We start from the raw sequence: 51,197 nt of genomic DNA on the forward strand, positions 1-51,197 counted from the left end.
TCGGTAACGTCGATCGTCACTTCTTCCTCCGTTTCCGACGCATGCAGCCGTATATGAACGGGGCGCAAAACGGCGGATGCTCCATGCACGATGCTGTTCTCGATAAGAGGCTGCAAGAGAAAACGCGGACAGGCCAGCCGCCCGGCGTCAAGATCAACTTTAATCTCGTAGGTCAGCCGGCTTTGAAGTCTCATCTTGTGGATGCTCATGTAAAAATCGACCATCTCGATTTCCTTCGCCAGAACCGTTTCTTGCTGCGCGGATGTCAAGCTGTACCTCATCAGTTTCCCGAACCAGAACGAAATATCGGCAACTTCCTTATCGTTGTTGGCTTCGGCAACCATTCGGATCGTTTCGAGCGTATTGTAGAGAAAATGGGGCTTAATCTGTGCTTGCAGCACCTGGTAAGCCGCTTCCTTGTTTCGCAGCTCGGCGCGGTGGACATTGTTAATGAGTTCGTCCATTCGCCTCACCATGGAATTATAGGCCCCGATCAAGAAACCGATTTCATCCTTTTCGAACTTGCCGCTTTGAATCGTCAGCACCCTCAAGTTATCGTCGTTCAGCGTGCGCATATGCCGGGCCAGCCTGAGTATTCGCTTCGTAATCGTAGAAGCCAGCAAGTAATAGGCGATGGACAAGGTTAATAATAGCAGCACGATGATCGTCACTAGGACCAGTTCCTTCTGCTTCACGGAACGGAATACCTCTCCAACCTGAGCCGTAATGATAACGCGAACGTCCAGAGGCTCAAGCTTCAGTTGATTGACGATCGTTGTTCGGTCAATGAAGAAGTCCCGCCCCTCCTCATGCAGAAGACTAAGCGTCTTATGATCCAATCCAGCCGCTTCGTTCGTCAGCAAGTTGCCTTGCCCGGACATCAGGGCGGCTTTCCAATTCCCCTCCACCCCAGCGGCGGCATAGAAGTTGCGGATTAAGCTGTTGCTAACCCGAATTTCGAGGAGGCCAATCCGTTCCGTAATTTGCGTATTGTAGATGTACTGGTAATAAATCAGATCGGGTTCCGACACATTCGGATCGGCTCGCAGCCATATTCCCTGCCCCGCTTTCAGCGACGAGACGGCAGCTTCTGTCTGCGGATCCAGCATGGACCTGTCCCGAAACAAATTGGTTATGGGCAGCACTCGATCCTTCATTTTATAGATCACGATAGATTCGATCTCCGGATTGGCGAACATCGATTGGCTGTACAGAGGGAGAATATATCGGGTCAGCGCGTACACGCTGTCCGCGTCGGAATCGTATACGCCGTCCAGATAATCGGTGAGGTAAGGATTGTATTGCAGTACCCGGTGTACCGATTGAATTCTAGCGAAGTCCGTTTTCATATTAGCGTAAGCCTGCTCCAGGATCTTCTGCCTGCTCTCTACGAATTGCTGGGTCAAGTTTCCATAGATTTGCGTGTAATAATGATAACCGAAAGCAATAACTGGGATAAAGATCATAATGACGTATCCAAGCACGATCTTGCGCATGATGCTCACGGCAGCATTTCCCTCCAAATAAGGAATCCATATATCGTAAACGTATCACGTACAAAAAAATTCCGCTAGAGTCGCATTGCCCCCGAAACGATCAATCGCAAATCAGCATGCAAAGTCCGGCGGTAACGCACCCGCGCTACTACCGGACTTTGTGTTATTTATTAAACAGGTCCTTTTTCTTCTGATAGGTTTGGTTTGCCCAATCCACCAAGCGGTCCAGACCGATCTTCTCCGCGTTTTTCACCATGGTCTCGTAGTTTGCCACGGCTTCTTCTTCCGATTTCGCCAAATAAATTTTGACCTTCTCGTTTTTAATCATTTCATCGATCTTCGTTTTAATCGTCTTCTCTTCCGAATCCGGCTGCAATTGAATCAAGCCAAGCTCCGGTTTGTATACCGTAAACTCTTTTTTCTCCATCAGGGCTTTCGTCTTCTGGGCCCCCGGCACATAGCTCAGCATTCCTTCCGTTACGCCATCGTTGTACAAGTACCACCATTTGATACCGTTGCTGTTCACGAAATCGGCATCGGACGGATCATATTTCAAATTCGGATAGCCCTCGTCGTTCCAAGTCCAATGCTCGCCTTCAACGCCAAACATCGTTAATTTCTTTCCTTCGTCGCTCGCGAGGTATTGAAGGAATTTGATCGAAGCCTCGGGATCCTTGTTTTTCTTCGTAATAAACGTGCCTGCGAAGCCTAGTCCCGAGCTGACGGCCTTCGCATTTTTCGAAATGGCGCTAGGCAGCATTTGGAACGTATAGGATCCGCCCGCGTTTTTGACCTTGATATTATCCATGTCGGCTATGCTGACCGTATGGCTATGCGCAAATGCCTTTCCGCTGGTTGCATACTGATCGTCGATCTGATCGTTCGTATAAGCGAAGTTCTCCGCCAGAATATCCCCTTCGCGGTAAAGACGGTTCATGAATTTGAAAAATTCCAGCATTTCCGGCTGCCTTATCGCATAATCTACTTTTCCATCCCGCTCGTACCAGCCGTCCAGAAGACCCTCGACTCCGAACTGCTGCAGGAAATATTGCTCAATCCAATCCTTATCCATGATCAGGGGAACCATGTCCGGATATTTTTGTTTAACCATGCCGAGAACCTTTACAAAGTTATCGATGGTGTCAATCGGCGGATTTCCCAGCTCCTTCAGAATATCTTCGCGCACCGCGATACCCGGGTTTCCGTCACTTCCCAGCGAATATTTGTTCTGAGCCATTTCCTCCTGGGTTGCGAAGGAATTGCGCACGGTGTAGAAATTGCCGTCATCCATCGTGTGGATCGCGATTCTTGTCGGATCGATCTTAAAATCCGGCGCATATTTCTCGATTAGTTCATTCCATGGATAGGAAAGCTTCGAATCGGACATCCGGTCGATGTTGGCATACGTAAAGACCAGATCCGGAAGATCGCCGGATGCGATCATCAGCGGAAGCTGCTTGTCATCCGTAGCGACCGTTACTTTTAGCTTGATTCCCGTCTTTTCGGTAATTTTCTCGGCAACGGATCCCTTCCATTCTTTTACCGGATACCACGAGGCATCGATAAACAAGGACAGCTCCTTCACTTCGTTGTTTTTTGCGGGCGGTTCCGAGGATGTTTCAGACGGATTTGCGGCACCCGCGTTTTCCTTCTGGCCGTCATTGTTGTTATTGCCGCCGCATGCGGACATCAGCGCTATCGTCATCATAAGGATGAGCGATAGGAGCAGAGCCTTCTTCCCTTTGTTTCTGTTCAAAGTAACCCCTCCAACAAGTGATGTTTATATTAAAGCAAACGCTTTAATATCATGCCAATTAAAAATCAACCCTTCACGGAACCCAGCATAATTCCTTGAATGAAAAATCTTTGAAGAAACGGATAGACGCATACGATAGGCGCGATTGAGATAACCATGGCCGCTACCTGAAGCGAATAGCTGGTGACGCCCGCCGAGGCACTGTTTGCTACCGCTATAGCATCCATCGGAGCATTGCTCTTATTAATAACCTCCATCATCCGGAAGGCTAGCGTCCGCAGACCTTCAGACTGCACGAAATACGCGGAATCGAGCCAGGAGTTCCATTGACCAACTCCCAGGAATAGCGACATGGTTGCGATCAGCGGCATCGAGACGGGCAGCATGATTCGGTAGAAAATAACAAGCTCACCGGCTCCGTCCATATGAGCCGATTCTTTTAATTCGCTCGGAATTTCCCGAAAGAACGAGATGGCTATGAGCAAGAAAAACGTGCTCAGCATGGAAGGAATGACATAGACGCCAAACGTGTTCAGTAGTCCCACGGAGCGCAGAACGACGTAATACGGAATCAAACCGCCGGAAAAGTACATCGCGAAAATAATGATCGTGAAGTAACTTTTGCGGAAAAGCAAATCCCGATGCGAAAGCCCATACGCGACCAAGCAGGTAAAAAGGACGCCTAGGGCGGTTCCTGCAAGCGTTCTCATAATCGTGACCAAAAATGCGCGGTACCAGTGGGGATCATCCAAAAACCTCGCGTAATTTTCAAAGGTGAAGGTTCTCGGCCATAGATAAACACCACCAAGAAGCGAATCGGTTCCTTTATTGAAGGATAGAATCAGAACGTAATAAAACGGATAAAGCATGGATAACGTCAGAATGGCTAGTAGCGCATAAACCAAGACATCCATGAAACGGTCTTTTTGTTTCTGGCTGAGCTGCATGCCGGCTCCCCTTTCCTAGAATAGACTTGAACCCGAAGTGCGCTTGGCAATGTAGTTGCTGGAGAAAATCAGAATGACGGAAATGACGGATTGAATCAAATCGATCGCTGCCGCATAAGAGAATCTCCCGTCTCTTAATCCGACCTTAAACGCGTAGGTTTGCACGATCTCCGAGGTTGGATTGTTGATGCTGTTGCCGAACAGGAAAGCCTGCTCGAAGTTGGAGCCAACCAACCCTCCGCCCAGAATGCTTCCGATTGTCAGAATAAGCACGACCACGATCGTTCCTTTCATTCCGGGGAACGTTATATGTCGAATTCGAGCCAAGCGGCCCGCTCCGTCGATCTGCGCGGCTTCGTACAGCGACGGGTTGATGCCCGCTATAGCGGCCAGGAAGATAATCGTCCACCAGCCCATTTCCTTCCAGACGGCGCTTCCCGTCGCGAAGCCCCAGAAGTAATTGGGATTGGTCAGTACGTCGAGCGGTTTGTCGATCAAGCCAAGTCCTAAAAGTGCCTTATTGACCATCCCGACATCCGTAGACAGGAATGCGAAAGCGATCCCCGCGACGACAACCCACGAAATGAAATGGGGCAAATAGCTGACCGTTTGAACAAAACGCTTAAATTGTGCATTTTTCACTTCGCTCAATAGAATGGCAAGCAATATGGGAGCCGGAAAAGCGAAAAAGACTTTCAAAAGACTCAAGACCAACGTATTTCGAACGATCATCCCGAACTGGTAGTCGTTAAAGAATTCCTTGAAATGCTTCAACCCCACCCATTCGCTCGTAAAAATGCCCTTAATTCCGGTTGAGATGGAATACTGCTTAAATGCCATTAGAATGCCGAACATCGGCGTATAGGCAAAGACGAGCAAAAAAATCATGCCTAGCCCAACGAACAGGTGCAGCGTTTTTTGTTTTTTAAACCGCTTCCATAACTGTGCTCGTGCTTCTGTTTTTCCCGTAGTTCCCGTTACCCGAGTACCCAACTCCATAACTGCGCCTCCTTTGTTTCAGTGTACTCGCCGGGACCAAGCCGTCGAAAGCCAACATTCTTAAGAAAGCGTTGTCATTTCTTAAGATCGCTTTTCTCCTCTTTGCCGAATGAAAACTAGCAGAATCTTAGAACTAACAAAAAAAGACAATCCACCCTATAAAGTGGATTGTCTTAATAACGTCCAGCCATTGTCACCAGCCGCGGTCGGCCGCGTCACTCTATCGCTTCGGTTTATCTGTAAAATAGAAGCCGGTTGGCATAGGCATTGCGATAGTCCGTTGGGGTTAATCCCGTCATCCTCTTGAAGCTATGCATGAACTGATGACTATCCGGGTAACCAAGCTGCTGCGATATCTCTTTAATACTCTGATTGGTATCGGCCAAAAGCGATTTGGCTGCATCCATCTTCTCCTGAAGCATAAATTGCTTCAGTGGAACTCCTGCAATCTCAGAAAAAAGAGAGGACAAATACTTGGCATTATAACCAAAATGCTCAGCCAATTGGCTGACCTTCAAACTCTCCTGCCGATTCCACTTGATATAATCGACAAGGTCGTTATAAAGCTGCTGCTGCTTTAACTTTTTGCCCGATTGGTTCTGAATGAAATAAAGCTGATTATACAACTCGCATAAGATCCCGGTAGTCAAATAATTGTTGAGTGTCTGCTCCCGGTAGCTGCGGACGGAATCCTGCAGCTGCTTGAGCAATACGATCAATTTATCCTGACTTCTGAGCGTCCCTTTCTCCGGAATCCATACCTTCCCCGGCTCATAGCTCGGATCATTAACTTCGAGTTGATAACCGTCCTGAACCGCAAAATGAAGCCAATAAAAGCTGCAGTCAGACTCCCTGTAACCGGCTTGCTCCGCTCCCGGCGGCATGAGCAGAAAGTCTCCCTCGTTCAGAATATGGCGCTCGTTGTCCCTGGCTATATATAAAGTGCCTCTGGTTTGAATAAACAGCTCGAATTCGTGCAGCATGCGGTGCATGTGCCTCCACTCCGGAGTTGGTGCCACAAATTTCCCGGTCATTACGAGGGTTACCGGCCGATCTACACGGAAGCTGAAGCTGGTCATGAAACACCACCCTTTCTGCCCTTTTTACACCTCATTGTAGAATAAATCAAACAAATCGGATAGATCCCTGCGAATTAACTTCCTTTTTGACACATAATCAAACCTTACGCCATTTACCGGGACCGCCTGCTAGTAATAAGCTTTTATCATATTCGCGAGAGGATGATGTTCATGAAGGCATTAACAGGCAGTACGGCTTTGAACCATTTTGAGCTGAACCGGGTGAAGTTGTACAGTGAATACCAAACGAACGCCTTTCAGAAAGAATTGGATTATTTGCGCAGCTATGACGTGGACCGGCTGATTGCCGGATTCAGGGAGACTAGCGGCCTGCAGCCAAAAGCAAACAAGTATCCCGGCTGGGAGAATACCGAAATCCGCGGGCATACGTTAGGTCATTACTTAACGGCCGTATCCCAAGCCTATGCTCAAACGCAGGATTCCGAGCTGCTGGATAAACTGAAATACCTGGTTGCGGAGCTGGCTGAAGCTCAGCAGGAGAGCGGTTATTTATCCGCTTTTCCCGAGACGTTGTTTGACAATGTGGAGAACCGAAAGCCGGCGTGGGTACCTTGGTATACCATGCACAAAATCATTGCCGGGCTAGTTGCCATCTATCAAGCGACCAAGCTGCAGCAGGCTTATGAGGTCGTGAGCCGCTTAGGCGATTGGGTCGCGGACCGTGCCTGTTCCTGGTCGGAGGAGCTTCAGGCTACCGTTCTGGCGGTCGAATACGGCGGCATGAACGACTGCATGTATGATCTGTACAAGCTCACCGGCAACAGCCTTCATCTGGAGGCCGCTCACAAGTTTGACGAGATCAGCTTGTTTGAAGCGCTTCGGGAAGGAAAGGATGTACTCAAAGGCAAGCATGCCAATACCATGATTCCGAAGTTTATCGGTGCCTTGAACCGTTATTTAACGCTTGGCGAAAGCGAACGCAGCTACCTGGAAGCGGCGGTTAACTTCTGGGATACGGTCGTCTATCATCACAGCTATATCACTGGCGGCAACAGCGAATGCGAGCATTTCGGAGAACCGGATATTCTGGACAGCAAGCGCTCGGACGTAACCTGCGAAACCTGTAACAGCTATAATATGCTGAAGCTGACGAAAGAGCTGTTCAAGCTCACGCAAAACAGCAAATACGCCGATTTTTACGAAAAAACGTATATAAATGCCATCCTTTCTTCGCAAAATCCGGAGACCGGCATGACGATGTATTTCCAGCCGATGGCCACCGGTTACTTCAAAGTTTACAGCTCGCCCTTTGAGCACTTTTGGTGTTGTACGGGTACGGGAATGGAGAGCTTTACCAAGCTGAATGACAGTATCTACTTCCATTTGGACCATAATCTTTATGTCAATCAATTCTACAGCAGCAGACTGGATTGGACGGAGCAGCAAACTGTTGTCACGCAGACGACTTCGCTGCCGCATAGTGACCTTGTCCATTTGACGGTAAGCACAGGCACTCCGAAACGGCTTGCTATTCATATTCGTATCCCTCATTGGGCTGCTGGAGAAGTCGAGCTCGTGCTTAATGGAGAAGCCGTTATTGCTTCTGTTCAGCAGCAGTATGTCGTTCTTGACCGGATCTGGAAGGATGGGGATACAATAGAAGCTCGTATCCCCATGAAGGTTACTTTCTCGTCTCTGCCGGATGCTCCTCATGTCATTGGCCTGCAATACGGTCCTGTCGTTCTAAGCGCAGCGCTTGGCAAGGAAGATATGGTGGAATCAAGAACCGGGGTTATCGTTAACATCGCGACAAGAAGGATCGCTGTGAAGGATTATCTCGTACCCCAAGGAATGAACGTGAAGGAATGGCTCGGCCGCTTCGACAAGCATGTCGTCCGTCTCGGGAATGATCTGGCCTTCTCGCTGAGAAACACCGATATGGATGAGCGGTTGATCTTTACTCCCCACTATCTGCAGCACCAGGAAAGATACGGCATTTATTGGAGCCTCCTGGATCATGAATCCGAGGAATTGCGGCAGCATACGGAGGCCGTGGACCGGGAACGCAGGTTAAGAGAGGCAACAATTGATTCCGTGCAGGTTGGTAATGATCAATATGAATTGGAGCATCAGGTTGAGGGCGAGCGCACGCATGGCGGTACGTGGGAAGGATTAAACGGAAGGATGGCGGAGGCCGGAGGATGGTTCAGCTACCGGATGAAGATCGAGCCGGACGCAGCGTTAGCGATTACCTTTAACCGAATGCATACGAACAGAAGCTTTGATATCTACATCGACGATGAGCTGCTGGCAACCGAGAGCTTCCCTGACGTATGGAAGAGAAGCTTCTATGAAAGGCTGTTTGAGCTTCCCGATGCTTTAACAGCCGGCAAAACATCCGTAACCGTTAAGTTTGTGCCGAACGAGAAAATAAACGGCATTTATGGCGTCCTAAGGACAATCAAACATTCGGCTGATTAAAAATAATGACAAAGCAGCGTGAAGGGCTATCTCCCGATCCGATTGGATTCGAGAGATAGCCCTTTCGACTACCTACCCGTTATAAGGATTGCATCCCGAAGTAAATAGTCTGCCGCTTCTTCAGCGATATGCTTCCCGCGCTGCGCTTTCACTTCGTTGATAAACGCCTCAAGCTGGCCAGCCTCCAGCTTTTTCAGCAAGCTGTTGGAAATACCGTGCGAATCGATCGACCCGTTGTCCGCAAAAACTCTCACTAGCTCCTTAAGGGTTTCCTGATCGACATCAATCGTGAAAGTGATCGTTTGCGTGGCGGTATTCCCCGCCAAATCGGTTGAAGTTACGGCAAGCGCGTGTGAACCCGGAGCCAGCGTATACAGCGGCACTGGCGAACCCGGCACATAAGGATTCGCATCCAGCGTGACCGTCGTCTTGCTGTCGTCAACTCCTGACAGATTGTCGGTTAAGGCAACCTGTACCGAGAACTCGCCGGCATTGCCGAGCGTACTTCCGTCTGTAAGTCCGATTACGGTGATCGTCGGCGCGGCGGAATCAATCATCACCACGCTAGAGCCGCTCACCCCGGACCCGTCGATTGCGGTGGCCGTTACCCGGACTTTACCATCAGCGACTGCCGAAAGCAGGCCGGTACCGTCGATCGTCGCAGCGCCGGTCGCAGTGCCGTCAAGTCCGGAGACCGTCCATGTGACGCTTCGATCGGTTGCGTTGTCCGGTTTCACGGCTGCGGTCATCCGCAGCGTGCCGCCGATCTGATTGATGACGGACGTGCCGTTCTCCCCGCTGACGGTAATTTCCGTTACGGGAACGGCCAGTTGAAGCGCTTTGAATGCGTTACGCAGCGCGTAATAGGAATTGTCAGCTGCCTCCTGCCCGATTCCGCTATTCGCAACGGCAGCCTGAGCTTCGCTTAAAGCGCTTGCAAAAGCGTTCCATGAATCGATGGTATAAAGCGTATCATCCAGGTTGTTGACAGTCCCTATGAAGGAGGTCAGCAGCGTTTTGTCGACCGCCACAGGGGTAATAGGGTTCGCGGAACCGCCGCGGCCGGCTTTGACCTCGTTAAAGTAAGCTTCTACTTTCGAAATTTCTTCAGCCGTCAGCACCCTGTCGTAGATCAGAATCTGTGCGACTCTGCCCATGAAGCGGAAAGGAGTTGCGGCCGCCATCGAGTAGCCTACGCCTAGATCCGATTTGTTCCCTTTAAGCGCCTTCGCATTGGTTCCAGGGGTACCGATGACGTTGTTATTCACGTAAACGGCTCTATTCGTTCCGTCTAACTGAGCGCGAACGCTGACCAGGCCGTCCGTGGCAGTTGTCGCTATTTGCTGCCCGCCGCCCGATACGCTTCCATCCGCGTTACCAAAGCGGATGTTCACTCTGTTTGTTCCCACGCCGAGATTAATGCCGCTCCAGCCGTCGTTGGCAGCCCATGTTTGGTAAGCTTCATTCAATCCGAAATAAACAAGGCCGTTTTGGTCGCTGGAGTTGTTGGCTGTGGTTGTTGGTCTAACAAGCGTGTAGATCGTCATCTGCGTGCTGCCGTTATAATCTTTAAAGCCCGCAGCCTTCAGCGGCCTCGAGTTCGCGGCAAAATCTACATAATCGTATACATCGTTCTTTAATGTAGGGTTACCGGTTGGTGTTCCAAGATTATCTCCGCCGCTGCCGGGAACGTTCGCCGGGACAAGCTTCGCCGGGACGCTTCCCATATTTGTCCAACCGGTTACGTTGCCGCTGCTGTCTTTTTCTACGCCTTCATCGGCTTTTAGCCATAAGTCAAGACCGTTTCTAGGAATATCGGCAGGCGTCTTATCGCTCACCACGACGCGAGCGTGCGACTGACTCAGTACTTCGCCGTCTGCCGCCAGTACGTATATAATGTACGGACCAGGCAGCATTGGCGCGGTCATCGCGAGCATATCGCCCGAAGCTACGGTTTCATCGTCGCCTCCATCGAAATGTCCGCCGCTCGACGAGGAAATCCATATCTTTTTAGTCGAGTCGTCCAAATCGATAGCAAATCTCACTTGCCCGCCGGGTGCTACCGACACATCCGCCGGGAGCAGCCTGTTGGCCACCGATACGGACGTGGTAAAGTTGATGGTCATGGAATTCGGTTCGGTCGGCGTGCTGGCGACCAAGGTCCAGCTTCCTTCGGTGGCGATTTTGTACCCGCTCGCCACGGGATTGCCGTTAAGCGTATAGGTGTAGTCTTTGCTCAAAGTCAGTTCAAGAGGCCTTACCGCTGAAACTTCGTAATTTTCCCCATCCGTCACATTGATCGCTGACGCGTTCTGGTCGACGTAAACCGTATACTTGGAAGCGGCCGTATCTCTACCGTCTGCGTATTGGATATAGAGCTTGTATTCACCCGCGGTAGAAGGAGCTTTGATTGACTTTTCGTTGCCCGCAGCTTTCGTCATCGTATTGCCTGCGTTGAAGACTGTTGTGTTCGCAGGCGCGAGCCAGACCGTATCTTGAGCACTTAGCAGGCCTCTGCGGTTCAGCTTCTCGCCTTTACCCATGATGACATTGGAAGCGAGCTCAAACTCGGTATCCGCAATGAGGCTTCTTGGGATCATATGGGTATATTCGTTGGTAAGACCCGAATTCAGAACAATTTCGTTGCCTTTAACCGGCCAAATCCGGGCTTCGCTTTTGTAATTGTCGTAAGTAATCCTAGGAGCGCCATTCTGATTGTTAGTTCCGTCCACGTAACCTCCGACCGCAATCATATCGCTTTTGCGCTTCCAGTTGTTAAATTCGAAGAGACGGCTTTGCCCCGGTGCATGGGAGAGCTTTGACTGTACAACGTTGCCGATCATCTTAATGAATGTGCTGCCTTCGTCGGGATGGAATCCGTTTGTCCAGTTGTTGGAGGTTGTAGGCTTGTCGGTTGGATTCGGATTAAGGAAGTTGTAGTTCATCTCGGTGAAATTCGTCCAGTTGTCGGGATTCCAGTTGCTGTTCTTATCGGTGACGGGGTCGTTGGTCAAATTGTTGACGGTGTCCCATGTCCCTCCGCCCGGCAAATTACCCGGATCGCCTTGGCGTCCCAGTGAGTAAATGGCACCGGAGTCGTTAACGACCGTGCAAATTTCCTCTATCCGGTTATAGTTTATTTTGTTGTTTCTTGAGGTTGTGGAAATGATCGGAGATCTTGCGACGCTTGTTTCATGCGTACCGTGGTAAGGGCCGCCTGTCTTGTTCGTGCCTTGGGCGGTAAAGCCGAACCCGTCGTACTCGTCCCAGCCCCAGCCGATGCTCATCGCGCCGTAAGTGGTGTCGTAAATGTAGTTGTGCAGGACCTGCATATTCGTGGTGTAGAAAGAGGCTAGCGCGTTGGCGCCCGGAAATCCGTAGCAGGTTCTGTACAAGAAGTTATTGGTAATATAAATATTTTCCGGCACGGCTTCCGTACCCGCCGCAAACTTTTCCTTATCAACGCCAGCCCAGTTCCTGATTGGCGTGCCGGAGACGGAAACGCTGGATTCCTGCTTTATCGGCTCATCGTTTTCGTAAATATGCTGCGGATGTCCCACCACAACGCCGGAAGCGAGCGTATCCACGATATAGTTGCCCGTGACCTCGATGTTCCTGGCATCGTTTTCGATATGAATGCCATTAAATCCGGCAAGTCCGATCTCGCCGTTAAGTACCTTAATGTTCCTCGCCGCGTTGATCATGACGACGGCAGGCGGGATGTCATACCCCCGGTAGAACGTCTCATGCCAGTTGATGCTGCTTGGGAAATAAACCTTGTTCACGATTGAGCCTTGAACGGAAGCGTAGCCGCGGGAGCTCGTCGTTACCGGACCGGATCCGTCGCTAAGCGTGTAGGTGCCAGTCAGTTCAAACAGTTTGTAGTCGGTATGGGCAAATGTCAGCCCGTTGAAGGTGATGTTTTTGACGCGTCCGTCATCCGAGCCCTCAATCGGATTCAACCGATCCCCTACCGGGATTCCCCTAATGTCGAGGACCGTCTCAAGCTTTGGAACGACGACGTCGGCGGTATTAATATCTTCGCCGGCCAGCGGGATGTAATAGAGCGTGCTTTCCGCCTGGTCGAAATAGAAATCTCCGCGTTTGTTGAGGAACTCGAAGGCATTGCGGATAACTTGATTGTTGCCCGGATTGTACTGCGTGTTATTGCCTAAGGACTGTGAAATCGCCCCATACGGCATTTGGAACCGGAGCATGACGCCGCCGGGTTTGTTGCTGGCTGCCGGCGCCTGTTCGATCGACGCGAAAGTAACGAAAGGTCTCGCCCATCTGGCGGTGGAGCCGCCCATGCTTTCGGCCTCGATGTTTTGAGGGTTTTTCGTTTGCGTCGTCAGACCTACGCTGGCATCAAATACGATGCCGGCCCGAATATTGCTGCCGTTCTGCCACGCCCAAGGGTTATCGGCTGAGGTAAAGCTGACTGTGGGGGTGCCCGTTACCGTTCTGTTGGCGGAAACGATTTGCGGGCTTGTCGTCATGTTGGCGCGCTTATCGTTTACATAGATCGCGCGCAGCTTATCGCTCCGGTTAAGGGTCGTTTTATACGCCTTCAAACCGCCTGTCTGGGTAAGGCCAAGGGCTTCCGTCCATACGCCCTTCTCCAGCATTTCGCCGCCGCTGATTACCGGCTTCGCACCCGGTGCCGCTTCATAGCGTACCGTGCTGCTTGCGCTGCCGGAATCCTCCTTGGAGAAAACCAGGGTTTCATTTAGCGGATAGTATCCATCCGCGATTTGAACGACGATATCGCCGCCGGTCTTAGGCAGCGTCCTTACGACTTCTTTTGCCTTGGCAATCGTTTTATACGGCTTATCTTTGGTTCCGTCACCTGTGCTGTCATTGCCGTTCGTTGCAACATAGATGGTAGTACCAACCGCACCGTCGGCCGAGACTACCGACCGTGATAAGGGCAGCATGGAAAATACCATTACGAAAGTCATGACCCAAATGAATGCTCTTTTTCTCACTTCCATAAAACCTCCTTGGATGTAAGTAAAATGTGATGCACATGGCCGCCTGAGCGTATGAGCGAGGCTATTTCAGAATAGCCCCGGCGGTCAAAGCATTTTCGATCTTCTCGTTGCCTACCAAATAAACGATAATCATAGGCAAGCTGGATAGCAGCATACTCGCACCGATCAACCCCCAATCCGTAACCCCCACATTGACAAAGAAACCAAGCAATCCCACGGTTAGCGGACGAAATTGATCCTTGGAGGCAATAATAAAAGCTAGCGGGAATTCGTTCCAGATCCGAATGAATATAAGGACGCATTGCGTAACCAATGCCGGCATCACGATTGGAAATATGATTCTTATATATGTCTGATAGACATTCGCTCCGTCTATGCATGCCGCTTCCTCCAGCTCCTTGGGCAACGATCGGAGAAAGGCATAAAGCATAAGTACGCAGGAAGCGATAGCGAAGCCGGAATATGGCAGGATAAGGCCTAAATAGCTGTTTTTGATATGCAGCGCTTTAACCAGCTGGAATAAAGGAATAACAACGACCTCGATCGGGACAATCAATCCCATGGATACATAAAACAACACCGCCGAATTGAACTTCCATTGCATGCGGCTGAGGCAATAGGCCAGCATGCTTCCCGTCGCCAGCGTTATGACAATCGTCCCTGCCGTGTAAATCAGGCTGTTCTCGAAATACGTATAAAAATGATATTTGGACAACGCTTCGCTGAAGTTAAGCCAATCCAAGGAAGACGGTACGCCAAAAGGATTGTCGTACGCTTCGCTTTTGGACTTCAACGACATCGTTACCATCCAGTACAAGGGAAACAGAAACGTGCATCCGACGGCTATCCAAAACACTCGACTTAATACTTTCAGAAAACTCCCCCCTAGCTTAAAACTCTAGTTTTTCCCTAGCTACGTACCTTTGGATGACAAAGGAGATCAAGAGGCATTCCAGAATAAAGATAACGGCGATCGCGGTGCCTTTGCCAAATTCGGAAGTATCGAATGCCGTATAATACATCTGGTAGATGACCGTCCTGGATGTGTCGCCCGGCCCTCCTGCCGTCATGACCCGCACATGCGAGTAGAAGGCCATCGAGCCTAAGGTAGACAGAATAAGTACGTATTTGATGACATTCTGCAGCAAGGGGATCGTTATTCGCAAACAGACTTGAACAAAATTGGCACCGTCGATCAAGGCCGCTTCATAATAGCTTTTGGGTATGGTCTTGATTCCCGTATAAAACAGCATCGCGTTGAGACCAATGTATTGCCACAGGAATGTGACCCCGATGCTGGGCATGACCGTTTTCTTTTCCGTCAGCCAAGAATGCGTCCAGGAGCTCAGCCCCAGAGATTGGAGTATGCTGTTAAACAATCCCCAGTTCGGTTCGTAAAAAGCCAGCCAGATCTGGGCAACCACCGTGACCGACAGGATAGCCGGGAACATCGCCGCCGTCTTGAAAAATCGGCGAAACCTTGGGGTTTGGGCATCCATAAAAAGCGACAGCATCATGGAGAGGGGCAGCCCAAGCAATAAGGAGATGCCTACGATAAGGTACGTATTTTTATGGGCGCTCCAAAAGGAAGGCGAAGCCATCACGTCTTTGTAATTATCCAAACCGACAAATCCCAAATTTCGAAACCCGTCATGCTTATGCAAGCTCATCCAGATCTCCGGCAGCAAGGGGTATACGCAGAATACGGTAAACAGCAGCAAGGCCGGGGAAGCAAATACAAATATGGACATTTTGGTGCTAAAGTACTTGTTCATCGCTCTCTCCACCGTTTAATTTGTGTCTAAATCCCCCCGGGATGAGCCGAAGGGGATTTAGCTGTCAATGCCTCTTTGTTACTTGTTAAACCACGTATTCTCGCTCCAAATCTTGTTCATTGCGGTATTGAAATCTTCGGCAGCGTATTCGCCCGTCAATAAGTTCGCTCCTTGCGTAGAAATTTCGGCAGAGGTTTTCGCATCTATCGAATTAAGAGCAAAAGACGCGATTTTATTCGGGATCGGATTATACCAGTCAACGAACTTCTGCATGAGCGGGCTTCTGTTATTTGCCTGATTGCCCGTCTGCAAGGATATTGGCGCTCCCGAGGATTCGAAGTACAACGCATCCTGCATGGCCAGGAATTCGGCAAGCTTGACGGCCTCTTCCGGATGCTTGGTTTTCCCGTTTACCGCATAGCCGTTAACCGGAGAGCCCCAGAATTGCACGGTCTGCGAAGGATCGTACTTATCGCTTGCGCTTGGGAACGGGAAGAAATCAACCGTTTCGTCTTTTGCCAGATTCGGCAGCTCCCAAGTAAACATCATGAGCATTGCAGCCTTTTTCGACGTAAACATCTCCATCGCCGGACCGTAATCCAGGTTGGCTATGCCGTCTGGGAATACGCCTTCCTTGACCATCGTTTCGATGCGGGCCGCACCTTCCTTGACGGATGGATTGGTAAAGTCCGTTTTGTTGCTGACGAGATCCGCCATTGCCTGCGGGTCCCCGATTTGAATCATTTGCTGCAGCATGAAGAGCTTCGGCCCCCATCCGTCTTTGCCTGGCGTTACGGCCGGAACCATACCTTTACCCTTAAGCGTCTTCGAGGTTTGAATCAGCTCGTCGAACGTGGTCGGCACCTTCACCCCGGCTTCCTCAAACATGTCTTTATGGTAGAAGATCACTGGGGTGAAATACGTATCGGCTCCGGAGGAGAGGCTGTAAATCCCGTTATCGACATGCTTTAACGCATCCGGCACCGCATATTTCTCCAAGAAGCCGTCTTTCGAAATATAAGGGGTCAGATCGAGAATGCTGCCCGTGTTCTTCAGCGGGGTAAAGTAACCCGCATCGCTCCAGAATACGTCCGGCATATCCCCGGAGGAATTCAACGTTTTCAATTTGTTCGCCATATCCTCGCCGCCGCCGCCGGGCTCAAACTCGACTTCAAGATTCGGAAGCGCTGCGGCAATGTTAGGCTTGATGTATTTTTCCATGATGTTATTGCGATTCTCGTCCGTCGTAATCGTGATAACTCTCATCTTGATTTTTTTGCCGTCCGGCGCCGCTGTCTCCTTGTTATCTTCCGTGGTTGTGGTTGCTGCCGGGGCCGACGGATTGTTGGACGGCTGGTTGGAATTTGCGTTGTTCCCGCTTCCGCATGCCGATGAAACCAGTAGAGTGCTTGCCATAAGGACCATGGCCGCTGTCTTTGACTTCGTTACCATTGTTATACCTCCCCTATTTGTCGAAACGGATACCGGTTGAATCCAGCCATTGAAAGCGGTATCAACCTTAACCATGAGCTAATTTTACGAATCTTCCTAAATTTCGTACAGAGAGTATTCTCGGGCTGGCAGTAAAATTAACGGCAAAAAAAAATAGACGATAGAGAAAACTTTCACTCTCGTCTAGCATCTGCGGCAGTTTGGCTATTGGATTTGATTCACATATTTGCTGGGCGTAATTCCCATATATTTTTTGAAGCATTTGCTGAAATAATTGGCGTCGGCGTAACCCACCCGGCTCGCTACGTTTTGGATAACCTTCTCTCCCTGATCAAACAGCTCTTTCGCTTTAATAATCCGTATTTCGGTCAGGTAGTCATTGATTGTAAAGGTCGTTTCCTTTTTGAACACGAAGCAGAGATGATTATAATTCATATGGACGCTTCTGGCGATATCTTCGATTCGCAATTCCTCATTGCCGTAGTGATTCGAAATATACGCCTTAACCTCCTCTATGACTTTGACGGATCTATTGGTTTTGCGGCTATGCACATGGTCCATCGCCTTTAGAATCAGATCGTGTATCCACTCCTCCAATTCTTTGAACGTCTTCATTCGCTGAATATGCTGTATCATGTCGGGCTGCGTCGTATCCCGGAAAACATCCTCAAAGCTTTGCGACGCTTCGGCCAAAAATTCAAGGCAGGTGGAGACGATTTCGATTCCGGCAAGGAGCAGCATTTCCATAGAGGCATTCTGAACGCGGGCATCATGAAAAAATCGGACGAGCCATTCTTCCGTCTCGGTCCTATTTCCGATTCGCATGAGCATCAGCAAGCCGCTTCTCTTCTCCACCGAGTACAATCCGGCCTTCATTCCGGGTTCACCCTTCAGGGAGTGAACGAACACCTTGTTGCCGCCCCATATAAACCGATGCTTCAAGGCGATTATCGCTTCCTTATACGAACTCGGGATGGACTCATACGTATCGCAGCCATTGCCTAAGCCGATCGTAACCGTATAGTCTGTATCGTTCTGTATTTTTAATCGAATCCTTTCGCAAATCGATTCCAGATTGTTGAAGGATTCTTCAGGCGCACCTAGGATCAGAACCAGACGCCCGTCTTGATCCTGACAACTAACGCAGTGAAAAGCGCTTTGCATGCAGCGCTTAGCGATTTCCTGCACCTTCGCTTTATGAATGGTCATACCCTCGTCAAGATGTCCCTCATCGTCTGCATCCAGATCGACGACAACCGTCCGGTAATGCAAGCCTTCCGGCGGTATTCCCATATCTTGCAATCGGTCCTGCTGCGGTCGTGATCTGGAGCTGCCCTGCAGCCAATCATTAAGCACTTGTTCCTTCATGTAAGACAAGCCTTCGCTTGCCTGCTTTCTCAAATCGTCCAATTCAAGCTCGCCCAGACGCTCCGATCGTATCAGGTCCTTAATATTCAGCAAAGAGCTTTGGAGCTCTTCTTCATTAATCGGTTTCAGCACGTAGTTAGAAACCCCCAATTGCACGGCCTGCCTGGCATACGCAAATTCGCTATGACCCGACAACACCAGAAATTTTGTTTTCTGGTCGCGTTCCTTGGCTTTATGTATAAATTCCAATCCATCCATGATCGGCATATTCATATCGACTAACACGACATCCGGCTCTACCTCGGGCATCAGCTCCAGCGCTTCCGCCCCGTTTTTGGCTTCACCCGCTATTTGGAACCCCAGCTCATTCCAGGGCAGCGAGATCTTCAAGGCTTGCCTGAAGTAAAATTCATCATCGACGATAAGCACTTTGTACACATTCCGTTCCTCCTGTTCTATTCCATCCTTAGACATGCGAATAATAGAAAAGAGCCTCATGGATGCGGCAGAAGCTATTGGGGACGAAGCGGCAATACGATAATAATTTTCGTATAAACGCCGGGTTCGCTTTCAACCTGCAGTCCGTATCGGTCCCCGTACAGCATTCGGATCCGATTGGATACGCTTCTGATTCCAAATCCTCCGCCTTCCGCAGGGACACCCGATTCCGCTGTTATCGCCTTCGCTAGATCCTTGTGCATGCCAGCCCCGTTATCATAAATTTCGATTTCGATATGATTGCCAGAGCGCCTCCCCGTGACGCGTACGATTCCTTTTTCCTGTTTGAGCTTCAATCCGTGATAAATGGCATTCTCCACGATGGGCTGCAAGGTCAGCTTCGGTATCGAATAGGTCAAAATGTCATCGTCGATATCCATCGTATACGCCATATATTCCACGTAACGAAGCTGCTGAATTTCCAAATAGCTTTCCGTAAGACGCATCTCTTCACCGATGGATATAATATCGTTGCCTTTGCTTAACGAGATTTTATAGAAATTCGCCATGTATTGGGCGGCCGTTATGGCCTGCTTCCCCAACCCCAGCTTAATAAGAGAAATAATCGTTTCAACCGTATTGTACAGAAAATGGGGCTTCACTTGCGATTGCAGCAATTTAAATTCGATCTCGGCCTTTGTCCTTTGTTTCTCGACGTTCTCGGCCATAAGCGCCTCAATGCGATCCATTAAATTATTGAAGCCCTCGCTTAAATACCCAATCTCGTCCGTTGATTGGTAAGAGCTTCTGACCTGCATCTTTCCGGTCCGGATTTCCCTCATTGTCTTGGCAAGCCGGAAGATTGGGCTGGTGATCGAGCGTGACAATTGGAAGGAGACCATTAATGCCAGCAGCAAGCATGCCGCGCCAATCCCGATTATCAACTGATTGATTTCCTTTCGCTCCGACGTTATCTCATTCATTGGGATAGCGCTTACAATTGTCCATTTCAGCGGTTCGAAGCGATGGGTGAGTATCAGCATTTCTTGACTTCCGCTCCCTTGAGTGAAGCTTGCGTCTTTACCGTCATCGGGGATGCTGATGGAGGCGGCTTCCTTGAAATCCCGGTATAGCATGGCTTTATTCTGCGCGGAAATAATCCGGCCGTCGGCATCTACGATATAAAATTCACCGCCTTTATTTTTCCCTTCCTCGTAAATGGAAGCGATGGTCGTTTCTTTGACGTACAGAAAAATTCGGCCGATCGTTTTTCCGGTATCTTTGTGAATGACCGTTTTGGAAACCGCAAATACGTTGTCATCCCCTTCGTATAGGAATCTGAATTTAATCAACCCCGTCCAAATGGGCAGATAGGTCCGGTCATCCGCTCCGTAACCGTATCCGAATAGACGCGCCGCGTAAGCATTGTCGGCGAATCCAACGTCCACCCAATGCTGATTGGAGGTAAGAATGCTGACGGCCTTGATTTTGGTGTTAGGCTCGACAATGTTGCTGATCGTCTCGGAGAGGGTTTTGTTCATAGAGAGGTTGTTTAAACCTTCAACCGGCTTGATCGCATTGGGCTCGTTATTTAATAAATAATCGTAATAGAGGGCGTTCTGCAATCGATAATCGCTGGCTAGAATTTTGGAGTAATCTTCGATGGAGGACAGCAAGGTTTGAAGATTGTTTTTGATGAGCACAAGCTCCCGGGATGAGTTATTTGTGGCTTTATCGATAATCGCCTTCTGTGAAATCGTGTTGGCAAAAATCGATTGGGTGGAAATAAATACGACAATGATTAAAATATTCGAGATGAATATTTTATTCTTTATGGAAATCCCGCCTATAAACTTCGCGAACCCTTTCATTTCGTCATTACTTCCTTTCTCTTCACTAGGACAATGAATGTGCGGAAAGAACAACCGGGGTACATTCAGAATAACAGAGGTTTAATGAGTGTCAACTTGTAAGGTTGGAATAAACTAAAAAAAGAAAGCCGGCAAATGACCAGCTTTCTCCCGGAACCTTGGTTCTAAAGCGTCTTTCGAATAACATCCGATTCTGCATACTCTTCGCTATTTCCAAATATCAGGCGGCTAAAGTTGTAGGCACCGTTATTCCAAACATTAAAATCGTGAAAACCGTCCTTAATCACAACTTGATAAAAAGGACCAAGATGATTTCCCGCATGTTCTATAAGCCCCTCTATCGATTTCGCGTAGCTCGTAATTGCTACGCCATCGGCATCTCCACAGGTCATATACAGCAGCTGGAGCTTATGATCGGAGGATCCCAGGCTTGCTCCAAGAACGCTGCCTTCACTCGATGTGGGAGCATTCGAGAACGCACCGACATAAGCGAACAAATCTATCATGCCTGGCGCCGGCACCGTCTTATCCAGCCCGTTGTTCCAGGAACTTTCGGTTCCCGTGAATCGCGTCGAGTCGTATCTGTAACCGCCGACAATCAGATTCAGAGCCTGCATTCCACCCATCGAAAGTCCGGCGATCGCTCGATGCGCGCGATTAAATAGGATTCCCTCAGGGGATGTATCCGTTATGTTCGCGTAAGTTTTGTAATTGGATTCTATAAACGGAATCAGATCGTGTCTCAACTCGTAATCGAAGTAATAGAACCCCAGCATATTGGTTCCTTCGGTCGTAAAGGATGCGTCCGTCCAGTCATGGGCGCTTCTTCCGTTGGGGAATACGACGATCAGCGGCTCAATCTCTCCCTTTGCAATGAGATTGTCGAATAAGTTGCAAAGGATAAATCGCTCGTCAACCTGACCGTTGCTGCTTAACCATTCGAATTGACTGCCGCCAACGCCGTGAAGCAAATACATGACATTGTATCTGGTGTCCTTGTCGCTCGAATCATAACCCGCTGGCAGGTAAACATTGCATCTTTTCCAGATGGCATCGCCCGCAACGGTTTCTCTCCCCGCTTCGCTGATGGCGATGTTCTCCTTGGCGACAAGCTGCCGGGATATATTAATATAGCTGCTTGCCTCATAGGAAACCTCTTGAATCGTACCTTGAAGCTCTGACTTCACTGATTTAAAATATTCAGCCGGTACGGCAGTTACATTCCTGTTTCTCATCGTTCATGATCGCCCCTTCGGTCGCTTGGTAATAGGTTAATAGTATCATGACGATAAAGAGCGACGTAACCTTACAAATTATATATTCACTTGCAATTATTTAATTGAGATATGCATCGCGACCGTGATTAACATAGGAGCAATTAAACAACCAAGAGCCGTTCAACCGGCAAAAAAAATTCTTTACCGATCGTTCTCAATAAGTTATGATGAATTCGAGTCTATTGGGAATGATCATTCTAAAAAGACGTCGAATATGGCTAAACTCAATTTGATTCACCAAATAAACGGGAGAAGGAGCAAATTAACATGACTGCAAACCAAATCAATCTCGAAGGGAAAGTCGCTTTCATTACTGGAGGAAACCGGGGCATCGGCCTGGAGACGGCACGCGGATTAGGCAAGCTCGGCGCTCATGTCGTCATCGGTTCGCGCGATGGAGAGAGAGGAAAAGTCGCGGCAGCAGCGCTGCAGGCAGAAGGCATCCAAGCGGAAAGCATGAAATTCGATGTGCTGCTGGCTGACGATCGTCAAGCCGCATATGCTTTCTTTGAACAAAAGTACGGAAAGCTCGATATCCTGATTAACAATGCCGGGGTTCAAAAGGAAGTGGAGCATCTTGTACCCATGAACGAAACCAGCAGCGTAACGCCGGATACCCTGCGTGAAACGTTCGAGGCGAATTTCTTCACCCTGGTTGAACTGACGCAATTGCTTCTTCCGTTGATCCGCAAATCGCCCGCTGGCAGAATCGTCAATTTGTCCAGCGTTCTGGGTTCCCTTGCCCTGCATTCCAATCCGGAAGCCCCGATCTACAACATGAAGGTGTTCGCGTACGACACGTCCAAGGCAGCCGTAAATATGTTTACGATTCATCTGGCGCACGAACTCCGGGATACCCCGATTAAAGTCAACTCTGCTCATCCAGGCTGGGTGAAGACCGAAATCGGCGGGCAATACGCCGAATTAGACCCTGCGGAAGGCAGCAAGACAAGCGTAATGCTGGCTTCGCTGCCTGTTGACGGGCCAACCGGCCAGTTCTTCTTCATGAATAACCAGCTTCCTTGGTAATGTTTTCGCAAAAGGAAACCGCGCGATATATTCGCGCGGTTCTCCTAGGGATTTTATGCCTTACAAAACTCATGGTACAGCTTCATCAAAGCCCGCTTCTCAATCCGTGACACGTAACTGCGGCTATCCCGAGCTCCTTCGCGATCTCCCGCTGCGTCTGCGACTTCCCTAGTGCCCGCCCCCCCCCCTTGCCTTCCAGATTTATTGAATTCATTTAAGTAGCCTTTCTAATTATAGATTTTTCACCTTAGCGATTATAGGGCTTTATTGAAAGTAATTGAAGTCATTTAAATCTAAACCTATCATGAAAGAAATAAAAAAAACCGATCGCAACAAACCGGCTGCCCGTGCATGATTACAACCAGGGTATATTCTGTTCTGCTAATAATAGTTTGATCGCTCTTGAAGCAACAATGAATAATTCCGGCTTGCTAAGCCCTTCCAGTCTCCCAGCGGCCTGCAGATGTGGTTCCAGAGACAGATACCCGCCATATCCTTTTTGCTTCAATACTTGTAAAAGCTGCCTCAACTGTCCGTCTCCTTCACCGGATGGAACAACTGAACCAGTCTCCATGACAGCGTCTTTAATATGAATATATGAGATATATTCATCCAACAAAGGATAGGCTTCAGTTACGGGACTCACCTTACATTGCACGAAATTTGCCGGATCAAAGGCAGCGCGTAAATAAGGTGATGATATGGATTGTAATAAATCCCGGCACCGTTCGCCGTTGTCCCCATAAATATGGCTTTCATTTTCATGTAGTAAAACGATACCTGCTCTCTCCGCCAATTGTACAAGACTTTGCATGCGCGAGAGAACTTCCGAACGGTAGTGATCATGTTCACCGTCAGGAATATAAAACGAAAAAATACGGATATATGAAACCTGAAAAAACGATGCAAGCCATATTGCCCTCCTTGCCTCTTCATGATGCAGATCAAAATTGTCGGTTATTTTAATTTTACCTAATGGAGAGCCTATCGAAGATACCTGAAATCCCCTGTCCTCTAATATTCCTTTTACTTTTACGGCTTCATCATCAGTGAGCTGTAATACATTTTTCCCCCAAACACTTCGCAGCTCTAGATGATGGATTTGTTCCGATTCGAGGACATCCAGCTGAATATCCAATTCTGATGAGATTTCATCAGCAAAGCCTGTTAATGTAATCATAACAATCTCCCTTTGCATGTAATCTATATATGCTATATAGGAGGCGAACCCTATTGGACCTAGAACACCATCCCTATCTTGTTCCTAATATCTTTTTGTTTGTAGATCGAAGATGTTACCCTGATTGGACCATACAAAAGGCTAGAATCAGCTTTCACGATCTCACCTTTGTTATCGAAGGAAAGGCTAATTACTATATTGACGGCAAGAAATTCACCGCTGAAGCAGGAGATCTCGTCTATGTTCCCAGCGGCAGTATTCGGGAAGCTCATACCTTTAAAGATTCTCCTATGCACTCCTATCCTTTTAACTTCTACTGGGCAGATCCTCATAATCATATTCATATGCCTTTTCAGGGGTTGACGAAAAAGGTTATCACGAAAGAGATCCTTAGCTATCTGCGTGAATTTAACCATGTGTGGATGAGCAAGCAGCCTTATTACCATATTCAGGCACGGGCACTATTCGAATTGATCATCCACCGTCTGTTAACCAGCTTTCACCGAAATTTACCAACCTCTTTTGATCCTCGAATAAAGAAGCTTATAGAATATTTAACGGAACATTACTCGGATCATATAACTATTAATGAGATAGCAGAAGGTTTAAGACTGCATCCTGTATACTTCGGAAAGCTATTCAAGCAGAATACCGGGATGTCTTTCAAGGAATATGTCAACCGCATTCGGATCAATAACGCAGAAATGATGCTTTCTTCCGGTGATTTCACCGTTAAGGAAGCCGCAGAGCGCTGCGGCATCCAAGATATCTATTATTTCAGCAAAGTATTTAAAGAAATAAAAGGATATCCTCCATCCGCCGCCAAAATAAAATGATCTTCGTATTTCAACGGCAAAGCAGATGAAAGAGAGAGGTCCCCATTGCTGCAATGGGGACCTGCCCTTGTCGTTCAAAGTGCCGTTACTTCTTCCAGACTTCATCAATAGACGACTGAAATTGCTCTTTGTATTTGTCAATTACCGTGGACACGGATACACCCTTCAGAATTTCATCGACCATTTCATAGTAAGGCATATTCGGATAGCCATCCTTTCCGTCAACCCTATTAATCGTTTCTCCTGCTGTCTTGGCGTTATCGATATCATCTTCATTGTTAAATAACGTCTCCAGCGTGGCCTGCTTCGGATAATCGTAAATGGAATCGATATCATTGATTTTCTCATAGATATAGACCAACTGCTCAGGATGCTCTATTACACTCGGAATGGTCATGTAGTTCGGAATCGTCAAATGCGAGTGATAGGCCACCGCGCTAGGTCCTTTAGGAAATGGCAGGAATCCGATATCCATATCCGGCATATCCTTTTTGAAGCCATCCATCTCGTAATCGCTTCCCGCGTACATCAATGTGTTGCCTTGACGGAAAAACTGCCCGGGTTCCGTCCAGTCTCCGCCTTCAGTAGGTCTAGCGATATTTTCCGTAGCAAGCTTGGAGATGAACTCCAGCGTTTCCTTTGTTTTCGGGTCCTCCAAATTCTGTTTATCACCTGCGACCAGATTGGCGTCATTGGAAGCCAGCGCCTGCACCAGAATATTGGCTGTAGCAACCCCCCATGTATCCAGCTTACCGTTATTGTCCGTATCTTTGTTAGCTTCTTTGGCAGCCTGGATGAAAGTATCCCAGTTCCAGTTATCATCCTTCACATAATCCTGCAGCGGTTTCATGCCTAATTTATTCATCAGAGTACGGTTATAAAAAATACCTGACGATGCGCCGTTAATTCCGGAGCGGAATCCATAGCCTCTGCCCTCATACTGCGAATAATCGTTTGTATATTGCTGAATAAATACCTTGTCATTCTTCGTATATTCGTCTACAGGAGAGAATAGCTCCTGCTTAACAAGTGATGGAATCATCCACGGTCTCGCCATCCGGATAATGTCGCCTATCGGTTCTCCGGCAAGCAGCGAAGCTGTAACCTTGCTGGAGTATTCTGCATAGTCAACTGTGACATATTCAATCTTGAAATTATGCTTTTTCATTAGTTCATCCAGATTCTGCTTTCGCTTGATATTATCCGGATTATCTTCCTTGATGGATTCGTCATACCAGGAAACCCATTTAATCGTTCGACCGCCCATGTCGAAATCCATCTCAGGTGTTCCGGTATCATCCTGAATAGCAGCAGGAGTTGTATCATTGGCTTCCGATTCCGAAGAAGCAGGCGTACTGACGACTCCTGCATTGTTGTTCTTGTTACTGCCGCCGTTGCTGCTGCATCCAGCGGCTAATAACAGAATCAGAATCAACGACATAAGAAGCGAATTCCTTTTCCACATCTAATATCCCCCCTATGATTTGGCTGTCTCTTCTGAAGTACAGCGCTTACATTAAGAAATGTTATCTGCTTTCCGTCAAACAAACCATGGAGAATCTAAACTTGATTTGTAAGTTTCAAACATTAATTCTATAAAGAGAGAAAATACAGACTTGAATCCATAGAAAAGAAAAGCGTAACAAAGGACGTAATTCCAGATTATTTTTCACCCTGTCAAACTCGAATAAGAAATGATAGTTAATTACCTACAAAAAAATGGCAGCCACGATTGGCTGCCATTCCAGTTACTATCTTATTTTGTTCCTGGTATTTGTGGACTTGTTGACGATGGTGATCGTTTTGAATTTGTTTCTGATTCTACATCTGGTTGTGGCGATGGTGCAGGATGTGCCTTGACGTATTCGAGTACATTGTAAATTTGTTCCGCTGCCTCTGCACGAGTGATTTCAGCTTTAGGATGGAAGTTCCCTTGTTCATCTAGTTTCACTACGTTATAAGCAAGCGCTCGCTGGATGGATCCATCATAATCAATGGTTAAATCCTTGTTATCGTTAATCTCGACGGGAACAAGCTTAAGCTTTGGAAGATTATTGTGCGCTTCAATCGTGCTAATAAGCAGGTGAGTGAATTCTTCACGCGTCCATTTCTTATTAGGATCAAGATCCGCCGGCAGTACGACTCCATTAACGCTAGCTGTAATTAAGGCATTCGCATACCATGCATCGTTGTCTGCGTTTTTGAAATAATCTGTTGCTTTAGGTTCTACAAGGAATCTCACTAAATCTAGATTCAGATTAGCGGCATTAACAATAAGCTGAATACCTTGTGCCGCAGTGATGATGTCATTAGGGGCAAATAGGTTGTCCGAAATACCTTGGACTAAGCCTTTTTCTTGTAAGGCAATAATCTTATCCTTTGCAGCAATATCCGTTAGATCCGAGAAAGGATTGGCAGCTGCAAAGCTAGGAACAGCAAAGGTTAATGATAATGCGGTAACCGTGGAAAGAATAATCGTTTTGGTTTTTGTTTTCATTTCTTTCACCCCGTGAGTTTTTAGTTTTTAAGATTTAAACCTATTAATTGTTTTCTGATTGACCAGGCTTCCTCATAACCTGAATCCACCCTTACATTAGTAATACAATCGAAGAGCCTATTATTTTTCACACTGAAAAAATTTGTGACATTAAAAGAAAACATTGTTCATTGTTCTTCCTATCTGTATGTTCGTCTACCGATAGGGCAACCTTCCACGGTAATGGGATTTATGTCACAAGTGTTTTTGCTAGTTTAGAAAAACCGGCTTTAAGATCGAATGTTGTAGCTTGTACATGTTTTATCACCTTCCCGTACTCTCCCAGCAGGGGAAAATACCATATAAACAAAAAGCCATCCCCCATTGAGAAGATGGCTTAAAATAAAGATCATTATGTTCCGTTAGAATAGCGGAATTATTCCCTGCCTATTTTCAAAGCTCAACAATACTCCGATTCACTTCTTCGCCTTATAAAACTCATGATACAGCTTCATAAGCGCCCTCTTCTCAATCCTCGACACATAGCTACGGCTGATCCCAAGCTCCTTCGCGATTTCCCGCTGTGTACGCTCATCCCCACCATGATCCAGGCCAAACCGGCCACGGATCACTTCCTGCTCCCGCTCGTCGAGGATATCGAGATTGCGGTAGATCTTGCTTTTCTCAATTTTTAGCTGTACCCGATCCACGACATCATCGGCTTCCGTGCCGAGGATGTCGATCAGCGTAATCTCATTTCCCTCTTTGTCCGTACCTATCGGGTCATGCAAGGATACGTCCTTGCGCGTTTTCTTCAGCGAACGCAAATGCATAAGTATCTCATTCTCAATACAACGAGCAGCGAATGTCGCCAGCTTCGTTCCTTTGCCAGTCTGAAAGCTCTCGATCGCTTTAATCAGTCCGATCGTTCCGATCGAGATCAGATCCTCGAGATCTTCTCCGGTGTTATCGAATTTTTTGACATTGTGAACACGAAGCGATGTAATTGTATGATGATATGTAGATTGGCACTTGCGTTCACTTAAGAAAACACGCAAGGATGTATCTTTGCATGACCCGATTGGTACGGACAAAGAATATGCAAAGCCTTTACAAGCTTATGTAACGAATAAAGGTGAAAAGCCATCGTATGTAACAATAGCTTGGATACTTTCCAATCCTGCTGTGACAGCTCCAATTATTGGACCGCGGACAATGGAACACATTCATAGAAACTCGATCGTATATTCGGAGGTCCTGGCGGAGCAACTCCCGAGGCATACGCTTGGAAAATCGGCTTTAATTATTGGTACTGCCTTTCATCGTGTTACATGTCTCGAAGACTTTCTCTGTATGCTAAAGTGTCGTTAAACAATGTGAATAGAAAACAAGATAAGACGGTAACACCTAATTAAATACCGTCTCATCCCAGCACAGATAATACATATATTTTGTTAATAAATAATTCCATTGGAATCAACTAGCGCTTGCGCTTCCTCTAAATCAGCTTTGTATACATTCAAAGGTACGGGACTTTCATATGGTATTATTTTAGTAATAAGTTCCCAATCATATAGATCTGTTGTACTTAGTTCCTCCCACTTTCTCCAGAAGGGATCATTCATAATATCTAATCCAAGGTTTAAAATACTCCTCGCAGTATTTTTTGTTATTGCCGAATTATCATGCTTAACTCTGTATAAAATCTGATACAAAGACCTCTTATCCCTAATAATCTGTTCTTCTGTAGTTGTTCTAAATAATGGGGTTCCCTTTCTTGATTTCAATCTTGGAGAACCAATTACTGCTCTTAATTCACTTAATCGACTATCCGAAAGCTTTGGTGTATATTTATTCCGATCATGAGTTTCTTTCGGAATAAATTCTTTTAGTGCCTCCCATTTCTTGATTAAAGGTAATTTTCCTTTCATTTTCAATAGACTCTCTTGGGTAAATGTTATGTAATAACAATCTTTTCCTTTAGGAGTCTTTGAATAAGTAATTGTCGCGGTTAAATTCAAAGAACCTGCTAATCTAATAATATTATTCGCCAATTCTTCTGAAATTGTTGTGTAGTTAACTCCAATCTGTTCTTTTTGGTAATTTTTCATGATCGATCCATCAGTATCAATAAGACCTGCCAAGAGACCCCATCGATAAGAATCAGATGTTTCCGTCCAATAATAAGGCAATCTTTTATTAATTGCCCCTTGTCCTGTTCCAATATTATCTTTCAAATAACGTGCAAACTGATCAGAGTGCCAAGTATGTTTTTCTGAATAAGATTCCTTGCCTTCATATTCATGAACATTTGGAACACATGAAATATGTAATTTCTCCTTTTTTAAATACCTGTCTATTATTTCTTTAACTTTACTAGGGATAACGCTATCTTCGCTAGCCAAACAAATCGCATGTTTAACTTCAGTATCTGATACCCAACCATCACCAATATAAACCCCATTTAAGTACCCAAAATGGCTATCCAAGGGAATTTCATCTATAAAATCATATTTCTGTTTTTGCTTTTTCTCCGATAATTTCGGAAGATTAATATGGGATTTGCACCCAATAGTTTCTTGTCTTAATCTAAGTATGGTATCCCCCTGTTTAGGTTTCCTTCTTAATAGGTTAAGATCCTCATCAATTACTAAGATGGGTTGATCAGAGGGAATAATCAATTTACGTGAGGTATTTGTAATTATTTCAGTGAGAGTTGATGAAGGAGTAGTTGAATAAAATGTTACATTATCATAAGATAGCCGACCATTAAAATATGTTAGTAAATTAGAGGAGGTACGGTCTATAAATGTGAGTCCATTATCACATCGTACTAAAGAGTTAAAATAGTTCATGCTAAGATTCTCCTCAATTAGATTTCACAAAAACTACCTCTATTTGTTCTTCCAAAAATGTAAAGCTGCCCGTTAGCGTAATAATTTCAGCCCTTATGGGTTCTATAGTTATAGGAGGATGAACTTGAAACTTTCTAAAATCAAATCATTATAACGATGACATAAAATATCTTTAGTTAAAAACTTCCAATATACTGGGCATGTGATAGATTTTTGGGTAACTAACCTAAGGAATACGTGGGATCATCGAATACTTCCAGCAAAGAATCTAATGCTTTTAAAAACTCATAATTATCGATGTTTCCCCGGATAAACGAGGTGTCCATTCCCGATTTCCTTAACTTCTCAATCCATAGGAGCGCGGCTTCCTTCCCGATACCCCGATCCAACATACCGTAGTATAAATACGAAATTTCATTGCTAACGTTTGTGTTAAAGACCATTGGATCATCCGAATTGATATTAATGATGATATTCGACAATTGATTTTGGTCAGGAGACTGAATATTAAAAAATTGATTATTGTACAGTGACTCCATCTCCCCAATGGCATCATTGGAGCTCGGATTCACTTCGACGACTATACCATTTGTTGCGACTTTACCGATCAAATATCGTTGCATATCGATACTCATTTCTTCCTCGATGTTCGTACTGTTGACATACACCGGTTCCATCATACGTTCTAAATAGCTTTTGCAATGATAAGCAAACAACAAACGGTCGCTATCCCATATCATCGCGGAACGACGTTCCGTGTCACCGCATATCCAATCGGAATTCATCATGCATTGCTGCTGTTTGCCGTCGATTTTAATCGGCTTAAAGCGTCTCCGGTAAACCTCATATAATAGTGGAACCGTAAGCCCCTTAGAACTTTGAAAAATTTTGCTAGCAACAGAGTAAATTTTTTGCTCCAAGTAAATATGCGTTCTTGGATTGATATTAGATGTCTGGCTATATACGCTCCATATCCATAACAAATTATCCAAATATTCTCCCCGCGGAATGATAACGACTTTGTTACGTCGTACCCATTCCTGAATATTGACTCCCAGTGCAATGCCATGGCCGATCCGATCGCCTGCATGAAGCTTGCAATGATCGATCACCTCATCGATCCGTCGGAGCCCTGAATTAATATGCCGGAAATCTTCTCCTGCATGAAACGTGAAAAACAAACTCTGATTTTTGGCCAATTTTCCATTCCGGTCTAAAATAAGAATCGAATCCTCATCGCTGTTCCTTGCTTGCTCGAATACAGGCGCAAATACTTGAACAGGCGTATTGTTTTCCAGGCTTGCAGCATCAATGCCTACAATAAAATTAGCTAGATAAGGAAATCTTTTACGCAAATTTAGGATTATTTTAATTTGATTCATATACTTAAATTGAACAGCTCCATAATGGAGCTTGCCGTACGTTGTATCTTTCTGCTCATCGAAAGCACACCAACACTTCTCGATATCATCGGTCTGCTTAAAAAAATGATAGATGATCCCAATACGAGGGAAATTCGCATTTGGGTTTTCCTTTACTCCGTAATCCTCATCCAATATTTTTCTATAGGCAGACAATATCGTTCTTAATGTATTTTTATTGCTTTTTTCTGTATCCAAAATACCGAGCCGCAACTCCACTTTACGAAGATACTGGTTTTGAAACAAAGTGCGCAGGAGGGTTTTATAATATTGCTCACTGCTCTTTTTGAACCCTTTCGTAGCCCGGTCAAAGTATGGTTTAAAGAAATCCAGTCCTTTAATAGTACTGGATTGTGTTATTTGTTGATAAAACTCATTCTTAATAGCAATATACTTAAAAAAAACATCAAAAAACTGCTGAAATGGTTCCCCATTTGAAGCCTCATAGTCGCGTTTATACTTCATTGCGAAATGTAGCAAAAGATTTTCCCCGAACGTCTTAATATGCTTGTATTTCTTTAGGATAGAAAAAATGATATCGTGATCCCGATCACCATCATCTATACCGAATGCGATTTTGACCTTTTCCTCTATTTCCTTCAACTGGGACAGCTCAAGGAAGGTGCCATCTTGACGGAACAAAATGGACTGGTACAACGTTATTCTTGTAGAATCCTCCTTCATCTTGACATGTAGCCAATTGCCAAGTGTTTCGTCAGGGTTCTCATGTAAAAATTGCGCCATGACAATTCTCATGATTTTTGCTGTTGTGATATACTCCTGAACCTGATCAGATGTCGCGTAATGGCTGACTATAAATTTGCTATAATACTCCCCCTCCATTTGACCATTCATAACTTTCTGCCACAACGTTGTAAAGTTGAACGCGGCGGACGCATGAATATGGTTCTCTGCCACTCCTCTCTGCAACACGTCATGCAGTGGAGCATCTGCCAAATTGACATGATGATAAAAGCCGTTTAATTGCAAAGGGTTTTCAATTTTATTGATAGAGTAGTAGACTGCTACCAACAAATCCATAGGAATCAGCCTACTAATAGCGCTAAAAAAATGCACTTTATCAAGCTCGCCGTATTCGTCCCAAAAGTCGTTATATTTGTTCCTGTCTCCATTTCGCTCGTTCCGCCAATATTTGAAGACGATCTCTCCGTCGCGATGCGACAACATTGCTTTCGTAAACTCCTCTAGAATACAGAAGTAATGCAGAAACAGGCCATGGAGCGAGCCGGATTGAGACGGTACTCGCTTCCATAGAAACGGATAAAACTTATCCATCATCAAGTTAACCTCGTCCAAACTGTTCGGTCGGCAGTTGCGCAATATATTATTGTGGAATGACCTTAACAGCTTCTCTCGGTTTTTTCTCTTCATCCAAGCTTTAGATACACTATTCTCGACATCCTGCATGTCTTCCGCTACAATAGCCAACGGCTTCTGCCCATAGAAATTCAAGTCTTTGAAAGGAAACATTGCGACATGAAGCATCAAGTAGATTTTATCAATCATTACTGTCTCCCGGTTCATTCATTTCTTCATCCTGTAATGTTAACCCTATCTGCTCCAGATCATGTACCAGCTCTTTCTTAGCCTCTTCATATGCACTATCGAGTCGCTGTTTCATGGTTTCTTTGATCCGCTCGTAATCGGCATCCGCCCTCGCCTTAGACGTGTGCTGTATGTAGTAACCAACTTGATAGAATAGTTGGCTTTGCCCTTGCTCGAATAGCTCCGTATTGAACCGAACCTCTTGTTTCAGTGCAGCCAATAGATTATTGGCCTCTTGCTTCCCATACCGAATTTTATTGTTATCTGCGAGCTTTCTAATTTTTTGGTAAATAACTGTATATTGATAAAATTGAACTATCCCTTGTTTATAAATATTCTTCACTTCAGTCTTTGCTCTCGCATATCTCGAATTTTCATCTTCACCGTCGGGTCCGTTAAGGAATTCATTCCATGCCGAAATAAACTTCTTTGAAGTTTGAAGTTTTACATTTAGATTTCCAGTGGTCTGACGGTAAAGTTCCCCGCCTAATGCGTCTATAATCTTATTTATATTTCGGATTGCTCGTTCATCCAATGCCTTACCTTCTGATAAATTCGAAACTAGGCCTTTTATGAAGCGAATCTGCCTGTAGTACTTTGTGTGAGATCCGTTATAATCTTCCCTTAGATCGACTAATCCAACTGGCTCATTGTTTTCTTCCTGTTTCATAATATAAGCAAACGTATTGACGAATAATTGCCTTTTTTTGTCATCATCATTCTCGTTCTTATCGAATCCCTTTAAAATAGGCCAGAAAATTTTCTCGGTTAACGAATACTCCGACGTAGTAGTACTTATATCACGCAAGAATGCAAACGTGTCGCTTAACATCTTATCTTGGTTGTCATGCAATCGATGCACTAAGTCTTTTAAAAGATTAGTATGAGTAGATAATTGCAGAAGCTTATTGATTGAGTTAAATACAAATTGGTCCTTCGCATCACGGTTATCATCTAAGTAATGTGCATAATAATATGTTTTGAATTCCGACTTAGACAGCAATTCCAACAACAGTAGGCCCGTTCTTAAATCCGTATTTCTTACGATTCCCGCAACGACCCTGTACAATCTATATGTCCAATAAGATGAATCTATTGTGAATTCCCTTATCTTATCAACGCTGGTTCGGTCATCCTTATGAATACTTAACATCATTAATATGCTTCTTTTCGCGTTGTTGTAATGCTCCTGATCAAAGCCAATTCCATGAAGTTGTTGCTTTAACAATTCGCATATTACAAGGAAACAAAGTTGATTATCGCTTTGGATATTGCTTGGAATGTGGCTATAATTAATAAAAGTGTTGTCTGCGGCGCTTCCCCACCGCAAACATTCCTCCAGAAATTTACGTTGCTGCAGGGCGAGTTTCGTTGAAGACGTTATTATTGTTTCTAACAACGATTTGACGACAGGAAACAGCTTCTTCTGTTTTTCCTCTTCTGTTAACTGGTTAAAGCTATCTTGCGATTTCAGCAGATTTATCTGATAAATATAATAATACACATTTACCAGTCCACGCGGACGTTCATCGAAAATTTGGTAGCTGTTGCGAATTGGAATAAGCACATCGTTTTCATTGTAGGAAAAAATATTTCCTTCGCCAAGCAACTCCTCCAGCTGATTCGCCAGAGTTCTCTTTCCAAAGGCGAAATTCGGTATCGTATCGATTGTCCAATTCACCATTTGGTGCCGTCTTGCAGGTGGAATGACCTTCTTAATGTACTCATACGACAATAGCCTCTTACGATCTACTATAGATAGTGGTTTGGAAATCTGCATTGCGGTTTGATGTAATTCCTTAACATTTAACTCTAGCTTAGAATTATGCAACTCTGTAACATTCAGCTCAAGCTTAGGCCCAGGCTCCAGATCAATCAAATGCTGCAATCCATCCTCTTTCAGTAACGCTTGTAATAAAGATTCCGTCAATGTTTCGTAATCGCCAGATAGTATTGTCACGACATTCGGATGATTCGCATATTGAAGGATAGAATCAATCAACTCGCGGCATTTCGTAGTCTTTAAATCGATATCATCGATAAAGATAAAGATCATAACGGGATCTGTTTGCTTGTACAATGATAGTTGTCCCTTTACAATCTCATCAATCAGCGCCCTTAGCTTTTGCTTAAAATGAATATCCGGTACCAGTAGCCGGGACGATTTCTTGATGTGCGTCGCCAGGTCGTCATAATTATGAATTAATAGTGTACGGTATTCGCTTTCCGTATAGAGATGATATTCAATGAGCTCATTTATTTTTTGCCGGAGGGGGTTATGATCTTTTAAGATGCAATTGTTGAAATAATCCGGGAAGTCGTTTTGATTAGGACAGTCCTTAATCGCCTCAAGTTGCTGTTCTACGACATCCTTCAGCAATCCGACAATGGACCCTAATATCTTTGTATTATCCCCGAAATTATCCGGTTCGATAATCGGAAGCATTATATTAACGCCATCATTCTTAGCTAGTTCTTCCCTAATTGTATATATAGCAGAGGTCTTGCCCGTTCCGCGCTCACCTAATATCCCGATCGTATTGTTCGTTTCTCCTTGGCGTTGGGATCGGCTTATCGACCGCATCTGTTCGATTTGCTCCAGAAGCAACTCATAAGTGGGAAGAATGAGGCCAATTTGATCCCTGAGAGCCCTTGCACCGATATATACTTGATCTTCATTTGTCTCTTGTTCGTGATGATTCACTGTAAGTATCACCTTCGTTTTGATATTTTCCACGCGGGTGCTCTGTTAATTTTTGAACAGAGATTTAAATCGCTAACTTGTGACTAAGTGTTCAACAAGATAGACAAAAACCTACTAAAAATCAACTGTACGTCCTCCCCTGGTCGTCTTGAAGTCCATTCCCTCTTTATTAGAGAACTCATGTGTTCCGATCTGACCTTTAGCCGATTCCTTTATTAAATACTCTCGTCGGTCTTCTTTACCAGTTGCCGAGATCGCTCTTACATCTGCCCATTGTCTAATGGCATTAATCTGCTCGGATTGGGTAACCGATAGAGGAACGGTATTTTCAATAATTCTCAAAAAGTCACTTTCTTTAATGCAGCGTTTCTCAGAAAAGGCTTCAAACAAGCTGGCAATTACAGTTTGCTCAATTTCTGCTCCGACGAACCCTTCGGTAAGGTCAGCAAATCTATCAAGCACATCATTGGAAATAAAAAAGTCCCCTAGTATCTCTTTATTGATCAGTCGCTTTTCCAAATGTAATGAAAATATCTGCCGTCTTTCTTGATTCGTAGGCAGGTCAACGAAAAAGATCTCGTCGAATCTCCCTTTACGCAATAGCTCCGGTGGAAGACTATGAATATTGTTGGCTGTTGCGACGACAAACACAGGATTTATTTTTTCCTGCATCCACGTCAGGAAGGATCCAAAAATCCGGTTTGAAGTTCCACTATCCCCTGCGCCATTAGTAGAAATACCCTTTTCAATCTCATCAATCCATAGTATAGAAGGTGAAATCGCCTCGGCAGTAGCTATAGCATTCCGCATATTTTCTTCGCTGCTGCCTACAATTCCACTAAAGATTTTCCCTAAATCAAGACGCAGTAGCGGTAATTGCCACATAGCCGAAATCGCCTTAGCAATAAGACTCTTCCCACACCCAGGAACCCCAGTAATCAGCACACCTTTAGGTGCTGGCAGGTTGTATCGTTTAGCCGAGTCCAACCATGATTCATTTCGTTTCAACAGCCACTTTTTTAAATTTTCTAATCCGCCTACGTCGTCCAAATTGATATCACTTTTTACAAACTCTAAGATTCCAGTTTTCTTGACGATCTGGTGCTTCTCATTTAATACGATTTCTACATCACCGACATCCAACCGCCCGTTTTCAACCATAGCTCTGGCGAATGCATTTTCCGCCTCCTGTAAAGTCAGTCCGAGTGCGGCCTTCGATAGTTTTTCGACTCCTACGGAGTCCAAATTGATGGCAATGCGCCCAAGTTCTCCATTCGCATGTATCATTTCATCCAACAACTGTCTGACCTCCTCGAAGGTCGGCAATGGGAAATCAACGATTGTAATATCCTTTTGCAGTTCATGCGGCAGACAAATAGTTGGAGAAAGAAATACCACATTTTTGGGACGCGGACTCTTCTTTAAGCTCGGAACTAAATCTCTTAGTTTTCTTATGATATTCATATCTGCGGCTCTATTATTAACACCGAAATAGGCATGAAAATCCTTTAAAACAAAAATAGCCGCATCCCCATACCCCTCAATATATTCCAAGGCTTGAAGTGGGGAGTGGGAATTGGGCAACGCTTTATGTTTATCAGAAACAGAATCAAGCTGAACCAGTCCCTCTGTCTGGCTCCAAGAGTAAACAGTACGCTGTGTTTTGATTAAGTCCCGGTTGTTTGCAATTGAAAGCAAGGACTCGACGACTCTTTCTTCTTCCCAGGTAGCGACATATAAAAAAGGAAATCGGGCTCTCATCAAATTGGCGCATGTTCTAGAAAAATCCGACACAGGTGAAATCACTCCATTTTCGTATTAAAAATCAATGCGCCGCGCATAGTTCACCCGTGACACATAATCTTGTTCTTCTTGCACAACGTTTGCCATATTGTGTTCATGTTTCTTCAAATTAACCATTTCCGAGAATACGTTTTTAGGATAACTCTCCGAAATTTGCTCAAACCCGATACGGGTCGTTTCGCGAATAATACTCGCTATGTATGTTTGTTCTTCAATCGATTTTTCCGGTATATGAAAACTCGTATAACCCTTTTGAATATCTACAGCGAGTTCCTCGTCCGTATATTGACCTAACTCAATTAAACTATTGAGCGCTGTGAATACCAAGGAAGACACGCCGGCGCAAACAATATCATTCCCAGCACTTGCATAACCGCTATGTCCCGATACTTCAATCCCACAAATCTCCCCTGACTTTTTTCTGTGAATATTTATTCTCACCATATATATTCATCCCCTTAATTCATTTTGTATTGATTAGAACAAACTGATATTCATCAGGAATTCACCGTCCAAGGGTAATTTCATTGTATACTTCATACCTATCTTACTATGGTTGGGTATATTTTCCTACACGTTTTTTAGTTGTAGCCCCTTCTTATGAGTACAACCGATTTGTGCCACTGATAGAATGAATATTATTTCAATTCAAATTTAAATAGTAGATACTGCTACCGTAAGTGAAATAGCCTGCTGAATCAATAAAAAAACTCGAGCAGCTGAATTGTAACCCGAAAGATAGACACTTAAAAAAGTGTCTATCTTTCGGGTTTTTGTGTTTTAATGAGAAATACTACAGTGAATGAGAGAACTACATCATGTCAAAACATCTTTTCACGTCAAAGCAAATAAGAATGTTAGAGTCTAATCCTAATGTTGTTATCTATCTAAAAAAGCAATTACATACAATCCTGAGTTTAAAGTACTAGCTATTAAGTTATACATACATGGTCATCCGCCTTTACAGATACTTCATGAAGCTGGATTTTGACATCACTATTTTCGGAGCTGAAACCCAAAGAAAGGGTTAAACCGTTGGAGAAAAACTTATGAGATGTATGGAGAGGAGGGATTGCGTATGGATTGTAGGGGCAAAGAAAGCACAGGAAGACCTTCATCTAGTTAGCAAATCGCAGAAGAAGAACTAAAACGTGCTAAGGCAAAGATCAAGCTCTTAGAAGCCGAGTATGAATTCCCAAAAAAGCTCGATGCTCTCGAAAGGCAGGCGAAGCGCGAACGCTAACCCCGTTAGAGACATTTGAGCTCATTGAGGCTATCACTCGTAAGCATCAACTAAGGGCTTAACGTCCTATTTATGTGCCGATACAGGTGTTAGTCACAGCGGATATTATGCTTGGATTAAAGCGGAACCAGTACGGCAAAAACGTGAGGATGAAGACGAAGCCAACTGTCAACTAATCCTTATACACTTCTCTTCACTAAAAAATAAGGCAGGGGCATTAACAATCAAGATGCATTTAAAACGCATAGATACCGTAATTATGAATCACAAAAAATACGTAGACTCATGCGTAATTACAACTTGGTCGCTAAGCGCAGACAAGTTAATCCCTATCGAAAGATGGCCAAGGCTACCCAAGAGTACCTCACATGTCCAAACTTATTAGAGCGGCAATTTAACCAAGGAGAACCCGGTAAAGTGTTGTTTACATGAAATAAGGCTATGGACAATGGGCTTATCTTTCCTGTGTTAAAGACGTAGCAACGAACCAAATACCCGCTCATGTCCTCTCTACATCATTTGGACTTACAATTGTGAAAAGACTTTAGAAGAACTTCTACGGAGTATGGATTATACTATTCATCCAGAAGCCATTCTGCATTCTGATCAAGGTATGCATTATACCCATCCAGTTTTCCAAGATAAAGTGAAGAAAGCAGGGCTTAAACAATCGATGTCCCGCAAAGGGAACTGTTGAGATAATGCCCCCTTCATTGATCATATGAAGGATGAGCTGGAGTACAAAGATTGTCAATCTATTCAAAAGCTACGACAAAGAGTCGACGAATACATTCTTATATACAATACAGAGCGATACCACTAATAAAGATGACTCCTGATGAATATTGAAAAACAGGAGCCATCTTCTCTCAGCCTAATATCTTCTTCTTATTACGTGTCCACAAATGAGGTTACAGTTCAATAATCTCGATGGTGTCCTTTTTCTTCAATAGAATAAGGTCACCGCTTCGCCTTATAAAACTCATGATAAAGCTTCTTGAGTGCCCTCTTCTCAATCCTCGAAACATAACTCCTACTAATCCCCAGCTCCTTAGCAATCTCCCGCTGCGTCCGCTCATCCCCGCCATGATCCAGGCCAAACCGGCCGCGGATCACTTCTTGCTCCCGCTCGTCGAGAATATCGAGGTTGCGGTAGATCTTGCTTTTCTCGATCTTCAGCTGCACGCGTTCCACAACGTCATCAGCTTCCGTGCCGAGGATGTCAATCAAGGTGATCTCATTACCCTCTTTGTCCATACCAATCGGATCATGCAAGGAAACATCCTTGCGAGTCTTCTTCAAAGATCTTAAGTGCATAAGTATTTCATACTCAATACAACGGGCAGCAAACGTTGCCAACTTTGTTCCTTTTCCCGTCTGAAAACTCTCAATCGCCTTGATCAATCCGATGGTACCAATTGAGATCAAATCCTCTAAATCTTCCCCGGTATTATGACATTGTGAACACGAAACGATGTAAGTTCCAGAATGAGATGAATCCAGCTTTCGTTTAAGAAACATGAACAGAAATAACGCAGCAATAATCACACCTTATAGTAGTGATACTCCAATTACAGCTAGTTTACTATAAAGCGTAGAAGCATCATAATAAAGCAGCACGTTTAGCAACTTTACTGTGCTATTTTATGGAGGCAACAATAGAATCGCGTTTTCTAAGCCTTCAGACAAAATATTTTCAATTCCCTCTACGGAAATCGTAACGACAACAACCTTCGCGGATGCCAAACAGCTCCATCGGTTTCGCTATTGCCATTTGCGGTGGTTGAACAACGTAATGGAACAAGCGTTAATGACAGCTGCGATGCAAACTATGAAGAAGATAGCCCTCCCTCTACCTGGAAAGAAGGGCAAAACGGGTTGAGGCATGCTCTACTCACTCAAGACTAACCCCAAAAACAAATGAGAAACCCACGTATTCATGAAAATACGTGGGTTTCTCTACAAGCTGTGGAGCGATAAGACCATAAATCCTTTTTTAAAATTTAATGAAGATCATCTTCCTCCATCAATTTAAACCGATTCCTGAGGTAATTCAATTTTTAGAATGCCGGAGAGAACAATTAGAAACGGAATACCTAAGACTAACTAGTAATGAAAAAGTACTTCATATCGTTCCTTTGTTATCCTTACTTAATCATAATCAGATAACCCTTAGACAATAAAGCCGATTAGAAACATTATCAGATAGCAGATGAAGGATAATCTAATTGATATTTCAATGGTAACGTATTTTTTAAACTATTTTTCTTATATTACGCGGGTAAACGTAATCTTGAACATCTTCTTTATTGTGGATTGAGATATCTGCTTGGTCAGTAACATTTGCTGTACCGGTCCCAAACACAGCCATCCCCTTATCTATCATTATTATGTAGTTGTTAGTTACGATGTTTCTTGCATGTTGCTCTCTCTTCCCTGATACTACCAGAATCTCAGTGATATTCCATGAATTAAAAGGAGGAGCCATAAACTTGTTAATCAAATCATTTTCAGTAGTTCGACCATTTAGTTTTGTAATCAATTTTATATTAGCCTGATTGTCGATATGATTCAGTATATAATTATAAAAATTGTCTGAGTTCTCATACAAATAGTTATCAATTATAGTAATCTCATCTTCATTAAGCAAAAATCTTCCTAACCAGCTACTAAGATTAGAACTGTTTCCGCCTCGAGCAACACGTTTGAAAATTGGAATTTTATACGAATTCAAAATTGTGCTTTTTTTAATGTCAATAATATCTGCAGCATTGTAAGTTTTAATATTTAATCTTTTTTCCAACTCTGATTTCGGATATGCTTCGATAGTATTACTCAATAATAACTTATCTCTAGTATTATTACATATATTAGCTAATACCCTATCCTTTCTGCTATGTGGAAACAGCATGTGAACTACTGGCTCATCAACATAGTCATCAATTATTTCACTATACTTTTCATTATTCAGTATGGCACTTAAAAAAGTACTAAAGAGATCAAAATAATCTGATCTAGTTACCCTAAAATACTCTTCATATATGTCGATTAATTCATCATGCAAAACTATTCTTCTTCTTTTAATTTCATTTAGCAATATATTATTACCAAAAACATCATTAATACCTTCAAAACACTGTTCTATGACTGATTGACATACAGTGACTTCTAACTTCATTGACTTCTCCTCTTTTTAGACATTATCATCAACTCTTTACTAAGTTCATATCCCTTGTCGAAAAATCCAGAAGGCCATTCTTGAGTGAATTGTCCTTTACTATTTAACTCCATTTTTTTTACATAAGAAGAATTATCTTCTTTATTTTTATCTATGTAATAGAATGCAACATCATCAGGACCGATGTCAATATCAGGATCCGCTATAAGAACTTGTAATCTTCTAATTAAATGCTCACTATGAGTTTCAATCAACATTCTACTATTAGAATCTGATAATACTTTTTCAACAAAAAGATTTGCAAGATTAGCTTGAGCAGCCGGATGCAGATGAAGCTCTGGCTGTTCAATTATTACAACAGATTTTCTTGAAAGTCTAAAAGCCTTTCTTCTAAATTCATCGTTTGCACTATAATCCAAGAACACTTGAGTAACTATTGGTAATACCTGAGCAATTCCATACCCAACATCAATAATATTATCTTTATTTTTCCCCTCAATTGAAGACACAACAACTTTAAATAGATTACTATTCTCAATCTCGTCGATATTTATTGAGTATCCCATAGAAGCTTCAAACCATTGAGAAACTTTTTTTAGCAACTGATTTTTTTGCTGATCGGCTTGTCTTAATAGCAAACTGGTATTTTCTCCGTTTTTACCAACATCATCGAAACTATTCTCAGAATCTCTATATATTCTTTCAGGATCTTGTCTGAATGGACCTATATATGTAACTTGGCTAGAAAAAGAAGATAAATTATGATTTAGCGAATATAATACTGCATTAAAAAAGAATAATGTTGAAGTTAACTCGTTCATATGATTAATAAGATTACCTAGTTTTTTCGAGATTGTTATATTTGGATAGTCTTTTTCTAATCTAACTGTAGAAGGAATATCGCGATTTGATAACAGAGTATGAACAATATCGTGAAGTTGCTGATCTTCTCTCTTAATAGTTTCAAGACTTCGCTTGTATATCTCTACAATTGAATCGCTATATAGATTCAAATCTGGGATGAATTTATTAAACGCAATATTAATATTAATTGATTCGGGGGTCTCAAGTTTTATAAGCGTTGCATTTTCATGATTTAATACATAGTATATTTTAATCTCATATTTATTTTTTTTAGGATCACGATCAATCGTTGCCACATTAATTTTGTCAATTCTCAAATCAAAAGAGTCGACAATAATTTTCTTGTTGATGGTCTTAACTTTGACTTCAATATCAACACTCTTGAAATTCTTTCGAATAGCTTTAATTGGATTATTAATTCCTTCAAAAAACATGATTGATCTACGCATTGTATTCATGGTCACAATTTCCTGTACTGAAAAACTAAAGCCAAACCCAAAACTATCTCCCTCATGATTATAGATAACATCATCAAAATTCCCATAATCAATCAATTTTCCGAACAATAAAATAGGTGTAACAATATCTTCTTGAAAAGTCTGGCTCAAAACTACTGGAAATCTAATTAAACTACTTTTTCCTGAACTGTTTCTACCTACAAAAATATTAATTTTCTTTAATTCCACTTCTGAAGTTTTTGAAAAAGATTTTATGTTCATTAGTTTAAATGAGTCCATTTTTACCTCCTACTATTCATACTTCAAGTTTAATAATTCTCTTTAATAATTAATAACACTGAAGTGTTACCCCTAAAATATCACCTAGCTATTAGCTTACTCCGTCTATAATTCAAAACTTAAATCTCAAATCAAATCTCCCTCTTCCTACCTAACTTATCTGTTACCTGAATCCGTGGTACTTCCTCATCAAATCCCATAAATTCGAATTTACACTAGGAGTGAAATTAAGAAAACACAGCATTCTGTGCTGTTTTCACTATATCACCTGAGAGGTGAGCTCTTGTGACTCGAAAATTCACACTACAATCTTCGAACGATTACCCGTGGGGTTCTTATTATAGTTGGACAAATGCTGGACCGCGCGAATCTTAATAAGTTTCTCCATCATACCGTCTTCGATGACGTAAAAGTGCCACTTATTTCTCATTCAAATAATGTTCGCGCCTACCTCGGTTTACTCTACCAAGGTAACAGCGATTTCAATCATAATGAGCTTTTCCGTCGAGACCAATTATTTCCGAAGGCGCTCGGTATTCGTAAAATGACTTCTGCACCCACCTTGCGCCAGCGCTAAGCAGCGCCTGGCAGATTGTGAAAATCCATTTTTGCTGGATGAACCCACAAATTACTTGGGCTTTTTCAAGCACCGATTATATTCAGGTCACAATGAGCGATTAATAAATCACTACTTATATGCCGCTGGATCTCGATGTTTCTCCATTTGGTAATTCTGGGACAAAGAAAGAAGGAGTCAGGTGTGAATGTGTCGCATCGTGAAGGCAAAACACATGTCGAGTAATAGCTTGGTTATGTTTCCGGTGCATTGAGGTCAGGCTCCATTAAGCGTCACTGATTCAGGTACTATAATAAATATACCTTTTGCAGGTAAAAATTAGTAGTACACATTTATTAAATACTCAACTTTTGCAGCTATAAATAGCATTAATCCCTTGCGCTATAGGGATTGAACCTCTTTTTTCTTCTAATTTATAATAAACACCTTCTTCGTTTGGTATCATGGAAGTGTCGAGCAACCATGCAAACAAGAAAGGTGTATAATATCTATGGTCCACCATCGTTCGCTGTCTGACCAAAGTCTCGTTTTTCGTCTGTTTTTCATACTTTAAGAATCTTTAATCTGCTTTGTCAGGCGAAAATACACAAGTCACTTGGTCTTTTTGGGCTCACTGTCTTTCAATTACTTTTCTTGCTTGTTTTTGAGAGGTAAGAATTGGTTTCGACTGCAGGTGAGCAGCTGCCGAACCTCGTTTCCAGGCAAAGAGATATTGTATGGCGGGCCTTTCTTCATTCACTCAGTTTGAAGGTCGTGAAGCAGTTTACCGCGCTTACGTCTGTCAAGCGTGTAAAAGGTTTCATTTTGGACGACTTCACTCTTCAACGCACACGCATTAAGAAGGCATAACTACTTACTCGAATGTTCGACCATACAACAGGCTAGTTTACCAAAGGATACACCTTGTCATGCTTGGTTGATCCGACAGCTTCAGCTTTGCTCCGGTTGATTTTGTCATGCTCTCATCTTCCAATGTCTAACAAAGATAACGACAACGAGTACGAAACGCTGTCAGGGAGTAGAAGTGTCGAGGCGCTTACGCGCAAGCCTGATGCTGCTTTTTGGCATGATTAAAAGTGCCCCTAAAGGCGGGTTTTCGTGCGGACTATGTACTGATGGACAGCTGGTTTACTCAGATGCCAGTCATTCAAAGACTCGCGGCTGAAGGAATCGCCATGATTGGCATAGTCAAAAAAATTACGTATACGAAGAACAGCGACTGACTCTGAGTGAACTTTATCGTGCCTTTCCCAAGAACAAGCAAACAACCATTTGGAGTTCCGTCTTTACCATCTCTTCATGCGGCGTGCCTGTTAAACTTGATCCACCAAGCACACTTTAGCAATTAGATAAATAAAAAAGCCCACAAAACTTCTATGGGCTATTATAAGATACTATTAATTTTCCTTCACTTCTTCGCCTTATAAAACTCATGATACAGCTTCATAAGCGCCCTCTTCTCAATCCTCGACACATAACTCCGGCTAATGCCCAGCTCCTTCGCGATTTCCCGCTGTGTACGCTCATCCCCACCATGATCCAGGCCGAACCGGCCGCGGATCACCTCCTGCTCCCGTTCATCGAGAATATCGAGATTGCGGTAGATCTTGCTTTTCTCAATCTTCAACTGCACCCGGTCCACGACATCATCGGCTTCCGTGCCGAGGATGTCGATCAGCGTAATCTCATTCCCCTCTTTGTCCGTACCTATCGGGTCATGCAAGGATACGTCCTTGCGCGTTTTCTTCAGCGAACGCAAATGCATAAGTATCTCATTCTCAATACAACGAGCAGCGAATGTCGCCAGCTTCGTTCCTTTGCCAGTCTGAAAGCTCTCGATCGCTTTAATCAATCCGATCGTTCCGATCGAGATCAGATCCTCGAGATCTTCTCCGGTGTTATCGAATTTTTTTACTATATGGGCGACCAAACGCAGGTTATGTTCAATAAGTAAGTTGCGCGAATGTGCGTTGCCTTCGGCCATCAATTGCAGATGCTTCATCTCTTCCTCTTCATGCAGCGGCTGCGGGAAAGCATTATTTTTCACATAAGATACAAGCAGTGATAACTGCTTAATGAATAGCGCTATAGCTGCAAACAACCCCATACTGTACACCCCCATGCTGTAATGGAAAGACTCCGTACGAAACTTTCGGCTCCTTAATACGTCAGTTCTACATTGTATGTGGGCATAGGCCTAAGTGTGCATGTACAGTATCGGGTAATCATTTTTATCCGGCTCATGGAAGGCCTGATTCATTTCGTTTAGATTGGGTAAACTACCTTAAGACTTGGAATGTTAGCCGAGGAGGTTGTTGATTCATGAGCAGACGCGACAAGCATAATGATGAATACGATGAGTTCTATAACGAAACATCCAATACGGTAGCCGGAATCAATACGCCCAAGGATCATGAGGACTCCGGTCCGCTCGACATGGTTAGCGAAGCCGTCGAAGAATTTATGGAGAATGTCCAGCATACTTTCGACGGGCACCATGAACATCGCGACGATCATAATGAAGACTAAGGAATAGAGGGTTGTTCTTTCAGAAGAACGACCCTTTGCATTTTCTCTTCACCAAAAGCGGAACAAATCCATACTTTGTGGTAATTCCATCTTCCAGGCGCGAAAGTTGTCATTGACAAAAAAAGTTGCACGAGTACAATAAAATTAAGAAACAATAAAATCTGCCCTGCATACTCCTAAGTATGTGGTTTTTTTAGACAGAAAAGTTGCACTAGTGCAACAATATTAGCTAAGGAAAAGACAAGAGGTGATTTTCATGATGGAGACATCCGTTACGCAGTCGCAAGATGAAGCTTGGCGAACACAAGGTACGCAGCCATCGTTGCCAGAAGTACACCGCTCGCTCCGCGTACCAACCAAAGGCTCTTGGTTGAAAAAGTTATTGGCCTTTTCAGGACCTGGCTACCTGGTAGCCGTAGGTTACATGGACCCGGGCAACTGGGCAACGGATATAGCCGGAGGCGCCATGTTTGGTTATACGCTGCTCTCGGTTATTCTGATCTCCAACCTGATGGCCATCCTGCTGCAGGCATTGGCAGGGAAATTGGGTATCGTTACAGGGAGAGACCTTGCGCAAGCCTGCCGGGATCACTACAGCAAGCCGGTTGTCTTTACGTTATGGCTGCTATGCGAGCTGGCGATCGCAGCTTGCGATTTGGCCGAGGTTATCGGCTCAGCGATTGCGCTTAATTTATTATTTGGCATACCGCTGATTTACGGGGTAGTAATAACCGTATTAGACGTCTTTATTGTATTGCTTCTGCAGAATAAAGGCTTCAAGTATATCGAAAGACTTGTTATTGTTCTAATTTTTACAATCGGCGCTTGCTTTATTACCGAGATTTTTCTGGCGAAACCGGATGCGCCTGCATTGTTCGCCGGATTAATTCCAAGCCACCATATTGTCACCAACCCAATGATGCTGTATATTGCTATCGGTATCCTTGGCGCTACCGTCATGCCGCATAACTTGTATCTGCATTCGTCCATCGTGCAAACCAGACGTTACGAGCAGACCGAGCTTGGCAAGCGGCAAGCCATTAAATATGCGACATGGGATTCGTCGATCGCCTTATTCTTTGCTTTATTTATTAACGCGGCTATCTTGATTATCTCGGCAGCTACCTTCCATAAAGCAGGTATGACCGAGGTGGCCGAAATCAGCCAGGCGTATGACCTGCTGACTCCACTACTTGGTACGGCAGTTGGTTCCATACTGTTTGGGGTAGCGCTCCTGGCTTCCGGGCAGAATTCAACGCTCACAGGCACACTTGCCGGTCAGATCGTCATGGAGGGCTTCCTGAACATCCGAATGAAGCCTTGGCTGCGCCGTCTTGTTACACGGCTAATTGCAATCATTCCGGCCGTCATTGTTACCGCGATATCCGGTGAAAGCGGTACGGCACAGCTCTTGATTCTTAGTCAGATAATTCTGTCGTTCCAATTGTCCTTTGCCGTCGTTCCGCTCATTCAGTTCACCAGCGACAAAAAGAAAATGGGCAAATTCGTTAACCCGTTATGGATGAAAATACTCGCTTGGTTCGTGGCAGCTGTTATTATCGTCCTTAACGTCTTCCTGCTCTACAAAACCTTCTTTGGTTAAAAAGAAAGCCTGCCGTTTACGATTTCGTAAAGGCAGGCTTCTTTTATTCAATCGTTACTTGGTAAAGACATGGTTCCCGATCTTCACGGTTACCGGGCGTGACTTCATCCACTGGGAGTTCGTAATTTTGGGATTGTAGAAATACAAAGCTCCATGCGTAGGATCAATCCGCTTTGCGGCATCCTTGGCAGCGTCCAATGCGCTGACTGTCGGCATCTTCCAGAACTGTCCGTTGCTAACTACGCTAAAGGCGCTTGGTGCAAAAATTACCCCTCGGATTGTACTAGGAAAACCGCTTGTTTTTGCCCGGTTCAAAATAACAGCCGCTACGGCAATCTTGCCTTTGTAGCTTTCGCCACCTGCCTCCGCATTAACAACCCTAGCCATACGGGATAGGTCAGAACGATCCACCGTTACTTTGTGCAGAGCGTGCAGCGTAATGGAGCCGGCAACGCCGTCGGGCTTCAGACCCGCGCCCTTCTGAAAGGCCGCCACGGCAGACTTCGTGGAAGCGCCAAAACTACTCGTAATATTTCCTTTATAATAATCCAACATATAAAGTCTCTCTTGCAAATCCTTAACCTCTGATCCTTTGCTGCCTACTTTTAACGATGCGGCTGACGCCTCCAAAGGCAGGCAGAGGATAGATGCTATCAGCATCGATAAGACGAGTGTGCCAAGCTTTCGTTTCATGTATGCGATCCCTCCAGTATGTATGCTTGCTTGTCTTTAGACTCGCGTTTTCTGAGTTTACCATAACTATCCTGAATTTAAGGTTTTCATAGAATTTTCTAATTAGTTCTAATATAACTCTCAGAATTCATAATAATTATTGGCAACCAACTCATTACTACATATATATTCGCAATATTATTGAGGTTATAGTGGGTGATAATCCATACAAATGTTTACATATAACAAACTATAAAAACAACAAAAAAAGCCTGCCGATAATCGGCAGGCTTTCCTATGTATATGGCTTGCGCCTTCAAAACTGGATGCGAAAGTTTGAATTCCTTAAGTTTTCCGGTTTCACACCGGGGCCCCCGCAAAGTACTCGGATTTAACTCCGAAGCGTTTGCTTCACTTTGTGGGGTATCTTTTAGGATAAGCCCTCGACCGATTAGTATTCGTCAGCTCCACACATTGCTGTGCTTCCACCCCGAACCTATCAACCTCGTCGTCTTCAAGGGGGCTTACTAATTGGGAAATCTCATCTTGAGGGGGGCTTCACGCTTAGATGCTTTCAGCGCTTATCCCGTCCGTACTTGGCTACCCAGCGGTGCTCCTGGCGGAACAACTGGTACACCAGCGGTACGTCCATCCCGGTCCTCTCGTACTAAGGACAGCTCCTCTCAAATTTCCTGCGCCCGCGACAGATAGGGACCGAACTGTCTCACGACGTTCTGAACCCAGCTCGCGTACCGCTTTAATGGGCGAACAGCCCAACCCTTGGGACCTACTTCAGCCCCAGGATGCGATGAGCCGACATCGAGGTGCCAAACCTCCCCGTCGATGTGGACTCTTGGGGGAGATAAGCCTGTTATCCCCAGGGTAGCTTTTATCCGTTGAGCGATGGCCCTTCCATTCGGTACCACCGGATCACTAAGCCCGACTTTCGTCCCTGCTCGACTTGTTGGTCTCGCAGTCAAGCTCCCTTATGCCTTTGCACTCTACGAATGATTTCCAACCATTCTGAGGGAACCTTTGGGCGCCTCCGTTACATTTTAGGAGGCGACCGCCCCAGTCAAACTGCCCACCTGACACGGTCCCTCTACCCGATTCAGGGTAGCAGGTTAGAACTCCGATACGATCAGGGTGGTATCCCAACGTCGCCTCCACACAAGCTGGCGCTCATGCTTCTCAGGCTCCCACCTATCCTGTACAGATCGTACCAAAGTCCAATATCAAGCTGCAGTAAAGCTCCATGGGGTCTTTCCGTCTTGTCGCGGGTAACCTGCATCTTCACAGGTATTAAAATTTCACCGGATCTCTCGTTGAGACAGCGCCCAAGTCGTTACGCCATTCGTGCGGGTCAGAATTTACCTGACAAGGAATTTCGCTACCTTAGGACCGTTATAGTTACGGCCGCCGTTTACTGGGGCTTCGGTTCACAGCTTCGGATTGCTCCTAACCGCTCCCCTTAACCTTCCAGCACCGGGCAGGCGTCAGCCCGTATACTTCGCCTTACGGCTTCGCACAGACCTGTGTTTTTGCTAAACAGTCGCTTGGGCCTTTTCACTGCGGCCCCCTCGGGCTATTCACCCTACCGAGGCACCCCTTCTCCCGAAGTTACGGGGTCATTTTGCCGAGTTCCTTAACGAGAGTTCTTCCGCGCGCCTTAGCATGCTCTGCTCGCCTACCTGTGTCGGTTTGCGGTACGGGCACCTTCACCTGGCTAGAGGCTTTTCTTGACAGCCGGAGTACATGACCTTCGCTACTGCAATTTTCGCTCCCCATCACAGCCTAGCTTACACGAGTTGCGGATTTGCCTACAACTCTGCCTCACTGCTTGGACAGGCTATTCCATCAGCCTGCGTCACTGCCCTTCTGTGTCACCCCATTGCTCATAACGGTTTACGGTGGTACAGGAATTTCAACCTGTTGTCCTTCCACTACGCCTTTCGGCCTCGCGTTAGGTCCCGACTTACCCTGAGTGGACGAGCCTTCCTCAGGAACCCTTAGGCTTTCGGCGGACAAGA

Annotated in this window: 31 protein-coding genes, 1 rRNA gene and 4 pseudogenes (2 of these 36 cut by a window edge); 8 read left to right on the top strand and 28 right to left on the bottom strand. The window is 44.8% G+C overall.

Annotated elements, in window-relative coordinates; all coding sequences use genetic code 11:
• From ACR9FF_RS20955 to ACR9FF_RS20975, 5 genes are all read right to left on the bottom strand, one after another.
• Positions 1-1,496: the 5' portion of a cache domain-containing sensor histidine kinase gene (locus tag ACR9FF_RS20955; RefSeq protein ID WP_317980218.1), read on the bottom strand. Its footprint begins 277 nt before the window's first position; only the first 1,496 of its 1,773 coding nucleotides appear in the window; the start codon lies at positions 1,494-1,496; the stop codon falls past the left edge of the window.
• A gap of 163 nt (positions 1,497-1,659) precedes the next feature.
• On the bottom strand, positions 1,660-3,252 hold the full coding sequence (locus ACR9FF_RS20960) for an extracellular solute-binding protein (protein WP_435164432.1): 1,593 nt from the start codon (positions 3,250-3,252) through the stop codon (positions 1,660-1,662).
• 65 nt (positions 3,253-3,317) lie between these two features.
• Positions 3,318-4,199, bottom strand: coding sequence for a carbohydrate ABC transporter permease (locus ACR9FF_RS20965; RefSeq protein ID WP_435164434.1), 882 nt, complete (start codon positions 4,197-4,199; stop codon positions 3,318-3,320).
• 15 nt (positions 4,200-4,214) lie between these two features.
• Positions 4,215-5,198, bottom strand: coding sequence for an ABC transporter permease (locus ACR9FF_RS20970; RefSeq protein WP_127490685.1), 984 nt, complete (start codon positions 5,196-5,198; stop codon positions 4,215-4,217).
• Between the two features lie 233 nt (positions 5,199-5,431).
• Positions 5,432-6,277 (bottom strand): AraC family transcriptional regulator, encoded by an 846-nt coding sequence (locus ACR9FF_RS20975; RefSeq protein ID WP_435164437.1) that lies wholly within the window; start codon positions 6,275-6,277, stop codon positions 5,432-5,434.
• Between the two features lie 171 nt (positions 6,278-6,448).
• On the opposite strand from ACR9FF_RS20975, the gene ACR9FF_RS20980 reads away from it, so the two are divergent.
• Positions 6,449-8,719 carry a beta-L-arabinofuranosidase domain-containing protein gene (locus tag ACR9FF_RS20980; RefSeq protein ID WP_435164439.1) on the top strand — a complete coding sequence of 757 codons (2,271 nt, stop codon included), beginning with the start codon at positions 6,449-6,451 and terminating at the stop codon, positions 8,717-8,719.
• Positions 8,720-8,787: 68 nt separating this feature from the next.
• Here the strand turns inward: ACR9FF_RS20980 and ACR9FF_RS20985 are convergent, their stop codons facing one another.
• The 7 genes from ACR9FF_RS20985 to ACR9FF_RS21015 all read right to left on the bottom strand — a co-directional run bounded on the left by ACR9FF_RS20985 (position 8,788) and on the right by ACR9FF_RS21015 (position 21,852).
• Positions 8,788-13,713, bottom strand: a complete 4,926-nt coding sequence (locus ACR9FF_RS20985; RefSeq protein ID WP_435164441.1) for an Ig-like domain-containing protein — start codon at positions 13,711-13,713, stop codon at positions 8,788-8,790.
• 61 nt (positions 13,714-13,774) lie between these two features.
• Entirely contained in the window at positions 13,775-14,512 is a 738-nt protein-coding gene (locus ACR9FF_RS20990) for a carbohydrate ABC transporter permease (protein ID WP_236013215.1), read from the bottom strand.
• A gap of 91 nt (positions 14,513-14,603) precedes the next feature.
• A complete protein-coding gene (locus ACR9FF_RS20995) occupies positions 14,604-15,488 on the bottom strand; it encodes a carbohydrate ABC transporter permease (protein WP_317980195.1) in 885 nt (294 codons plus the stop codon).
• Between the two features lie 78 nt (positions 15,489-15,566).
• The gene (locus ACR9FF_RS21000; protein WP_435164443.1) at positions 15,567-16,940 is read right to left on the bottom strand and encodes an ABC transporter substrate-binding protein; all 1,374 of its coding nucleotides are present in this window, start codon (positions 16,938-16,940) and stop codon (positions 15,567-15,569) included.
• Between the two features lie 204 nt (positions 16,941-17,144).
• Complete coding sequence (locus ACR9FF_RS21005) at positions 17,145-18,746, bottom strand: response regulator (protein ID WP_435164445.1); 1,602 nt, start codon at positions 18,744-18,746, stop codon at positions 17,145-17,147.
• 74 nt (positions 18,747-18,820) lie between these two features.
• The gene (locus tag ACR9FF_RS21010) at positions 18,821-20,617 is read right to left on the bottom strand and encodes a cache domain-containing sensor histidine kinase (RefSeq protein ID WP_435164447.1); all 1,797 of its coding nucleotides are present in this window, start codon (positions 20,615-20,617) and stop codon (positions 18,821-18,823) included.
• A gap of 164 nt (positions 20,618-20,781) precedes the next feature.
• The gene (locus ACR9FF_RS21015) at positions 20,782-21,852 is read right to left on the bottom strand and encodes an alpha/beta hydrolase (RefSeq protein ID WP_435164449.1); all 1,071 of its coding nucleotides are present in this window, start codon (positions 21,850-21,852) and stop codon (positions 20,782-20,784) included.
• Between the two features lie 309 nt (positions 21,853-22,161).
• Between ACR9FF_RS21015 and ACR9FF_RS21020 the strand changes: the two genes are divergently transcribed.
• Positions 22,162-22,923, top strand: coding sequence for an SDR family oxidoreductase (locus ACR9FF_RS21020; RefSeq protein ID WP_435164451.1), 762 nt, complete (start codon positions 22,162-22,164; stop codon positions 22,921-22,923).
• A 53-nt stretch (positions 22,924-22,976) separates the two neighbouring features.
• Here ACR9FF_RS21020 and ACR9FF_RS21025 read toward each other — a convergent pair.
• Both ACR9FF_RS21025 and ACR9FF_RS21030 read right to left on the bottom strand, forming a co-directional pair.
• Positions 22,977-23,092, bottom strand: a pseudogene (locus ACR9FF_RS21025) (sigma factor-like helix-turn-helix DNA-binding protein); the annotation flags it as partial.
• A gap of 186 nt (positions 23,093-23,278) precedes the next feature.
• Complete coding sequence (locus ACR9FF_RS21030) at positions 23,279-24,103, bottom strand: sugar phosphate isomerase/epimerase family protein (RefSeq protein ID WP_435164453.1); 825 nt, start codon at positions 24,101-24,103, stop codon at positions 23,279-23,281.
• Positions 24,104-24,156: 53 nt separating this feature from the next.
• Between ACR9FF_RS21030 and ACR9FF_RS21035 the strand changes: the two genes are divergently transcribed.
• Positions 24,157-24,939 carry an AraC family transcriptional regulator gene (locus tag ACR9FF_RS21035; protein WP_435164455.1) on the top strand — a complete coding sequence of 261 codons (783 nt, stop codon included), beginning with the start codon at positions 24,157-24,159 and terminating at the stop codon, positions 24,937-24,939.
• Between the two features lie 85 nt (positions 24,940-25,024).
• Here ACR9FF_RS21035 and ACR9FF_RS21040 read toward each other — a convergent pair whose 3' ends face one another.
• The 3 genes from ACR9FF_RS21040 to sigK (ACR9FF_RS21050) all read right to left on the bottom strand — a co-directional run bounded on the left by ACR9FF_RS21040 (position 25,025) and on the right by sigK (ACR9FF_RS21050) (position 28,473).
• On the bottom strand, positions 25,025-26,404 hold the full coding sequence (locus tag ACR9FF_RS21040; protein ID WP_435164457.1) for an ABC transporter substrate-binding protein: 1,380 nt from the start codon (positions 26,402-26,404) through the stop codon (positions 25,025-25,027).
• Between the two features lie 291 nt (positions 26,405-26,695).
• Positions 26,696-27,436, bottom strand: coding sequence for an S-layer homology domain-containing protein (locus ACR9FF_RS21045; protein ID WP_435164459.1), 741 nt, complete (start codon positions 27,434-27,436; stop codon positions 26,696-26,698).
• 455 nt (positions 27,437-27,891) lie between these two features.
• On the bottom strand, positions 27,892-28,473 hold the full coding sequence (gene sigK / locus ACR9FF_RS21050; protein WP_435164461.1) for an RNA polymerase sporulation sigma factor SigK: 582 nt from the start codon (positions 28,471-28,473) through the stop codon (positions 27,892-27,894).
• 76 nt (positions 28,474-28,549) lie between these two features.
• On the opposite strand from sigK (ACR9FF_RS21050), the pseudogene ACR9FF_RS21055 reads away from it, so the two are divergent.
• A pseudogene (locus tag ACR9FF_RS21055) lies at positions 28,550-28,704 on the top strand (aldo/keto reductase); the annotation flags it as partial.
• A gap of 165 nt (positions 28,705-28,869) precedes the next feature.
• Here the strand turns inward: ACR9FF_RS21055 and ACR9FF_RS21060 are convergent.
• The 5 genes from ACR9FF_RS21060 to ACR9FF_RS21080 all read right to left on the bottom strand — a co-directional run bounded on the left by ACR9FF_RS21060 (position 28,870) and on the right by ACR9FF_RS21080 (position 38,208).
• Complete coding sequence (locus tag ACR9FF_RS21060) at positions 28,870-30,270, bottom strand: LAGLIDADG family homing endonuclease (RefSeq protein ID WP_435164463.1); 1,401 nt, start codon at positions 30,268-30,270, stop codon at positions 28,870-28,872.
• Positions 30,271-30,491: 221 nt separating this feature from the next.
• Positions 30,492-33,236, bottom strand: a complete 2,745-nt coding sequence (locus ACR9FF_RS21065; protein ID WP_435164465.1) for a hypothetical protein — start codon at positions 33,234-33,236, stop codon at positions 30,492-30,494.
• The gene (locus ACR9FF_RS21070) at positions 33,211-35,961 is read right to left on the bottom strand and encodes a hypothetical protein (protein WP_435164467.1); all 2,751 of its coding nucleotides are present in this window, start codon (positions 35,959-35,961) and stop codon (positions 33,211-33,213) included. Before ACR9FF_RS21070 ends, ACR9FF_RS21065 begins: the two co-directional genes overlap by 26 nt.
• A 114-nt stretch (positions 35,962-36,075) precedes the next feature.
• Entirely contained in the window at positions 36,076-37,755 is a 1,680-nt protein-coding gene (locus ACR9FF_RS21075) for an AAA family ATPase (protein WP_435164469.1), read from the bottom strand.
• 24 nt (positions 37,756-37,779) lie between these two features.
• Complete coding sequence (locus ACR9FF_RS21080) at positions 37,780-38,208, bottom strand: ribosomal-processing cysteine protease Prp (protein ID WP_435164471.1); 429 nt, start codon at positions 38,206-38,208, stop codon at positions 37,780-37,782.
• Between the two features lie 1,520 nt (positions 38,209-39,728).
• Here ACR9FF_RS21080 and ACR9FF_RS21085 point away from each other — a divergent pair.
• Positions 39,729-39,830 carry an IS3 family transposase gene (locus ACR9FF_RS21085; RefSeq protein WP_435164473.1) on the top strand — a complete coding sequence of 34 codons (102 nt, stop codon included), beginning with the start codon at positions 39,729-39,731 and terminating at the stop codon, positions 39,828-39,830.
• 137 nt (positions 39,831-39,967) lie between these two features.
• Here ACR9FF_RS21085 and sigK (ACR9FF_RS21090) read toward each other — a convergent pair.
• Positions 39,968-40,459 (bottom strand): annotated as a pseudogene (sigK, locus tag ACR9FF_RS21090) (RNA polymerase sporulation sigma factor SigK); the annotation flags it as partial.
• A gap of 277 nt (positions 40,460-40,736) precedes the next feature.
• Between sigK (ACR9FF_RS21090) and ACR9FF_RS21095 the strand changes: the two are divergent.
• Positions 40,737-40,889 (top strand): annotated as a pseudogene (locus ACR9FF_RS21095) (IS5/IS1182 family transposase); the annotation flags it as partial.
• A gap of 372 nt (positions 40,890-41,261) precedes the next feature.
• On the opposite strand, the gene ACR9FF_RS21100 reads toward ACR9FF_RS21095, so the two are convergent.
• The 3 genes from ACR9FF_RS21100 to sigK (ACR9FF_RS21110) form a co-directional block, all read right to left on the bottom strand.
• On the bottom strand, positions 41,262-42,185 hold the full coding sequence (locus ACR9FF_RS21100) for a hypothetical protein (RefSeq protein WP_435164475.1): 924 nt from the start codon (positions 42,183-42,185) through the stop codon (positions 41,262-41,264).
• On the bottom strand, positions 42,182-43,786 hold the full coding sequence (locus tag ACR9FF_RS21105; protein WP_435164477.1) for a DUF3696 domain-containing protein: 1,605 nt from the start codon (positions 43,784-43,786) through the stop codon (positions 42,182-42,184). The genes ACR9FF_RS21100 and ACR9FF_RS21105 overlap by 4 nt, the downstream gene beginning before the upstream one ends.
• Positions 43,787-45,771: 1,985 nt before the next feature.
• A complete protein-coding gene (gene sigK, locus ACR9FF_RS21110; protein WP_015845870.1) occupies positions 45,772-46,470 on the bottom strand; it encodes an RNA polymerase sporulation sigma factor SigK in 699 nt (232 codons plus the stop codon).
• Positions 46,471-46,685: 215 nt separating this feature from the next.
• Here sigK (ACR9FF_RS21110) and ACR9FF_RS21115 point away from each other — a divergent pair, with 215 nt between their 5' ends.
• A complete protein-coding gene (locus ACR9FF_RS21115; protein ID WP_127499276.1) occupies positions 46,686-46,892 on the top strand; it encodes a hypothetical protein in 207 nt (68 codons plus the stop codon).
• Positions 46,893-47,148: 256 nt separating this feature from the next.
• Positions 47,149-48,495 carry an Nramp family divalent metal transporter gene (locus ACR9FF_RS21120; protein ID WP_201002264.1) on the top strand — a complete coding sequence of 449 codons (1,347 nt, stop codon included), beginning with the start codon at positions 47,149-47,151 and terminating at the stop codon, positions 48,493-48,495.
• 54 nt (positions 48,496-48,549) lie between these two features.
• Here ACR9FF_RS21120 and ACR9FF_RS21125 read toward each other — a convergent pair whose 3' ends face one another.
• Positions 48,550-49,188, bottom strand: coding sequence for a cell wall hydrolase (locus ACR9FF_RS21125; protein WP_435164480.1), 639 nt, complete (start codon positions 49,186-49,188; stop codon positions 48,550-48,552).
• Positions 49,189-49,598: 410 nt separating this feature from the next.
• Positions 49,599-51,197 (bottom strand): 23S ribosomal RNA (locus tag ACR9FF_RS21130) (it continues 1,334 nt past the right edge of the window).

The organism is Paenibacillus glycanilyticus (assembly GCF_051200795.1).
Classification (GTDB): Bacteria; Bacillota; Bacilli; order Paenibacillales; family Paenibacillaceae; genus Pristimantibacillus; species Pristimantibacillus glycanilyticus.

Excerpts from the sequence above, each read along its gene's own strand:
- ACR9FF_RS21100 (WP_435164475.1), bottom strand. The coding sequence starts at position 42,185 with ATGAAGTTAGAAGTCACTGTATGTCAATCAGTCATAGAACAGTGTTTT.
- ACR9FF_RS21060 (WP_435164463.1), bottom strand. The coding sequence starts at position 30,270 with ATGAACTATTTTAACTCTTTAGTACGATGTGATAATGGACTCACATTT.
- ACR9FF_RS21045 (WP_435164459.1), bottom strand. The coding sequence starts at position 27,436 with ATGAAAACAAAAACCAAAACGATTATTCTTTCCACGGTTACCGCATTA.
- ACR9FF_RS21040 (WP_435164457.1), bottom strand. The coding sequence starts at position 26,404 with ATGTGGAAAAGGAATTCGCTTCTTATGTCGTTGATTCTGATTCTGTTA.
- ACR9FF_RS20985 (WP_435164441.1), bottom strand. The coding sequence starts at position 13,713 with ATGGAAGTGAGAAAAAGAGCATTCATTTGGGTCATGACTTTCGTAATG.
- ACR9FF_RS20970 (WP_127490685.1), bottom strand. The coding sequence starts at position 5,198 with ATGGAGTTGGGTACTCGGGTAACGGGAACTACGGGAAAAACAGAAGCA.
- ACR9FF_RS21080 (WP_435164471.1), bottom strand. The coding sequence starts at position 38,208 with ATGGTGAGAATAAATATTCACAGAAAAAAGTCAGGGGAGATTTGTGGG.
- ACR9FF_RS21065 (WP_435164465.1), bottom strand. The coding sequence starts at position 33,236 with ATGAACCGGGAGACAGTAATGATTGATAAAATCTACTTGATGCTTCAT.
- ACR9FF_RS20965 (WP_435164434.1), bottom strand. The coding sequence starts at position 4,199 with ATGCAGCTCAGCCAGAAACAAAAAGACCGTTTCATGGATGTCTTGGTT.
- ACR9FF_RS21000 (WP_435164443.1), bottom strand. The coding sequence starts at position 16,940 with ATGGTAACGAAGTCAAAGACAGCGGCCATGGTCCTTATGGCAAGCACT.
- ACR9FF_RS20995 (WP_317980195.1), bottom strand. The coding sequence starts at position 15,488 with ATGAACAAGTACTTTAGCACCAAAATGTCCATATTTGTATTTGCTTCC.
- ACR9FF_RS20980 (WP_435164439.1), top strand. The coding sequence starts at position 6,449 with ATGAAGGCATTAACAGGCAGTACGGCTTTGAACCATTTTGAGCTGAAC.
- ACR9FF_RS21125 (WP_435164480.1), bottom strand. The coding sequence starts at position 49,188 with ATGAAACGAAAGCTTGGCACACTCGTCTTATCGATGCTGATAGCATCT.
- sigK (WP_015845870.1), bottom strand. The coding sequence starts at position 46,470 with ATGGGGTTGTTTGCAGCTATAGCGCTATTCATTAAGCAGTTATCACTG.
- ACR9FF_RS21010 (WP_435164447.1), bottom strand. The coding sequence starts at position 20,617 with ATGAAAGGGTTCGCGAAGTTTATAGGCGGGATTTCCATAAAGAATAAA.
- ACR9FF_RS21020 (WP_435164451.1), top strand. The coding sequence starts at position 22,162 with ATGACTGCAAACCAAATCAATCTCGAAGGGAAAGTCGCTTTCATTACT.
- ACR9FF_RS20975 (WP_435164437.1), bottom strand. The coding sequence starts at position 6,277 with ATGACCAGCTTCAGCTTCCGTGTAGATCGGCCGGTAACCCTCGTAATG.
- ACR9FF_RS21085 (WP_435164473.1), top strand. The coding sequence starts at position 39,729 with ATGAAGGATGAGCTGGAGTACAAAGATTGTCAATCTATTCAAAAGCTA.
- ACR9FF_RS21030 (WP_435164453.1), bottom strand. The coding sequence starts at position 24,103 with ATGATTACATTAACAGGCTTTGCTGATGAAATCTCATCAGAATTGGAT.
- ACR9FF_RS21115 (WP_127499276.1), top strand. The coding sequence starts at position 46,686 with ATGAGCAGACGCGACAAGCATAATGATGAATACGATGAGTTCTATAAC.
- ACR9FF_RS21105 (WP_435164477.1), bottom strand. The coding sequence starts at position 43,786 with ATGGACTCATTTAAACTAATGAACATAAAATCTTTTTCAAAAACTTCA.
- ACR9FF_RS21120 (WP_201002264.1), top strand. The coding sequence starts at position 47,149 with ATGATGGAGACATCCGTTACGCAGTCGCAAGATGAAGCTTGGCGAACA.
- ACR9FF_RS21015 (WP_435164449.1), bottom strand. The coding sequence starts at position 21,852 with ATGAGAAACAGGAATGTAACTGCCGTACCGGCTGAATATTTTAAATCA.
- ACR9FF_RS20990 (WP_236013215.1), bottom strand. The coding sequence starts at position 14,512 with ATGTCGTTGAAGTCCAAAAGCGAAGCGTACGACAATCCTTTTGGCGTA.